The sequence below is a fragment of the Rhizobium sp. T1470 genome (assembly GCF_042140505.1).
In the GTDB taxonomy this organism is placed as follows: Bacteria; Pseudomonadota; Alphaproteobacteria; order Rhizobiales; family Rhizobiaceae; genus Rhizobium; species Rhizobium favelukesii.
Map to the genome: position 1 here is coordinate 3658867 of NZ_CP148091.1, position 55633 is coordinate 3714499.

General features: G+C 61.6%; 56 protein-coding genes and 6 pseudogenes (2 of these 62 running past the window's edge). 41 read left to right on the forward strand and 21 right to left on the reverse strand.

Features of this window, described 5'->3' with window-relative positions; genetic code table 11:
• The 7 genes from gap to WGT02_RS18460 all read left to right on the forward strand — a co-directional run.
• A protein-coding gene (gene gap / locus WGT02_RS18430) for a type I glyceraldehyde-3-phosphate dehydrogenase (RefSeq protein ID WP_024315382.1) crosses the window boundary here: on the forward strand, positions 1-944 show its 3' portion. It extends 67 nt beyond the left edge of the window; only the last 944 of its 1011 coding nucleotides appear in the window; its start codon lies beyond the left edge, outside the window; it ends in the stop codon at positions 942-944.
• Between the two features lie 122 nt (positions 945-1066).
• Complete coding sequence (locus WGT02_RS18435; RefSeq protein WP_007802558.1) at positions 1067-1207, forward strand: hypothetical protein; 141 nt, start codon at positions 1067-1069, stop codon at positions 1205-1207.
• Between the two features lie 92 nt (positions 1208-1299).
• Positions 1300-1608 (forward strand): hypothetical protein, encoded by a 309-nt coding sequence (locus WGT02_RS18440; RefSeq protein WP_024317260.1) that lies wholly within the window; start codon positions 1300-1302, stop codon positions 1606-1608.
• A gap of 366 nt (positions 1609-1974) precedes the next feature.
• Positions 1975-3825, forward strand: a complete 1851-nt coding sequence (locus WGT02_RS18445; protein ID WP_024317261.1) for a potassium/proton antiporter — start codon at positions 1975-1977, stop codon at positions 3823-3825.
• A gap of 69 nt (positions 3826-3894) precedes the next feature.
• Positions 3895-5097 (forward strand): phosphoglycerate kinase, encoded by a 1203-nt coding sequence (locus WGT02_RS18450; RefSeq protein WP_024317262.1) that lies wholly within the window; start codon positions 3895-3897, stop codon positions 5095-5097.
• Between the two features lie 221 nt (positions 5098-5318).
• Positions 5319-6344 (forward strand): class I fructose-bisphosphate aldolase, encoded by a 1026-nt coding sequence (locus WGT02_RS18455; RefSeq protein ID WP_208249724.1) that lies wholly within the window; start codon positions 5319-5321, stop codon positions 6342-6344.
• Between the two features lie 140 nt (positions 6345-6484).
• Positions 6485-7402, forward strand: coding sequence for a PhzF family phenazine biosynthesis protein (locus WGT02_RS18460; RefSeq protein WP_024317264.1), 918 nt, complete (start codon positions 6485-6487; stop codon positions 7400-7402).
• Here WGT02_RS18460 and WGT02_RS18465 read toward each other — a convergent pair.
• On the reverse strand, positions 7399-7563 hold the full coding sequence (locus WGT02_RS18465; protein ID WP_093041322.1) for a hypothetical protein: 165 nt from the start codon (positions 7561-7563) through the stop codon (positions 7399-7401). The genes WGT02_RS18460 and WGT02_RS18465 overlap by 4 nt on opposite strands.
• 171 nt (positions 7564-7734) lie before the next feature.
• On the opposite strand from WGT02_RS18465, the gene WGT02_RS18470 reads away from it, so the two are divergent.
• The 3 genes from WGT02_RS18470 (at position 7735) to WGT02_RS18480 (ending at position 10121) form a co-directional block, all read left to right on the forward strand.
• Positions 7735-9015 carry an MFS transporter gene (locus WGT02_RS18470; protein ID WP_024317265.1) on the forward strand — a complete coding sequence of 427 codons (1281 nt, stop codon included), beginning with the start codon at positions 7735-7737 and terminating at the stop codon, positions 9013-9015.
• A gap of 22 nt (positions 9016-9037) precedes the next feature.
• Positions 9038-9229: a DUF1192 domain-containing protein gene (locus tag WGT02_RS18475; RefSeq protein ID WP_024317266.1), complete on the forward strand. Its 192-nt coding sequence runs from the start codon at positions 9038-9040 to the stop codon at positions 9227-9229.
• A 376-nt stretch (positions 9230-9605) separates the two neighbouring features.
• Entirely contained in the window at positions 9606-10121 is a 516-nt protein-coding gene (locus WGT02_RS18480; RefSeq protein WP_024317267.1) for a DUF1465 family protein, read from the forward strand.
• A 151-nt stretch (positions 10122-10272) separates the two neighbouring features.
• Here the strand turns inward: WGT02_RS18480 and rpmE are convergent, their stop codons facing one another.
• Entirely contained in the window at positions 10273-10494 is a 222-nt protein-coding gene (gene rpmE, locus WGT02_RS18485) for a 50S ribosomal protein L31 (RefSeq protein ID WP_007527409.1), read from the reverse strand.
• A 192-nt stretch (positions 10495-10686) separates the two neighbouring features.
• On the opposite strand from rpmE, the gene WGT02_RS18490 reads away from it, so the two are divergent.
• Positions 10687-12489 carry an ABC transporter transmembrane domain-containing protein gene (locus tag WGT02_RS18490; RefSeq protein WP_208250560.1) on the forward strand — a complete coding sequence of 601 codons (1803 nt, stop codon included), beginning with the start codon at positions 10687-10689 and terminating at the stop codon, positions 12487-12489.
• A 216-nt stretch (positions 12490-12705) separates the two neighbouring features.
• Here WGT02_RS18490 and WGT02_RS18495 read toward each other — a convergent pair whose 3' ends face one another.
• The gene (locus tag WGT02_RS18495; protein ID WP_208249721.1) at positions 12706-12939 is read right to left on the reverse strand and encodes a hypothetical protein; all 234 of its coding nucleotides are present in this window, start codon (positions 12937-12939) and stop codon (positions 12706-12708) included.
• Positions 12940-13083: 144 nt separating this feature from the next.
• On the opposite strand from WGT02_RS18495, the gene WGT02_RS18500 reads away from it, so the two are divergent.
• Complete coding sequence (locus WGT02_RS18500) at positions 13084-13272, forward strand: YegP family protein (protein ID WP_007527415.1); 189 nt, start codon at positions 13084-13086, stop codon at positions 13270-13272.
• A 30-nt stretch (positions 13273-13302) separates the two neighbouring features.
• On the opposite strand, the gene WGT02_RS18505 is transcribed toward WGT02_RS18500, so the two are convergent.
• From WGT02_RS18505 to WGT02_RS18520, 4 genes are all read right to left on the reverse strand, one after another.
• Positions 13303-14943, reverse strand: a complete 1641-nt coding sequence (locus WGT02_RS18505) for an FAD-binding dehydrogenase (protein WP_208249720.1) — start codon at positions 14941-14943, stop codon at positions 13303-13305.
• Positions 14944-15118: 175 nt separating this feature from the next.
• Complete coding sequence (locus WGT02_RS18510; RefSeq protein WP_024317271.1) at positions 15119-16150, reverse strand: peptidoglycan -binding protein; 1032 nt, start codon at positions 16148-16150, stop codon at positions 15119-15121.
• A gap of 3 nt (positions 16151-16153) precedes the next feature.
• Complete coding sequence (locus WGT02_RS18515; protein ID WP_024317272.1) at positions 16154-17254, reverse strand: hypothetical protein; 1101 nt, start codon at positions 17252-17254, stop codon at positions 16154-16156.
• 100 nt (positions 17255-17354) lie between these two features.
• The gene (locus tag WGT02_RS18520) at positions 17355-18155 is read right to left on the reverse strand and encodes an inositol monophosphatase family protein (protein WP_024317273.1); all 801 of its coding nucleotides are present in this window, start codon (positions 18153-18155) and stop codon (positions 17355-17357) included.
• Positions 18156-18369: 214 nt separating this feature from the next.
• Between WGT02_RS18520 and WGT02_RS18525 the strand changes: the two genes are divergently transcribed.
• Both WGT02_RS18525 and WGT02_RS18530 read left to right on the forward strand, forming a co-directional pair.
• The gene (locus WGT02_RS18525; RefSeq protein WP_208249719.1) at positions 18370-18948 is read left to right on the forward strand and encodes a TetR/AcrR family transcriptional regulator; all 579 of its coding nucleotides are present in this window, start codon (positions 18370-18372) and stop codon (positions 18946-18948) included.
• A gap of 74 nt (positions 18949-19022) precedes the next feature.
• The gene (locus WGT02_RS18530) at positions 19023-19763 is read left to right on the forward strand and encodes a 3-oxoacyl-ACP reductase family protein (protein ID WP_024317275.1); all 741 of its coding nucleotides are present in this window, start codon (positions 19023-19025) and stop codon (positions 19761-19763) included.
• Positions 19764-19795: 32 nt separating this feature from the next.
• Here the strand turns inward: WGT02_RS18530 and WGT02_RS18535 are convergent.
• From WGT02_RS18535 to WGT02_RS18545, 3 genes and pseudogenes are all read right to left on the reverse strand, one after another.
• A pseudogene (locus WGT02_RS18535) lies at positions 19796-20006 on the reverse strand (chemotaxis protein CheB); the annotation flags it as partial.
• A 26-nt stretch (positions 20007-20032) separates the two neighbouring features.
• Positions 20033-20140: pseudogene (locus tag WGT02_RS18540) on the reverse strand (response regulator); the annotation flags it as partial.
• On the reverse strand, positions 20137-20400 hold the full coding sequence (locus WGT02_RS18545; RefSeq protein WP_225039737.1) for a hypothetical protein: 264 nt from the start codon (positions 20398-20400) through the stop codon (positions 20137-20139). The pseudogene WGT02_RS18540 and the gene WGT02_RS18545, both read right to left, overlap by 4 nt.
• Positions 20401-20692: 292 nt before the next feature.
• Between WGT02_RS18545 and WGT02_RS18550 the strand changes: the two genes are divergently transcribed.
• Complete coding sequence (locus WGT02_RS18550; RefSeq protein ID WP_024317277.1) at positions 20693-22426, forward strand: hypothetical protein; 1734 nt, start codon at positions 20693-20695, stop codon at positions 22424-22426.
• A gap of 1 nt (position 22427) precedes the next feature.
• On the opposite strand, the gene WGT02_RS18555 is transcribed toward WGT02_RS18550, so the two are convergent.
• A complete protein-coding gene (locus WGT02_RS18555) occupies positions 22428-23510 on the reverse strand; it encodes a tetratricopeptide repeat protein (protein WP_024317278.1) in 1083 nt (360 codons plus the stop codon).
• Between the two features lie 10 nt (positions 23511-23520).
• On the reverse strand, positions 23521-24174 hold the full coding sequence (locus WGT02_RS18560; RefSeq protein ID WP_208249718.1) for a thiamine phosphate synthase: 654 nt from the start codon (positions 24172-24174) through the stop codon (positions 23521-23523).
• A 108-nt stretch (positions 24175-24282) separates the two neighbouring features.
• Here WGT02_RS18560 and WGT02_RS18565 point away from each other — a divergent pair, with 108 nt between their 5' ends.
• Positions 24283-25047, forward strand: coding sequence for a sulfite exporter TauE/SafE family protein (locus WGT02_RS18565; RefSeq protein ID WP_208249717.1), 765 nt, complete (start codon positions 24283-24285; stop codon positions 25045-25047).
• A gap of 68 nt (positions 25048-25115) precedes the next feature.
• Complete coding sequence (locus tag WGT02_RS18570; protein WP_007802507.1) at positions 25116-25376, forward strand: helix-turn-helix transcriptional regulator; 261 nt, start codon at positions 25116-25118, stop codon at positions 25374-25376.
• Positions 25377-25530: 154 nt separating this feature from the next.
• Here the strand turns inward: WGT02_RS18570 and WGT02_RS18575 are convergent, their stop codons facing one another.
• Positions 25531-25704 (reverse strand): YdcH family protein, encoded by a 174-nt coding sequence (locus tag WGT02_RS18575; RefSeq protein WP_007802505.1) that lies wholly within the window; start codon positions 25702-25704, stop codon positions 25531-25533.
• Between the two features lie 229 nt (positions 25705-25933).
• On the opposite strand from WGT02_RS18575, the gene WGT02_RS18580 reads away from it, so the two are divergent.
• The 7 genes from WGT02_RS18580 to ggt all read left to right on the forward strand — a co-directional run bounded on the left by WGT02_RS18580 (position 25934) and on the right by ggt (position 31709).
• Positions 25934-26137 (forward strand): YdcH family protein, encoded by a 204-nt coding sequence (locus WGT02_RS18580; protein WP_007527435.1) that lies wholly within the window; start codon positions 25934-25936, stop codon positions 26135-26137.
• Between the two features lie 16 nt (positions 26138-26153).
• Positions 26154-26648, forward strand: coding sequence for a 5-(carboxyamino)imidazole ribonucleotide mutase (gene purE, locus WGT02_RS18585; protein ID WP_024317281.1), 495 nt, complete (start codon positions 26154-26156; stop codon positions 26646-26648).
• Complete coding sequence (locus WGT02_RS18590) at positions 26645-27721, forward strand: 5-(carboxyamino)imidazole ribonucleotide synthase (protein WP_208249716.1); 1077 nt, start codon at positions 26645-26647, stop codon at positions 27719-27721. The genes purE and WGT02_RS18590 overlap by 4 nt, the downstream gene beginning before the upstream one ends.
• A gap of 164 nt (positions 27722-27885) precedes the next feature.
• Complete coding sequence (gene ykgO / locus WGT02_RS18595; protein WP_003566454.1) at positions 27886-28011, forward strand: type B 50S ribosomal protein L36; 126 nt, start codon at positions 27886-27888, stop codon at positions 28009-28011.
• Positions 28012-28117: 106 nt separating this feature from the next.
• A complete protein-coding gene (locus WGT02_RS18600; protein WP_024317283.1) occupies positions 28118-28732 on the forward strand; it encodes a hypothetical protein in 615 nt (204 codons plus the stop codon).
• A gap of 64 nt (positions 28733-28796) precedes the next feature.
• Positions 28797-29870 (forward strand): alpha/beta fold hydrolase, encoded by a 1074-nt coding sequence (locus tag WGT02_RS18605; RefSeq protein ID WP_208249714.1) that lies wholly within the window; start codon positions 28797-28799, stop codon positions 29868-29870.
• Between the two features lie 99 nt (positions 29871-29969).
• Complete coding sequence (gene ggt, locus WGT02_RS18610) at positions 29970-31709, forward strand: gamma-glutamyltransferase (RefSeq protein ID WP_024317285.1); 1740 nt, start codon at positions 29970-29972, stop codon at positions 31707-31709.
• Here the strand turns inward: ggt and WGT02_RS18615 are convergent, their stop codons facing one another.
• Positions 31710-32417 carry a hypothetical protein gene (locus WGT02_RS18615; protein WP_024317286.1) on the reverse strand — a complete coding sequence of 236 codons (708 nt, stop codon included), beginning with the start codon at positions 32415-32417 and terminating at the stop codon, positions 31710-31712. It abuts the gene before it with no gap.
• A gap of 159 nt (positions 32418-32576) precedes the next feature.
• Between WGT02_RS18615 and WGT02_RS18620 the strand changes: the two genes are divergently transcribed.
• Complete coding sequence (locus tag WGT02_RS18620; RefSeq protein ID WP_208249711.1) at positions 32577-33638, forward strand: AraC family transcriptional regulator; 1062 nt, start codon at positions 32577-32579, stop codon at positions 33636-33638.
• A gap of 69 nt (positions 33639-33707) precedes the next feature.
• A pseudogene (locus WGT02_RS18625) lies at positions 33708-34665 on the forward strand (threonine/serine dehydratase).
• A 30-nt stretch (positions 34666-34695) separates the two neighbouring features.
• Here WGT02_RS18625 and WGT02_RS18630 read toward each other — a convergent pair.
• On the reverse strand, positions 34696-35493 hold the full coding sequence (locus WGT02_RS18630) for an SDR family oxidoreductase (RefSeq protein ID WP_208249709.1): 798 nt from the start codon (positions 35491-35493) through the stop codon (positions 34696-34698).
• 119 nt (positions 35494-35612) lie between these two features.
• Between WGT02_RS18630 and WGT02_RS18635 the strand changes: the two genes are divergently transcribed.
• The gene (locus WGT02_RS18635; RefSeq protein ID WP_024317290.1) at positions 35613-36557 is read left to right on the forward strand and encodes a GlxA family transcriptional regulator; all 945 of its coding nucleotides are present in this window, start codon (positions 35613-35615) and stop codon (positions 36555-36557) included.
• Here WGT02_RS18635 and WGT02_RS18640 read toward each other — a convergent pair.
• Positions 36548-37477, reverse strand: a complete 930-nt coding sequence (locus WGT02_RS18640; RefSeq protein ID WP_024317291.1) for a LysR substrate-binding domain-containing protein — start codon at positions 37475-37477, stop codon at positions 36548-36550. The genes WGT02_RS18635 and WGT02_RS18640 overlap by 10 nt on opposite strands.
• Positions 37478-37585: 108 nt before the next feature.
• Between WGT02_RS18640 and WGT02_RS18645 the strand changes: the two genes are divergently transcribed.
• Genes WGT02_RS18645 through WGT02_RS18655 form a run of 3 tightly spaced genes read left to right on the forward strand, consistent with a single transcriptional unit; the run spans position 37586 to position 38951 of the window.
• Positions 37586-38005 (forward strand): tautomerase family protein, encoded by a 420-nt coding sequence (locus tag WGT02_RS18645; RefSeq protein ID WP_208249707.1) that lies wholly within the window; start codon positions 37586-37588, stop codon positions 38003-38005.
• Positions 38005-38403, forward strand: a complete 399-nt coding sequence (locus WGT02_RS18650) for a cupin domain-containing protein (protein ID WP_029710297.1) — start codon at positions 38005-38007, stop codon at positions 38401-38403. Before WGT02_RS18645 ends, WGT02_RS18650 begins: the two co-directional genes overlap by 1 nt.
• Positions 38400-38951 (forward strand): DUF4865 family protein, encoded by a 552-nt coding sequence (locus tag WGT02_RS18655; RefSeq protein ID WP_024317294.1) that lies wholly within the window; start codon positions 38400-38402, stop codon positions 38949-38951. The genes WGT02_RS18650 and WGT02_RS18655 overlap by 4 nt, the downstream gene beginning before the upstream one ends.
• 7 nt (positions 38952-38958) lie before the next feature.
• Here the strand turns inward: WGT02_RS18655 and WGT02_RS18660 are convergent.
• The 3 genes and pseudogenes from WGT02_RS18660 to WGT02_RS18670 form a co-directional block, all read right to left on the reverse strand.
• A pseudogene (locus tag WGT02_RS18660) lies at positions 38959-39593 on the reverse strand (LysE family translocator).
• Positions 39594-39730: 137 nt separating this feature from the next.
• Entirely contained in the window at positions 39731-41170 is a 1440-nt protein-coding gene (pyk, locus tag WGT02_RS18665) for a pyruvate kinase (RefSeq protein WP_024317296.1), read from the reverse strand.
• Positions 41170-41655 (reverse strand): DUF1036 domain-containing protein, encoded by a 486-nt coding sequence (locus WGT02_RS18670; RefSeq protein ID WP_024317297.1) that lies wholly within the window; start codon positions 41653-41655, stop codon positions 41170-41172. The genes pyk and WGT02_RS18670 overlap by 1 nt, the downstream gene beginning before the upstream one ends.
• A 198-nt stretch (positions 41656-41853) precedes the next feature.
• Here WGT02_RS18670 and WGT02_RS18675 point away from each other — a divergent pair, with 198 nt between their 5' ends.
• The 3 genes from WGT02_RS18675 (at position 41854) to WGT02_RS18685 (ending at position 43316) form a co-directional block, all read left to right on the forward strand.
• On the forward strand, positions 41854-42645 hold the full coding sequence (locus WGT02_RS18675) for an N-formylglutamate amidohydrolase (protein ID WP_208249705.1): 792 nt from the start codon (positions 41854-41856) through the stop codon (positions 42643-42645).
• An 11-nt stretch (positions 42646-42656) separates the two neighbouring features.
• Positions 42657-42962, forward strand: coding sequence for a DUF1244 domain-containing protein (locus WGT02_RS18680; RefSeq protein ID WP_024317299.1), 306 nt, complete (start codon positions 42657-42659; stop codon positions 42960-42962).
• A gap of 90 nt (positions 42963-43052) precedes the next feature.
• Positions 43053-43316 carry a DUF2312 domain-containing protein gene (locus WGT02_RS18685; RefSeq protein ID WP_007527482.1) on the forward strand — a complete coding sequence of 88 codons (264 nt, stop codon included), beginning with the start codon at positions 43053-43055 and terminating at the stop codon, positions 43314-43316.
• A gap of 78 nt (positions 43317-43394) precedes the next feature.
• On the opposite strand, the pseudogene WGT02_RS18690 reads toward WGT02_RS18685, so the two are convergent.
• A pseudogene (locus tag WGT02_RS18690) lies at positions 43395-44152 on the reverse strand (alpha/beta hydrolase).
• 392 nt (positions 44153-44544) lie between these two features.
• Here WGT02_RS18690 and WGT02_RS18695 point away from each other — a divergent pair.
• The 8 genes and pseudogenes from WGT02_RS18695 to WGT02_RS18730 all read left to right on the forward strand — a co-directional run bounded on the left by WGT02_RS18695 (position 44545) and on the right by WGT02_RS18730 (position 55207).
• Positions 44545-45162: an ANTAR domain-containing response regulator gene (locus WGT02_RS18695; RefSeq protein ID WP_024317300.1), complete on the forward strand. Its 618-nt coding sequence runs from the start codon at positions 44545-44547 to the stop codon at positions 45160-45162.
• Positions 45159-46373 carry a CmpA/NrtA family ABC transporter substrate-binding protein gene (locus tag WGT02_RS18700; protein WP_024317301.1) on the forward strand — a complete coding sequence of 405 codons (1215 nt, stop codon included), beginning with the start codon at positions 45159-45161 and terminating at the stop codon, positions 46371-46373. The genes WGT02_RS18695 and WGT02_RS18700 overlap by 4 nt, the downstream gene beginning before the upstream one ends.
• Positions 46374-46690: 317 nt before the next feature.
• The gene (locus tag WGT02_RS18705; protein ID WP_024318259.1) at positions 46691-47953 is read left to right on the forward strand and encodes a nitrate/nitrite transporter; all 1263 of its coding nucleotides are present in this window, start codon (positions 46691-46693) and stop codon (positions 47951-47953) included.
• Positions 47954-47970: 17 nt separating this feature from the next.
• Entirely contained in the window at positions 47971-50421 is a 2451-nt protein-coding gene (gene nirB, locus WGT02_RS18710; protein WP_208249703.1) for a nitrite reductase large subunit NirB, read from the forward strand.
• 4 nt (positions 50422-50425) lie between these two features.
• On the forward strand, positions 50426-50761 hold the full coding sequence (nirD, locus tag WGT02_RS18715) for a nitrite reductase small subunit NirD (protein ID WP_024318261.1): 336 nt from the start codon (positions 50426-50428) through the stop codon (positions 50759-50761).
• The gene (locus WGT02_RS18720) at positions 50761-53418 is read left to right on the forward strand and encodes a nitrate reductase (RefSeq protein WP_024318262.1); all 2658 of its coding nucleotides are present in this window, start codon (positions 50761-50763) and stop codon (positions 53416-53418) included. The genes nirD and WGT02_RS18720 overlap by 1 nt, the downstream gene beginning before the upstream one ends.
• Positions 53390-54890, forward strand: a pseudogene (gene cysG / locus WGT02_RS18725) (siroheme synthase CysG). The gene WGT02_RS18720 and the pseudogene cysG overlap by 29 nt, the downstream one beginning before the upstream one ends.
• On the forward strand, positions 54890-55207 hold the full coding sequence (locus WGT02_RS18730; protein ID WP_024318264.1) for a hypothetical protein: 318 nt from the start codon (positions 54890-54892) through the stop codon (positions 55205-55207). The pseudogene cysG and the gene WGT02_RS18730 overlap by 1 nt, the downstream one beginning before the upstream one ends.
• An 8-nt stretch (positions 55208-55215) precedes the next feature.
• Here WGT02_RS18730 and WGT02_RS18735 read toward each other — a convergent pair whose 3' ends face one another.
• Positions 55216-55633, reverse strand: the end of a protein-coding gene (locus tag WGT02_RS18735) for an HPP family protein (protein WP_024318265.1). The gene runs 704 nt beyond the window's last position; the window shows 418 of its 1122 coding nt (coding positions 705-1122); the start codon falls outside the window, past its right edge; its stop codon occupies positions 55216-55218.

The following is a 55633-nucleotide window of genomic DNA, read 5'->3' on the forward strand; positions in this document are numbered from 1 at the left end:
AATCTGGCCGCACCGACATCGAAGTCGTTGCCATCAACGACCTCGGCCCGGTCGAGACCAACGCCCATTTGCTGCGCTACGATTCTATCCACGGCAAGTTCCCGGCCGAGGTAAAGGTTGAGGGCGACACGATCACTGTCGGCGGCGGAAAGCCGATCAAGGTGACCGCGATCAAGGACCCGGCAACGCTGCCGCACAAGGAACTCGGCGTCGACATCGCGATGGAGTGCACCGGCATCTTCACCGCCCGCGACAAGGCTGCCGCCCACCTGACGGCCGGCGCAAAGCGCGTCATCGTTTCGGCTCCTGCCGACGGTGCCGACCTGACGGTCGTCTTCGGCGTCAATGATGACCAGTTGACCAAGGAACACCTGGTCATCTCCAACGCGTCCTGCACGACGAACTGCCTGGTTCCGGTCGTCAAGGTCCTCGACGACGCTGTCGGCATCGATCACGGCTTCATGACCACCATCCACTCCTACACCGGCGACCAGCCGACGCTCGACACGATGCACAAGGACCTTTACCGCGCCCGCGCTGCAGCCCTGTCGATGATCCCGACCTCGACCGGCGCCGCCAAGGCCGTCGGCCTCGTCCTGCCGCATCTTAAGGGCAAGCTCGATGGCACCTCGATCCGCGTTCCGACCCCGAACGTCTCGGTCGTCGACTTCAAGTTCGTCGCCAAGAAGGCCACGACCGTCGGCGAAATCAACGAAGCGATCAAGGCTGCCGCAAACGGCAAACTCAAGGGCATCCTCGGCTACACCGACGAGCCGCTCGTTTCCCGTGACTTCAACCACGACAGCCACTCATCGATCTTCGCAACTGATCAGACGAAGGTCATGGAAGGCAACTTCGTGCGTGTCCTGTCCTGGTACGACAACGAGTGGGGCTTCTCCAGCCGCATGTCCGACACCGCCGTTGCCTTCGCAAAGCTCATCTAAGAGCATCGCGACATAAATCGTCGAAAGCGGCTCGGGTAACCGGGCCGCTTTTCTTTTGGCGCCAAACGGACTAGCGTCATAGCCACAAGACAATGCCGGATGGATGGCTGGCGGATTCACCCATGAAAATTCTCATGACGATCATCGTTTTCCTCATGGTCGCGAGCGTGTTGAGCTTGAGCGTCGTTGGTGGGCGCAGTTCCAAGCAGATCGCCGAAGGGCAGCCGCTGATGGCGTCCACACGCGTCATGGGGCCTCGATAATCCGCGCGCCTAGAGCGATAGGACTGGCGCGGCCCGATCGATCACCGTAGTGTCGATCGAAGACACGCGGCGCAGAGGCGAGAGAGAATTTGATGGACTACTTTACGATCGAGATCGGCGGTCAAGCGATCGCAAGCTTTCGCTCCGAGAATGCCGACGATGCCAAGAATTTCTTCGAGGCTGAGGATTTCCGCGAGGACCTGACGGTCCTGCAGTCCCAAGGCAAGCCGGTTTGGGATGGGGTCGCTGCGCTCAACCTGCGCAAGGCAACCGCCGACGAAGCAAGCGAAGTCGAGCACGCCTACGAGTTCGACGACGATCCGGAGCGGACCATCGACGACGAGTTCGTCGTCTTCCTGATTCCGATTTCCGACATCGCCGATGAGGACGACGACGCCTGAGCGGTTGCGATCAGATAAGCGAGCGCGCTAAAAGCGGCCCTGTGCTGAAACCCGGCGCGGCTCTCCTTGAGGCCACGCACTGATTGCGAGGAAAAGCGCGAGAGCGCTGCTTCTGCCCTGCTATCGCCCGATTTGCTCATACACTCGATTCATGCTCCTTCGTGAGCGCTCATCCGGCTTTGCCGTTCGGCACGCCAAAACAGCAGCATGAAGCCGCAAAGCAGCACGGGTTTGACCGCAAGGCCTACCCATCCCGTTTGTTTTGCCGTTTACTTATGGCCGCTTGGGGTGACCACGAAAGGGCGACTTGAAATGGGCTGCGGGACCGGGGGCGGTCTGCATTGACTTGCGGGTAAGGGGATAGGCATGGAAGCGTTCTACATCGTCGTACTGGTCTCGACGACGCTCGTGCTCCTCGCCGCATTTTCCAGCCTGCTCGCCTTCCGCTTCGGCGCTCCCCTCCTCCTGCTCTTCCTGGCGATCGGCCTGCTTGCGGGCACGGACGGCCTCGGCATCGAGTTCACCAACAATTATCTCGCCTACATCCTCGGCTCCATCGCGCTGGCAGTCATCCTGTTCGACTCCGGCTTCGGAACGCCGGTGCAGGCCTTCAAGCTTGCGGCCATACCCTCGCTGACGCTTGCCTCCGTTGGCGTCCTGATAACGGCCGCACTCATTGGCGTCGCCGCCATGTGGATGCTGAACTTCACCTTTCTGGAAGGCCTGCTGCTCGGCTCCATCGTCGCCTCCACTGACGCGGCGGCGGTCTTCTTCCTGCTGCGCATCGGCGGCATCAATATTCGCGACAAGGTGCGCTCGACGCTCGAGGTGGAATCTGGAACCAACGATCCGATGGCGATCTTCCTGACCATCGCCCTCGTCGAGATTCTTGCCAGCGGCGAACGGTACCACGGCATCAACATCGGCATGCTTGCCATGTTCGTGCAGCAGATGGGCCTTGGCGTCATCCTCGGCCTGCTCGGGGGCATGATGATCGTTCTGATCGTGAGCAAGCTGGAGACGGATCGCGGCCTGACGCCGATCTTCGTGCTCGCTTTGGCGCTACTTGTCTTTTCGGCGACCGGCGCGGTCGGGGGAAGCGGTTTCCTTGCCGTCTACGTTGCCGGCATCTACGCTGGCAATCGCAGGCTCCATGGTTATGCCGCCATCAAGCGCTTCCAGGACGGCATGACCTGGCTTGCCCAGATCATCATGTTCCTCGTCCTCGGCCTGCTGGCGACTCCGTCGCAGTTTCCCGCGATCGCCATCCCCGCCGTGCTGCTCGCCCTGTTCCTGATCTTCATCGCACGCCCGCTCGCCATCTGGCTGTCGCTGCTGCCCTTCGACTATACGCAGCAGGAGATCGGCTTTGTTGCATGGGTCGGTCTGCGCGGCGCCGTGTCGATCCTGCTTGCCATCATGCCCATTCTCGGCGGCCTGGAGAATGGTCAGGTCTATTTCAATACTGCCTTCATCATCGTGCTCGTCTCGCTTCTGGTGCAGGGCTGGACGATCAAGCCGGTCGCCAAGAAGCTTGGGCTCATCATCCCGCCGCGGATGGGCGCCGTTGACAAGGTGGAAGTCGATCTGCCTGGCGCAGCAAACCACGAGCTTCTGTCCTACCGCGTCGTCAAGGACAGCCCGGTGCTGCGCGGCGAGCGCATCCCGCGCTGGGCAACGCCGTCGCTCGTCATCCGCGATGGCAAGTCGATGCGCTACCAATATGCCGGAAGGTTGCGTGAGAACGATCTTGTCTATCTCTTCGTTGTTCCTTCCTATTCGCGGCTTCTCGACAAGCTCTTTGCCAGCCGTGCGCCGGTCGAGGAGGACGATGCCGATTTCTTCGGCGCCTTCGCGCTGTCTCCGGCCCGGCCGGCCGCCGATCTCGACGCTGCCTATGGCCCCGGCCTGCTGAACGAATCCGAGAAGGGCCTGACGATCGCCGAACTGATGAAACACCGCCTGGGCGGCAAAGCCGACTATGCCGACCGGGTGCGCCTCGGTTCCATCATCCTCATCGTGCGCGACCTCGACGACCACGATCACATCACCTCGGTCGGCATGTCGCTCGAGGCCCTCGAGCCTGCCACGGCCCTGCCGATCTTCCTCAATCTGCACGATATCATCGACCGCATCCACGAGCGTTTCAAAGGCCGCAGAAACCGCGAAGCAGCCGCCAGTGCGGCATCCGGCAAGGGCGATGAAAACCCGCAATGACCGCCTTGCGTCTGCGGTCATCCTTGCTATGGTCCCCGCATCTTTGGGCAATAACGAACGGACTTTTCCATGCCTTCCTTCAAGACCCTCGACGACCTCAACGACATTGCCGGCAAGCGCGTCCTCGTTCGCGTTGACCTCAACGTTCCGGTCAAAGACGGCAAAGTGACCGACATCACGCGGATCGAGCGCGTTGCTCCGACGATCATCGAGCTGTCGAAGAAAGGTGCCAAGGTCATCTTGCTGGCACACTTCGGCCGCCCTAAGGACGGTCCGTCGCCGGACCTCTCGCTGTCGCTGATCGCTCCGTCTGTCGAGGAGGTGCTTGACCGCCCGGTCGCGACGGCGAGCGACGTCATCGGCGATGCCGCAGCCGCTGCGATTGCATCGATGAAGGACGGCGACATCCTGCTTCTCGAAAACACCCGCTTCCACAAGGGCGAAGAAAAGAACGACCCGGACTTCGTCAAGGCGCTTGCGGCAAATGGCGATATCTACGTCAACGATGCGTTCTCCGCTGCCCACCGCGCGCATGCCTCGACGGAAGGCCTCGCGCATCATCTTCCTGCGCATGCCGGCCGCACGATGCAGGCCGAGCTCGAGGCGCTGGAAAGCGGCCTTGGCAATCCGGCCCGACCGGTCGTGGCCATTGTCGGCGGCGCCAAGGTGTCAACCAAGATCGATCTCTTGATGAACCTCGTGAAGAAGGTCGATGCGCTGGTGATCGGCGGCGGCATGGCGAACACCTTCATCGCCGCGCGCGGCACCAATGTGGGCAAGTCGCTCTGCGAGCATGATCTTGCAGAGACCGCAAAGCAGATCATGATCGAAGCGGCCACGGCCGGCTGCGCCATCATTCTTCCCGAGGACGGCGTCGTTGCCCGCGAATTCAAGGCGAACGCAACCAACGAGATCGTCGCGATCGACGCGATCCCGGCCGATGCCATGGTCCTCGACGTGGGCCCGAAATCGATCGAGGCGGTCAAAGCATGGATCGAGCGCGCCCAGACCCTGGTCTGGAACGGACCGCTCGGCGCATTCGAGATCGAACCGTTCGACAAGGCGACGGTCGCCGCAGCGAGATACGCGGCCGAGCGCACCAGGGCCGGCAAGCTCGTCTCGGTTGCCGGCGGTGGCGACACGGTCTCGGCCCTGAACCACGCCGGCGTTGCCGACGATTTCAGCTATGTGTCGACTGCAGGCGGCGCCTTCCTCGAATGGATGGAGGGCAAAGCGCTTCCCGGCGTTTCCGTCCTGTCCAAAGCGAAATAATCAGCACAAACGGATTTAACAAATTTTACATGTAGATAGACCGCGGCGCGAAAGCTCCGCGGTCTTTTGCTCACTGCGAGTACAAAAGTTCAAACTTTCAAACGATTGAAAAAAATTCAAACGTTTCAATCAATTTTGCTGCCGTTTTCCCACCCATAAACTTCTGTTATCCGCGACCTATATTCATCGATTGACGATTTTTTTGCTGTGGAGAAGGCGATATGAGCGAACGTTTGGAAGACATTGCCGTGCGTATGGTAGCTGGTGGCCGCGGGCTGCTTGCAGCGGATGAATCGACAGGCACGATCGGAAAGCGGTTCGACACGATCGGACTTCAATCGACGGAGACGAGCCGCCGCGACTACCGCGAAATGCTGTTCCGCACGGAAGACGCGATGCGTCAGTATATTTCCGGCGTGATCCTCTACGAGGAAACCCTCCACCAGAAGGCGGCAGACGGCACGCCCTTCGTCGACATCATCCGCGCGGCCGACAGCATTCCGGGCATCAAGGTCGATATCGGCGCGAAGCCGATGGCAGCCTATCCCGGCGAAACCATCACCGAAGGCCTCGACGGGCTGGCAGAGCGGCTGGCGAAGTACTATGAAGCCGGCGCCCGCTTCGCCAAGTGGCGCGGTGTCATCGCAATCTCTCCCACCCTCCCGACATGGGGCTCCATGAAGGCCAATGCGCATGCGCTCGCCCGCTATGCTGCGCTGTGCCAGCAAGCCAACATCGTTCCGATCGTCGAGCCTGAGTGCCTGATGGATGGCAAGCCGGGTGACCACAACATCGATCGCTGCGCCGAGGTCACGGAATGGACGCTGCGCACGGTCTTCGAAGAACTGGCTGATGCCCGTGTCAGCCTCGAGGGCATGATCTTGAAGCCGAACATGGTCATCGATGGCAAGAACGCCCGCAAGGCATCGGTGGCCGAGGTCGCCGAGCGCACGGTCGAGGTGCTGAAGCGCACCGTCCCGTCCGCCGTTCCGGGCATCGCCTTTCTCTCCGGCGGCCAGTCCAGCGAAGAAGCGACGGCGCATCTTTCCGCGATCAACTCCGGCTACGACCTACCATGGGCCGTCACCTTCTCCTACGGCCGCGCCCTGCAGGATACGGCGCTGAAGGCCTGGGGCGGCAAGCCGGAAAACGTCGCCGCCGGCCAGCGCGCCTTTGCCCATCGCGCCGAGATGAACAGCCTCGCCGCCAAGGGCAGCTGGAAGAAGGACCTCGAGCAGGCCGCGTAAGCCTCTTCTCGACTGACGAAACGGAAGAAACCGGTCGCCAAGGCGGCCGGTTTTTCCATTGTAACGGCGACAAGTTTTCCGCTTCTTCAGCCGGCCGATCGCCGGTAGAGATCATGGCTTCAGCCAGTTCGGGAACCGCCATGAAAACCGTTGCTTTCACGACCGTCGATGTCTTCACCTCCGCTCGCTTCGAGGGCAACCCGCTGGCTGTGATCACGGAAGCGCGTGGGCTAACCGATACTGACATGCAGAACATCGCCGCCGAGTTCGGCTATTCGGAAGTTACCTTCGTCCTGCCGCCGGAAGATCCGGCAAATACCGCCCGCGTCCGCATCTTCACACCGACGATGGAAGTGCCCTTCGCCGGACATCCGAACGTCGGAACGGCCTATGTGCTCGGGCAGCAGGCGCATGTCTTCGGGCGGCCAGTCGGCGACCGCCTGCGCTTCGAGGAGAAGGCCGGCCTCGTCGAAGTCGATTTGAAGCGCAACGGCAATGAGGTGCTGTCGGCGGCCATTCGGGCGCCGAAGCCGCTCGCCATCGGCGCCACGGTCTCTGAGCAGACTGTTGCCCGTTGCATCGCGATCGGGCCGCAGGATATCCGCGTGGCGAAGCATTCGCCGGTTGTTGCATCGGTGGGGCTGAGTTTCGTCGTTGCCGAACTTGCAGATCTTGCCGCCCTTGGCCGCGCCCGCCCGAACCTTGCATACTTTCAAGACGCTGCCGCCCCGACCGCCGAAGGCAACCACGACTTCTCGCTGTTCGTCTACGTCCGCTCCGGGGAAAACCCATGGACGATCCGCGCACGGATGTTTGCGCCGCTCGACAACGTGCCGGAAGATCCGGCGACCGGCAGCGCCTCGGCGGCACTCGGCGCCTACCTCCTTTCGCTAGAGCCGGATGCGAACATGAGCGTTTCGCTGACCATAGAGCAAGGCGTCGAGATGGGACGCCGCAGCATCATCGCAATTGACGTGGTCAAGAAGGACGGCATCGTCACCGACGTGACGATTTCGGGCGGCTGCGCGCCTGTCATGCGCGGTGAAATCGCGTACTAGACGAAGACATCGCGCCCGATCAGCGCCACCGCCCAGATCGCGAAGGCGATCAGCGCGATCTTCCAGAAATCCATGCGTCGCTGCAGCCCGGGAACACCCAGCGGCTTGATCAGCTGAATCGCCATCGCCAGGATGAGCAGCAGAGCGATCAGCTTCGTCATGTCTTTATTTTTCCATCTCTTATGAATGTCACAGGACGGACATTTTTTCGCGTCACGACTGCATTTATTCATGCCGTAAAGGCATTTGGGGGCACAATCAATCATCTCGAGGCTGGGCGACACTGCGTGTTGCCGTATGACCTTTGACATTCAACGCATAGAGTCTGCTAAATGAAAAGAAATCTGCTGTCCGTCGCCTCGCTTCTCTTCGGGACGCTCTTTCTCTTCATGGGCAACGGGTTGCAGGGCATCCTGCTTCCGATGCGCGGCAATCTGGAAGGCTACGCAACAACCACCCTCGGCCTGCTCGGCACCTCCTGGGCCGCTGGCTTCGTCATCGGCTGCCTCGTCGCACCGAAACTTGTGCGCCGTGTCGGCCACGTGCGGGCCTTCTCCGGCTTCATTGCCATCATCGCAATCATCGCGCTTGTCAGCGGTATCATCATCCACCCGGTCTGGTGGGTGCTGTTGCGAGCCGTCACCGGCTTTGCGACCGCCGGCACTTCGATGATCATCGAGAGCTGGCTGAACGAGCGCGCTACCAATGAGAGCCGCGGCGCGATCTTCTCGCTCTATATCGCCATTACACTCTTCGGCGTCGTGGCGGGCCAGATGATGATCCCGCTGGAGGATGTGCGCACGCCCGTCCTGTTCATGATCTGCGGCATCTTCTACTGCATCGCGATGCTTCCGACGACGCTCTCGACCGCAGCCTCGCCGCAGCCGCTGAAGGCCGTCAAGCTCGATCTGCCAGCCCTTTACCGCAACTCCCCCGTATCCTGCCTTGGCATTCTTCTCGTCGGCATCGCCAACGGCGCCTATGGTACGCTGGGTGCGGTCTTCGGCGCGGGCTCCGGCCTTTCCGATACCAGCATTGCCATCATGATGAGCGCCACCATTTTCGCCGGCGCCCTGATGCAGCTGCCGGCAGGTCGCCTTTCTGATCGCATCGATCGCCGCCACGTGCTCGCGGCGATGTCCGCAATTGCTGCTATCGCCGGCCTGCTGCTGGCGATCCTGCAGCCCTCCTCGCCCTACTTCATCATCGGCCTTGTCGTGCTCTACGGCGCCGTTGCAAACACGCTCTATCCAATCGCGGTCGCACACGCCAACGACTATGCCTCCGCCGAGGACTTCGTGAAGGTATCCGGCGGACTGCTGCTCCTCTACGGCATCGGCACCATCATCGGCCCGACCATCGGCGGCCCAGTCATGTCGATGATCAGCCCGCACGCCCTGTTCCTGGTAACGGCGGTCGCCCATGTGCTGATCACCGCCTACGCCATCATTCGCAGCCGCATGCGCGCCGCCGTTCCGGTCGGCGACCGCGACGCCTTTACCACCATTCCGACGGCCACGTCGCAAACGCTGACGCCCGAAAGCATGTCGCTTGCGGACCGCGGAACCGGCAAGACTCCCGAAACCGGCGATCCTGCCCTAAAATATAGCTGAGGCAAAAAAGGGAGGACTCCATATGAGCTTCATCGACGACGACCGGCCGCAGAAGAAGGTTACGCACGAGATCGGTGCCGACCTCTCCACCTTATCGGTCGACGAGTTGCGAGCGCGCGTCGCGCTGCTCAAAGCCGAGATCGTGAGAATCGAAGCAGAGGCCGCCAGCAAGACATCGACAAGATCAGCGGCGGAAAGCCTCTTCCGCTCGTAATTCGAGAGCGGGGTATTACAGCAAACTAGCGCTCGAAAGGTGTTAATCCGGGACAGGTTTAAGCGGCCATTAAGCTTTATAAGGTATTACTGTACTCATCCAGATCTTCTCTGGATCTCAGACAGTTTTCCATGCGGTGAATTGGTCTGATTTTTCTCCCTGTTTTACCTTGAGAGCCGCTTTTGCGGCTCTTCTTTTTTATTGCGCTGGGGACCATTTCCATGAAACTGTGGAAGTTAACCCTTTCTTAAGAAACGCCTTGCGCAATTCCGCTAAAGCTACCATCTTAAAAGCATAAAGAACGGCCGGAGAGACCTTTTCCCTCCGGCGGGCGTTACCTGACCATAAGTAGATGCGTGCAACAGGGACTGTTTAAATGTCAGAGCTTGGATTGAACACAATCAGTTTTGCAGGTCGCGCTGCCGCATCCTCGCAGTTCAAGGCGCTGTATTCGGAAGGCATGTCGCTGGTCGAAGAAACCGCCGCCTATCTCGATGGCCAGGGTCGCACAGCCTCCAAGGTTCTGCCGCGCATGGCGTCCGTTCTCTATGCGGCAGAGTCGATGCGACTGACCACCCGCCTCATGCAGATGGCCTCCTGGCTGCTGCTGCAGCGCGCCGTTAACAACGGCGAGATGTCGCGCGATCAGGTTCTGGCCGAGAAGAACAAGGTTCGCCTCGACGGCTTTAACGTCGATCGCAACGCACCGGGCTGGGGCGATCTGCCGGAATCCTTCCGCCACCTGATCGAACGCTCGTTGCGCCTGCAGAACCGCGTCGCCCTGCTCGATCGCGAAATCTATCGCCCGGCCGAGGCACCGATCGTTCCCGATAACCAGAACAGCGTCCAGGCTCAGCTCAGCCTGCTGCAGACGGCCTTCGGCAACAACTGAGCCGCCTCAAACTGAATTCACGAAACCGGCTGCGTCCTGCGCAGCCGGTTTTTCGTTGTGTGCGCAACAGAAAGCAACGCCAGGGCATGCGCTCAAAAACAAAGAGCCCCGCCGAAGCGGGGCTCTTTCAAATTCCACCAAGTGGCAACAATTAGAGGCCGAGGCCGCCGAAACGCTTGTTGAACTTGGAAACGCGGCCGCCACGGTCCATGAGCTGCTGGTTGCCACCAGTCCATGCCGGATGCGACTTGGAGTCGATTTCGAGGTTCATGACTGCGCCTTCAGAGCCCCAGGTCGAACGGGTCTCGTATTCGGTGCCGTCGGTCATGACTACCTTGATCGTGTGATAGTCGGGATGGATATCTGCCTTCATAACAATCTTCCTGCCATGCAACGTCCAAATTGACGCATCATCATTGCGACAAGAGGACCGATTGAATAAATGAAGCCGCAGACGCAAACGCCACGGCTTCCCATTAGGATGGGCTGCCTATACATGAAGGCCGGCAGGATAACAAGAGCCATCGGCCGCGGATAAGCGGTGTCGAAGGCGATCGGAGACGAAGTGGCATACGCAGGGCAAGCAGGGGGAAAAAAGTCGGGATCGCTGAAGCCGCTAGGCCGGCTGACGCCCTATGTCGTGCGCTATCGCGGCATGGTCGCCGGTGCCCTCGCTTCCCTTGCGCTTGCCGCCATCACCTCGCTCGCCCTGCCGCTCGCCATACGCCGCATGATCGACCATGGCTTCACGCAGGCCGACGGCAGCTTCATCAACAGCTATTTTCTGATGCTGATGATCATGGCGATCGTGCTGGCCGTCGCGAGCGCCCTTCGCTACTACTTCGTCATTACGCTCGGAGAGCGTGTGGTCTCCGATCTTCGCCGTGATGTCTTCAGCCATGTGACGCGGCTGTCGCCGTCCTTTTTCGATGTCAACCAATCGGGCGAGATCGTCTCACGCCTGACGGCGGACACGACACAGATAAAGTCAGCGGTCGGCGCGACCGCTTCCGTCGCCTTGCGCAACCTTATTCTCTGCCTCGGCGCGATGGGCATGATGATCGTGACGTCGCCAAAGCTGTCCAGCCTTGTGATCGGGGCGATTCCGTTGATCGTCTTTCCGCTGGTTGGCTTCGGTCGCTCGGTGCGGAAGCGCTCGCGCTCCGCCCAAGATACTCTGGCGGACGCCTCCGCCTTCGCCAACGAAACGATCGCCGCCAGCCGCACCGTCCAGGCCTTCGGCGGAGAGGACGCCGCTGCCACCCGGTATGGCACCGCTGTGGAAACGGCATACGATGCCGCCCGCGCGGCTATACGCTCGCGCGCCCTGCTGACAGGCATCGCCATTACCCTTATTTTCGGTAGCGTCGTCGCCGTTCTCTGGGTCGGAGCTCACAACGTCCTGGCGGGCACGCTTTCGCCCGGCACGCTCGGCCAGTTCCTTCTCTACTCCGTCATCGCCGCCGGCTCGCTCGGCGCTCTTTCCGAAGTCTGGGGCGAACTTTCGCAAGCTGCGGGTGCGGCCGACCGGCTGACCGAACTGCTCGATGAAGTCTCGCCGATTACAGCGCCCACGGTGCCCGCTGCTCTGCCTGCTCCGGCGCATGGTCGTGTCCAGTTTACGGGCGTGCATTTTGCCTATCCGTCGCGCCCGGAGAGATCCGCCCTCCATGGCCTGAGCTTCGAGGTAGCCCCCGGGGAGACCGTCGCGATCGTTGGTCCCTCCGGTGCGGGCAAGAGCACCGTCTTCTCGCTGCTGCTCCGCTTCTATGATCCGCAACAGGGTGCGGTAAAAATCGACGACGTCGATGCCCGCAGCACCGATCCCGACGCGTTGCGCAAACGCCTCGCGATCGTGCCGCAGGATGTGACGATCTTTGCGGCCTCCATTCACGACAACATCGCCTTCGGCCGCCCAGAGGCGAGCCGTGAAGAGGTGCGTGCCGCCGCGATCGCTGCACAGGCCGACGAATTCATTGCCCGCTTGGACAAGGGATACGGCACCGAGGTCGGCGAGCGCGGCATCACGCTCTCGGGTGGTCAACGCCAGCGTATCGCCATCGCCCGTGCCATTTTGAAGGACGCGCCGGTCTTGCTGCTCGACGAGGCAACCTCGGCACTGGACGCCGAAAGCGAAACCCTTGTGCAGAAAGCCCTCGACGGCCTCATGACCGGCCGCACGACCCTTGTCATTGCCCATCGCCTCGCGACCGTGCTGAAGGCTGACCGGATCCTCGTCATGGATCAGGGTCGCGTCGTCGAAGAGGGAACGCATCAGACCCTTATTCGACACGGCGGCATATACGCCAAGCTGGCCAAGCTGCAGTTCGAAACAGGTGCCGGAGACTTTCTCGCCGCAGCAAAGTGATCGTCCGACTGCACGTTCCTTCCCATCGCCAGCCTCCGGCGGTGGTATCGACATTACACTCGGTTTATAGACGGATTTAACGTCGCCGCGCGGTGAGAAAGGCTCTGGTGAAGCCGATAGATTTCGCCGATACGTTGATCCTACTCGTCGCCGTGGCCGTCGTCATATCGATGCTGCTGTGCTGTCGCTCGCTCCGGGAGGTCCGGGATTGGTCGCTCACCGACTTTGGTCAGAAGAAGTCGAATGGACGACGACCGACCCGGCCGGAAACCCCATCGATGCCGCGGGCATCCCCTCGCAGCAGCGCAACTCCCCGATGATAAAGGCGAGTTCGAGCCGTTTATCGCTCGTGTTGGAACCGTCGCGATATTGATGCTCTATCTCGGCTTTCCTGGTGCTCTTCGCGCCGTACCTGATCAACACGTTCTCGTCGGTCTTCTCGATTTTCAAACCGCAGTGCGGCGCATTTCCTGCACGAAATCGGCTCGTCGCGCCGGTTGCAAAGCACGCAAATATCCCGATGGAATAGTTGCGTTTTTTGTTCTAGGCTGCGCCTGCAGATAGGACATCATCCTGATTCCGGGAGAAAAATCGATGTATAAGTTCGAAGTTTACAAGGACAAGGCTGGCGAGTTCCGTTTCCGTTTCAAGGCGCCGAATGGCGAATCCATGTTCGGCTCCGAAGGCTATAAGGCTAAGGCATCGGCGCTGAGCGCCATCGAATCCATCAAGAAGAATTCTCCCGGCGCAGAAGTCGTCGACACGACGAAGGCTGAGGCCTGATCAAATCAGGCGGCGCCAAACGCGCCGCCTCTACACCGCCCGCCCGGCAACCCTGCCGGAAAAGATGCAGCCGCCGAGGAATGTTCCCTCGAGCGCGTTATAGCCATGCATGCCCCCGCCGCCAAAGCCGGCCACCTCGCCCGCGGCATAGAGCCCAGGCACCGGATCACCACTATGGCCGATCACTCGTGCGGAAAGATCCGTCTCCAGACCACCTAAAGATTTGCGCGTCAGGATGTGCAGCCGCACCGCAATCAATGGTCCGGCCTGCGGGTCAAGCAGCGAGTGGGGCTTTGCCGTGCGCATCAACCGGTCCCCGAGATAGCGCCGAGCGCCGCGAATGGCGATGACCTGCGCGTCCTTCGAAAAGGCGTTGCCAATCTCCCTGTCGCGGGCCTCGATCTGCGTCCTGAGACGGCTTGCATCCACGCGCCTTTCACCTGTCAACCCGTTCATGCCGTCGACAAGCGCTTCCAGCGTATCGCGAACGATGAAATCCTCTCCCCTGTCCATGAAGGCCTGAACGGGTCCCGGCGGCTCCTTGCCCAATCGCTTGAGCAGCAGGCGGATATCCTTGCCGGTGATGTCTGGATTCTGTTCGGAGCCGGAAAGGGCAAACTCCTTCTTGATGATTGCTTTGGTCAGGATGAACCAGCTGTGGTCATGACCCGTCGCGCAGATTGCCTTCAGCGTCGCCAGCGTATCGAAACCGGGCATCGCAGGTGCGGCAAAGCGGTTTCCATCGGCATCGCACCAGAAGGAGGATGGGCCGGGCAGGATGCGTATGCCGTGATTGCGCCAGATCGGATCCCAGTTCTTCAGCCCCTCCGTATAGTGCCACATCCGGTCCGAATTGATTTCTCGCCCACCCGCGCGCTCGGTGATCTCGATCATCCGTCCGTCGACATGGGCGGGCACGCCCGCGACCATGCTCGCCGGAGGTCGTCCGAGCCGATCGACCGGCCATTTGCGGCGCACCGCGTCATGATTGGCCCCGATGCCCCCTGAAGTCACGATCGTCGCACCGGCCCGTATCTCGAAGAGCGCCGCAAAAATGCGGTTTGTCTCCTGGCCTCGAACGGAAGCGTCCGGCTGAAGGATCGTGCCACGGGCGCCGCAGACGACACCGTCTTGCACGACAAGGTCATCCACCTGATGCCTGAACAGAAGCGTGACAAGACCCTTCGCCTCCGCCTCGCGCACACGGCGAATAAATGGTGCAAGCACGGCCGGTCCGGTTCCCCACGTGACATGGAAGCGCGGCACGGAGTTGCCGTGGCCATGCGCCAAGCCGCCTCCCCGCTCAGCCCAGCCAACAACCGGGAACCAGCGCATGCCCTGCTGATAGAGCCAGCGGCGTTTCTCGCCTGCGGCAAATTCGAGGTAGCCCTCCGCCCAGCGACGCGGCCAGTAGTCTTCCGGCCGGTCGAACGATGCCGAACCCATCCAGTCCTGCCGTGCAAGGCCAAGATTGTCACGGATACCGAGTAGCCGCTGTTCCGGGCTATCGACGAAGAACAGCCCGCCAAGAGACCAAAACGCCTGCCCGCCAAGGCTCTGCTCGCCCTCCTGCTCGACGATGCAGACCTTCCGTCCGCGATCGGCCGCCTCCGCTGCCGCGACGAGCCCGGCAAGACCTGCGCCGATGACCAGCACATCGCATTCGATCAAAGCATTCTCCCCCACGTCTCATCGAACCTATGCGGAGCCTCGCTCGGCGACAACGCCACTTTTCCCGAGACGATATCTTTTGCAGCCCGATCCGAGAGACGCTTGTTGCACAGGAACGACCTTAGCCGGCAGCAATTGCAGCCGATCTTTTCGACTGGCGAAACGCCGCGTAGACCTACTTCTCGGTGAGCTTCAGTTCGATACGACGGTTGGTGGCGCGTGCTTCTTGGGTGTCGCCTGGCGCGATGGGCTGGAACTCCCCGAAGCCGGCAGCGACGAGACGGTCGGCCGGCACGCCGCGGGAGATCAGAAACTTGACGACGGAGATCGCGCGCGCAGAAGACAGCTGCCAGTTATCTCCGTACCTGCCGGTGCCCGCGAGCGGCACGTTGTCCGTATGTCCGTCGACGCGCAGGACCCAGTTGATCTCCGGCGGGATTTCCTTCGCAACGTCGAGAAGCGCCGTCGCAAGCTTTGCCATCTCGCCCTGCCCGTCCGGATTGAGATCCGCACTGCCAGAGGGAAACAGGACCTCAGACTGGAAGACGAAGCGGTCACCGACGATCCTGATATTCTCGCGATCGGACAGAATCTCGCGCAAGCGCCCGAAAAAGTCGGACCGGTAGCGGTTGAGTTCCTGCACGCGTTGCGCCAGCGCGACGTTGAGGCGACGGCCAAGATCCGCGATCTTCGTCTGCGAGGTCTGATCCTTCTGCTCGGAGGCCTGCAGGGCGGCTTCTACGGCGGCGATCTGGCTGCGCAACGCGGCAATCTGCTGGTTCAGCAACTCGACCTGGCTCATCGCCCGGTCGCTCATCTGCTTCTGTTCGTCGAGTTCCTTGGTGAGGCTGCCGATACGCGACTGTGCAGCGCTCTGGCCTCCCGAGCCAGCATCAAGCAGCGCCTTCAGCCGCGATCGCTCGCTTTCGGCCGACGACAAGGAGGCCTGAAGATTGGCGACGCTGTCCTCGAGGTCCTGCTTGCTTCCCTTCTCGAGAGCAAGCAGCTGCGTCAACTCGTTGATCTGACTGTTCAGACGGTTCAGCACCTCGTCACGGCCGGAGATTTCGCGGCTCAGGATATATTGGCCGACAACGAAGACGGTCAGCACGAACATGATGGAGATCAGCAGCGTCGACAGCGCGTCGACGAAACCTGGCCAGTACTCCACCGCGCGCTCGCGGCGGCGGTTGCGGGCAAGAGCCATAGCTTACTTGCCCTCGCTTTTTTCGGTTTGCGGCGTGCGTTGAACGCGCTCGCTCAAACCATGCCTTTCTTGCGAGCCAATCCGCTCGGCCAGACGATCAAGCGTGCGGCGCATCGCTTTCGTCTCTTCCTGCTGCGCGTCGATCCAGTCGCGCAGCATCTGCTGCTCATTGCGCATATTCTTGACCAGGCCCTGAATACCTTCGGCAAGATTTGCCATCGCCGCAACCGACCTCTGGGTGCCGCCGCTGCCCTCCTCGGAGATCCGGCGCATATAGTCGGAGAGCGCGCGAACCTCTTCGGGCGAGACCGCCGAGGTGCCGCTGATGGCGGGCATGGCGGTATCGGGGCCAACGTCGGTTACCGACGAAAGCCAGTTTTCCAGCTCCATGTAGAACCGGTTCTGAGCGCGACCCGCCTGGAGATCGAGGAAGCCGAGAATGAGCGAACCGGACAAGCCGAGCAGCGACGACGAGAATGCCTGACCCATGCCCGAAAGCGGCGTCGCAAGGCCCTCCTTCAACGCACCAAGAACATCGGTCGAGCCATTCGAGCCCGCATCGAGCGACTGGATGACCGAGCTGATCGAGCCGATTGTGCCGATAAGACCCCAGAACGTGCCAAGCAGACCGAGAAAGACCAGAAGACCGATCAGGTAGCGTGACACATCGCGCGATTCATCAAGGCGGTTGGCAATGGAATCGAGAATGGAGCGGAAGGCCGCGGTCGACAGTCCCGCCGAAGCACTACGGCTGCCAATCAGCGTTCGCATTGGAGCGAGCAGCTTGGGATTGCGTCCGACTTTGTCGGCGCTGCCTGCGGCGCGGAACGAATTGAACCATCGCACTTCCGGCCGCAGCGACAGCACATGGCTGAAGACGAGGATGATACCGACCGCCAGGACACCGAGGATCAAACCGTTGAGGCCCGGATTGTACATGAAGGCAGTCTGCGTCTGTCGGAAAAGAATGGCGGCAATGAACCCGACGATGACCAGAAACAGCACCATCGTCCAAAGAAACGGCATCGGACTGGAAAGTTTATAGCTGTAGTTGCTCGTGGTTTTTTCGGTCGAGCCGAATTCAGCCACATTCACATTTTCCATAGGTTCCGCAGCCTCCGGATTCATTTCAGCCGGAGACTAGAGCAACATTGTGCCGAATTGAAGTATGCGGAAACGAAAACCGTGTCTTTACAACAGCGATTTACCGGCTAGGAACGGGACGCTTGGCCACCTCAAGCAATGCCTTCTGGATATATTCGTTGCCCGCGACGACCGAACCGGTCTCGAGAATGGACGAACCGCCATCCCAATCGGACACATAGCCGCCGGCTTCGCGGATAAGGAGGATGCCCGCCGCGATATCCCAGGCCGACAGCGCGGTTTCCCAGTAACCGTCGAAGCGACCGGCCGCCACGTAGGCAAGATCTAGGGAGGCCGCGCCCATGCGGCGAATGCCGGCGACTTCGCCCATCACGTGACGAAGCTCAACGAGGAACTTACCGTGATTGCCGCGGCCGAGGTGCGGAACACCGCAGGCAACGACGGAATCCGAAAGCACGCGGCGGGCGCCGACGCGCAGACGGCGATCGTTCAGGAAGGCGCCACCGCCACGCTCGGCGGTGTAGAGCTCGTCCGTTGCCGGATTGAAGACGACGCCAGCGACGATCTCATTGTTGCGCTCAAGTGCGATCGATACCGCAAACATCGGAATGCCGTGCAGGAAGTTGGTCGTGCCGTCGAGCGGATCGACGATCCAGCGGTGCGCACCGTCCGTACCCTTGATCTCCTCGCTCTCTTCTCCGAGGAAGCCATAAGTCGGGCGGGCCTTCAGGAGTTCGTCCTTGACGATCTTCTCCGCCTTGCGGTCGGCATTTGACACGAAATCGCCCGGACCCTTGACCGAGACCTGCAGGTTCTGGACTTCTCCGAAATCACGCCCCAGCGATTTTCCTGCCTTGATGGCAGCCTGAACCATGACATTGAGGAGAGCTGAACGAGCCATGTGAGCACTTTTCCTTGAGCGATAATACGGTGCGCGCTGTCAGGGCGGGAAAGGTCCCTGATCGCCGGAGAAGGCAGCGCTCGATAAGATTGGCGGCCTCAAGACCACAAAATCGGGAAAATTTCAAGAGAAGACAGGCGCTGCACGGCGCCGCTCGAACAAATGACGCAGAATATTCTAGACAGGTCAGTCCGGAATTGCTATTCATGTGTCCATGGCAAGGCACAAGGAATTCGATAGAGACAAGGCTCTCGATGCCGCGATCGGCGTCTTCTGCGAGCATGGCTACGAGGGTAGTTCCACCGACGCCCTGCTTACGGCGATGAAGATCAGCCGGCAGAGCATGTATGACACCTTCGGCGACAAACGCAGCCTCTACCTGCAGGCTCTGGAGCGCTACAATACCGACAGTATTCTTAGCATCATCGCGGACCTGAAGGACAGCGAGCATCCGCTTGACGCCCTGGAAGCCGCCCTCTTGGCCTTCGCATCCAGACCTTTTTCGGAAGCGTCCAGAGGCTGCCTCGGCGTCAGCGCCATTTGCGAATTCGGCCGCACCGATGCCGACGTGTCGAACCTGACCGACAGCGCCTCGGCAATGCTGGGCAAGGCAATTGTCGTGCTGCTGGAAGATGGCCAGAGGAAAGGTCAGTTATCGGCAGAGGTCGATCCCGAGGTCGCCACTCAGTTCCTTGGCGCTACGCTATCCGGCATGAAGGTCAGCGCCCGCAACGGCGCAAGCCCCGAAACCCAGCGCGCCGTCGCCCGCCTCGCAATCCGCAGCCTTCGATAGCAGCATGATCGGACAGCAGTGACTTCTCGCGATCATTTCTAGACCAATCAGTCCAATAAAGGAGAAAAGTGAAAATGACGAAACCACTTGAAGGAAAGGTCGCAATCGTGACGGGCGGCTCACGCGGCATCGGTGCGGCTATTGTGCGCAGGCTGGCGATGGATGGTGCCTCCGTCGCTTTCACCTTTGCGAACTCGAAGGAGAAAGCCGAGGCGATCGCCGCCGACATCGAGGCAAAGGGCGGCAAGGCACTTGCGATCCATGCCGACAGCGCAGATGCCGCCGCTGTGCAAAGAGCCGTCGACACGGCCGCCAGTCATTTTGGCGCCCTCGATATTCTCGTCAACAACGCGGGAATTCTATTGTTGGATAGCCTGGAAGCCTTTCGGCTGGAGGACTTCGACCGCATGTTCGCCGTCAATGTGCGGGCGGTCTTTGCCGGCACGCAGGCTGCAGCGAAGCATATGCATGACGGCGGCCGGGTCATCACCATCGGCAGCGTGGTTGCGGAGCGCAGCGGCTTTCCGACATCCGCCGTCTACAGCATGAGCAAAGGCGCTGTCGCCGCCATGACGCGTGGCCTCGCCCGCGATCTCGGTCCGCGCGGCATTACCGTCAACACGATCCAGCCTGGTCCCACCGTGACCGACATGAACTCCGACCCGCATTCCCACGAAATGCTGAAGGGGTTGATGGCCCTCGGCCGTCTCGGGGAAGACCGCGAAATCGCAAGCTTCGCAGCCTATCTGGCCAGCCCGGAAGCCTCCTTCATCACCGGCGCCAGCCTCACCATCGACGGCGGTTATCTCGCCTGAGAGCAGGTCCGGCAGCATAAGCTGCCGGACTTTCAAAACGTCTGCTGGGTGATCAGGACATCACCGGCGATCTGATCGAGCGGCAGGAACCGATCCACCCCACCCTTGGCGATGGCTTCCTTGGGCATCCCGAAGACGACCGATGGCGCCTCGTCCTGTGCCACCCGTGTCGGCGCCGGCCTGATGCATCTCCAGCATGCCCATTGCGCCGCCATCGCCCATCCCGGTCATGATGATGCCCATTCATCGGCCGTCAATTTGCGTGCCGGCGCCCCATTGACCGCTTCGGTGACCCTATAGCCGGCATTGGTCAGCGTGCCCTTCGTGGTCAGCCGGATGCTTGCGGAATCATCGACAGTCAGAATGTTTGTGCTCATGGCGTCACCTCTTTATGCAACCAGAATTTAGCGTCGTCAGAGTTGAACGCGTCGAGGAACCCTGCGCGCTCAAGCACCTTCAGAACATTTCCCTTGGCGGGCGAGGAATGCGTGATCGATTTGCTCTGCGCCTTTGCCTGGCGACGAGCGGATTCGATGAGCTGAATGAAACTCAGATCCGCTTCGGCATGTTCGGGAATATCGATGACAATCGAATTAGGTGATGGCGAAATACTTCTAGAGCCCAAAAGGACTCTCATGAGAGGCTTAGCAACGGGCAAAGTTCGGTTGCCAGAACATGCAACTAAGCCGTGTCCAGGCTCCCCGAATTATTACCTGAGATAAATTACACTGAGGGTTGTTCACGTTGCATAATAAGCTGTTTTTCATTGGGAATACGAGAATTCGAGCTCCAGCGTCGGTCGCAGAGCGATATTTTTTGACACGCTGTTAAGCACAACATTGACGAGTCTCCGGTGTTTACCCGCTGTTTCCGTCCCACCCCTAAAGATAGGGTCAAAATTTGCCAGTGTTATAAGTAAAGGAAATAACGTGACGAACGGGGCGGCATCGGCACTTCAGGCATTTGAAGCTTCGGGATCGGGCATCAGCGAGACGCTCGAAGCGGCCCGCAGCCAGGTCGAGGAGCGTTTCCTCGAAGGCGGTACGGTGCTGCTTTCGGTGATGGATGTTCTCAACCGTTTGTTGAGCTCGCTCGACAATGTCACAAAGGTACTGGACGCCAACGAGCCCAGCGACACCGGCGCGGATCTGCGTTCGACGGTCAAGAGCCTAACCGACCTGCCGATCTCCGAAAAGGCGCGCCAGGATGCGCTCTCCTCGCTTGCCGACACGGGCAATTCGTTGCGCAAACACGTCGCCGACATGCAGGAGACGATGCGCTATCTACGCACCTTTGCAGTGACTGCCAAGATCACCGGCGCCGGTCTTCCCGAGTTCGCCGGCTTCGCGCAGGAGATCCTCGAGCGCATCTACTCCGGAACGGCTGAGGTCAACGGTTTTGCCGCCCACCTCGACAGCCTCGAGAAGGAAGTCAAGGTGGCGCTGAGCTTCGGCACGGCAGCCGCACGCAGCTATTCCGAAACAGTGCCCGACGTTGCAAGGGCATTGCAGGACAATGCCCGGAAGATTGCCGAACACCGGAAGAACTTCGCGGCCATCGCCCGGGATGTCTCGGCAATCGCCCGCGGCATACAGAGCAAAGTCGCCTCCACGCTGTCTGCCCTGCAGGTCGGAGACATCACCCGCCAACGCATCGAGCATGTCCAGAGCACCTTTGCGCTGCTCGACGAATTCCTCGGCGCAGAAGACGGACGCAAGCTCGATGCGGATGCGCGCCGGCGTCTGGAGAACGTCGTCCATCATCTGACGGCCGCGCAGATGAACGACATGTGCAAGGATTTCCATCGGGGTTCGCAGAATGTCGTAAAGACGATCGCGAGCCTCGGTCAGGATACGCAGGAAATCCTGCGCCTGCGCGACCAGATGAGCGGCGGCGGCCAGGGGAATTTCATGCGCGCACTGGAATCGAGCGTTTCCGCCGCGCACGAGATCGTCAAGCAGGTCGATCAGGCGACCCGGCAGGCCGATCAGGTAAGCCAATCGACGCTTGGCACCGCCGCCAAACTCCTGGAAGCCGTCGGCAATATCCGTGTGGTCAAAACCGACATCCATTACATGGCGTTGAATACCAATCTGCGCTGCAGCCGCTTGGGCGAAGAAGGAAAATCGATCAACGTTGTCACCGCGGAACTGCGCATCTTTGCCGCCAAACTCGACGAGTCCGCCGATGCGATCGTCAACGGCCTGCCGACGCTGGAAGCGGCTGCCGGCCGGATCGCGCCCGCCAGCGCCGACCCAGCAGGTGGTCTCGGGGAGAACCTGGCGTCAGCCGTCGGCAACATCCGTGCGGCAGCCGACACCGTGGAAGACGACCTCAAGGTGCTCTCCGAGCATGGTGGCGAAGTGGCGAACAAGATCAGCCTGTTGATCGCAAAGCTGGATTTCCAGCGCGACCTTGGCGAGATGCTGGCGCGCTGCGCCGACGTTCTGGAAGATGTGGCCGGCGCTGAAATCGCAGACATATCTGACATTGCCGGCGCGGTCGCACCACTCGATCGAAAGATTTTCAGGCTCTACACGATCGTGCAGGAGCGCAATGTCCATCGCGATATCGTTCCAGCCATGGAACAACGAACCGCAGCTGTCGCCGAGACTGCGAAGGTCGGGGACGACGAAGACCTCGTCGCCGACGCGCTGTTCTAGATCACTGGATCCGGCGGAACTTGTTGGCGGCATCGATGGCCGCCTTCTGCTGGTCTTCCTCGATACCAAGATAGAAGTCCTCGAGCGCTGCGTCGGGCAGGCCGGCCCGACGCGACAGCACATACCATTTTGCGGCCTCGACGGGATCCGGCTTGGTTCCGAGAGCGTTGATGTAGAGGTGCGCGAGCTTGTTTTGCGCAACCACGTTGCCGCGATTGGCGGCAAGCCGCAACCACTGGAAACCCTTGACGAAATCGCGCGGCCCGTTCTGACCGTTGACGAACCAGATCCCAAGATCGACCTGGGCCGTGTCGTAGCCAGCATGCGCAGCGCGTGCCATCCATTCGCGCGACAGCTGTTTCTTTTCTTCCGGCAGATCAGGCAATGAGGCGTAAATCTCCGCCACCGCATACTGCGCGTCGGCGATGCCCTGTTCGGCAGCCTTCTCGTAGTATGGCAAGGCGAGCTTCAGTCCCTTGTCGCCGGGATTGTCAGCCGTCAGGATCTGGCCCCAATTGAACTGGGCCGAGGCATTTCCGGCATCGGCCGCCTTGTGCATGTACTCGTCGGCCTTCGCCTTGTCGCGCTTGACGAACCGGCCCTCGATCAGCATCAGCGAGTATTTGAACATCGCCGCGGCGTCGCCGCCTTCCGCGCCCTTGCTGTACCAGAAGGCCGCATTTTTCATGTCGCGCTTGACGCCTAGCCCATCTGCCAGGAGCTCACCCATAAGCGCCTGCGCAGCCGGGTCGCCGAGCTGCGCGCGGGGTAGAGCCTTTTCCATCGCAGTTAGATAGTAGCCACGCTGATAAGCGCCGTAGGCATCGTCAACCGGCCCTTTGTAGTCCTTTTCCGGCGGCAGATCTGGCAGCTTCGCACCCATGCGGTCGAAAACCCCGACGCCCGTCGACGGTCCCGCGCCGTCTGTCTGCGGCCGCCCAGTTTTCAGCGGTTCGGGAGCGGTCGCGAGCGGCCGTGTCACGACGTTGTCGACCGTCTGGGCCGAAACGCCATGCGTCAGCCCCGCCAGAATGACGGCGGCAAAGGCAGCGGAAACGCGCAAATAGCGGGACAGGATCGGCATGAGCGCGATATCAATCCTCAAACCGTGGCGCTTTTTCGTCCAAGAGCGCATTGACCTCGGCGACGACGGAGGGCGCACGGCCTGCGTCCGCGAAAACCGCAAGCCGCAGCGCGACGAACTCCGCACCCGTCTCGGCCACCGCCAGCGCAGAAGCCGGATCCGTACCGCCCATCACGATGCAGGGAATCTCGATCATGGAGGCCCACCACTCGGCGAGCGCCAGGTTCTTGGAGTGTGCCTCCGGCTTGATGTCGCCTTCGAGCTTGCCGAAGAAGATATAGTCCGGTCGCTCGTCGCCGATCTCCAGCGCATGGTGCCGGTCGGCGGCATTGCCACCGCCGACGATCAGCTTGTCAGCATATTTGTCGATCGCTTCGGAGATTTCGCTGGCCGGTCCGGTCAGATGCAGGCCATCCGCTTTGGTCCGCCCGACGACGCGGCTGTCGCCTGCAAGCAGTGCGGCCGCCCCTGAGTCCTGAATAATTGGAACCAGCTTCTCGGCGTGCTTTTGGAACTCGCCATCATTGAGCCCGTATTGCGGCACAATCACCGAGGCGACATCACCGCCCTTTAAGGCATCGCCGACGATCTTTGCCTGCTCATCGGCATCGGCGATATCGGGGACGATCAGAACTAGGCGGCAGCGGTTTTCCGGTTCGGTCATGAACTCTTTCCATTTACAGCGGAACAGGCCGTTTCGCGGCCCATCTGCACTCGTCTTGTGTGAGTAATTCCGTTAGACGGGGCTGGCAAGGGGAGGATTTTCAAAAGCATGCCGATGGAACTGTCATTTTACTGCGCCGCTGTTCCCGCTGTCATCTTGGTCGGACTTGCGAAAGGCGGTATGGGCGATGCGCTGTCGCTGATCGGGCTGCCCTTTCTCGCTCTCGTCGTCTCGCCCATTCAGGCGGCCGCGATTCTGCTCCCCATCCTCATTTGCATGGACGTGATCTCGCTGGTGATCTGGCGCCAGCACGGAGACTGGACAACCCTGAAAATCATGCTGCCAGGAGCGCTATTCGGCATCGCGCTCGGTTGGGCGACCTCGACGCTGGTTCCCGGCAACGTGCTTCGCGTCGTCATCGGCGTCGTCACCGTCCTCTTTTGCCTTCGCTATTTCTGGAACACCGTCGGCCCCGGCGCCGGGAAGCACACGCCGCCCCGCGGCCAGCGGCCGCTGCTTGCGAAGATCTGGGGAAGCCTGTCCGGCTATGGCAGCTTCGTAGCACACGCCGGCGGAGCGCCCTTCCAGATCTATGCCCTGCCACTGCAGATGCCGCCGCGCGAATATACCGGCACCAGTGTTCGCTTCTTCGCAATTCTCAATGCCGTCAAGCTCGTCCCCTACTTCGCGCTCGGTCAGCTCGACACCCAGAACCTCGCCGCCTCGGCCACGCTGCTTCCGTTTGCACCGCTTGCGACCATTGCCGGCGCCTGGTGCGTCCGCCGCATGAAGCCCGCGATCTTTTATCCTTTCATGTATGCCATGGCCCTGATTGCCGCCGCGCTCATCGCGAAGGAAGGCTTGGGTTTCTGACAATTTTGGGTTTCGCTGCGGCGCACAATTTCCTTGCCCGATTGCGCCGTTTGACGTAGCTTTTCGCCATGTCGAACACGGATCCCTTCACGGCGATAGCTGATCCCCACCGGCGCTTCCTGCTGGAAGAACTTCGACGCGCGCCGAAGACCGTAAATGAGCTTGCCGAGGGGCTTCCCATCAGCCGCCCCGCCGTCTCCCAGCACCTCAAGGCGCTGCTAGATTGCAATCTGGTTTCGGTCACCGCAGAGGGCACGCGACGCATCTACGCCGTCAACAATCGCGGCTTCGACCGACTCAATCTCTGGCTCGATCAGTTCTGGGCTTAGCCCGACCACTCAAATGAGAGACGCCGGCTCGCGACTTTCCGTCGGAACCGGCGCCATAATCGCCTGTCGAGCACGACCTTACCTAAGCTTTTGGTGGAATTGGACTTTTGCCCTCCTAGCCTAGGGCCGCGCTCGGAAATTTACTGCATCCTACTCAATGGAAGGATGATTTAAGGCGCTCAATCTCGTCCTTGATCCGCAATTTTCTGCGTTTGCACTCAGCGACTTCATTATCGTTTCGGGAGGGGGATATCATAAGCGAATGCAACTCCTCCTCGAGAGCAACATGCTTTTTCTGGAGTGACTCAAGATGAGCTTGAACAGTCATTTGACCCTTCCTTCCTCTTACCTCTCCCCGGCCAACACCGCCGGAGATCCAAGGCGTCAACCTTTCGACTGTGACACATTTTTGAAGCCTTGTCGAAGGTGAAAACAAGGAGAACAAGTGGCAAAATCATGACGAACAGCCGCTAGCCGTTACCTCTAATTGGTGATAGGAGCTTGCGGAAATCATCGGCAGAACGGACGATGTCCGAAGGCGGTTATGGGGAATGCATATGGCCGATCAGGAACAGGCGGAAATCAGGCTCATGGTCGCAAGACTGCGCCAGGAGCACGAGGATTACGATGCCGCCATCAATGCCATGATTGCCACCGGATGTGACGCATTGCGCATCCAGCGCATGAAGAAGAAGAAACTGGTCATCAAGGACAAGCTGACAAAGCTGGAAGACCAGATCATCCCTGACATCATCGCCTGAAGGGAATGCCGTGACGATGACAGACAGACCATCCGTGGCCATCATCATGGGAAGCCAGTCCGATTGGGAGACCATGAAGAGTGCCGCCGATACGCTGGAGGCGCTCGAAATTCCCTATGACGCGCGCATCATATCGGCCCACCGCACGCCGGACCGCCTGGTGAATTTCGCCAAGACCGCCCGCGATGAAGGCTTCAAGGTGATCATTGCCGGCGCCGGCGGCGCGGCTCATCTGCCGGGTATGGCCGCAGCCATGACGCCGCTTCCCGTTTTCGGCGTCCCGGTGCAATCCAAGGCGCTGTCCGGTCAGGACAGTCTTCTTTCCATCGTCCAGATGCCGGGCGGCATCCCGGTCGGCACGCTTGCCATCGGCAAAGCTGGCGCGATCAACGCCGCCCTTCTGGCAGCGGCAGTCCTGGCATTGTCGGACGAGGACATTGCCGAGCGGCTCGACGACTGGCGCGAGCGCCAGAGCGCGGCTGTTGCTGAATATCCGATGGACGACCTATGACTGTAAGAACCATTGGCATCATCGGTGGCGGTCAACTTGGCCGCATGCTTGCCATGGCCGCAGCCCGGCTCAATTTTCGCACCGTCGTTCTGGAACCACACGCCGACTGTCCGGCGGCGCAGGTCGCCAACGAGCAGATCGCAGCGGCTTATGACGATCCTGCAGCGCTCGCAGAATTGGCGAAGGCTTGCGACGTCGTCACATACGAGTTCGAGAACGTCCCGGTCGCCGCCGCCGAGGCCCTCGCAAGCCAGGTCCCCGTCTATCCGCCGCCCAAGGCGTTGGAGGCTGCGCAGGATCGGCTTGTCGAAAAGCGCTTCATCAACGGATGCGGTATTCCAACGGCCGGCTTCCACGCCGTCGACAGTCAAGCCGATCTCGATGCGGCGCTGACAAACTTCGGCGGTCGCGGCGTCCTCAAGACCCGCCGCCTTGGCTATGACGGCAAGGGGCAGAGAGTGTTCCGCTCCACCGACGATACGCCTCACGGCGCCTTTGCGGCGCTCGGCGGCGTACCGCTCATTCTCGAGAGCTTCGTTTCCTTCGAGCGCGAGATCTCGATCATCGCAGCGCGCGCAACCGACGGAACGGTCGCCTGCTACGATCCTGCCGAAAACGTTCACCGCGATGGCATCCTGCACACGTCAACGGTGCCCGCGTCCATCTCGGCGGAAACTGCAGCCGCTGCCTGCGGTGCGGCCGAGAAGATCCTGACTGCGCTCGGCTATGTCGGTGTCATCGGCATCGAATTCTTCGTACTCGCCGACGGCAGCCTGATCGCCAACGAAATGGCGCCGCGTGTCCACAACTCCGGTCACTGGACGGAAGCCGCCTGCCTCGTCTCCCAATTCGAGCAACATATCCGCGCGGTTGCCGGCCTGCCGCTCGGCAATGCCGACCGTCACTTAGACTGCGTGATGCAGAACCTGATCGGCGACAATATTCTGGCGCTCCCGGACTGGCTACGACGACCGGACACGCTGGTTCACCTCTATGGCAAGACGGAATCCCGTCCCGGCCGCAAGATGGGGCACGTTACCACGTTGACCACAAAATTGCCGGTTTTCCCCTGACAAAAGCCGTTTCGGCCATGGGAAAATCACCCTCATGTGGTTGACACAGGAAAGTCGCCGGGTTATCTGCACGCCCAACCTGAAGAGCGCGCCCTGAGCGCGCTTTTGAATGTAATAGATACGGGCGAATGTGAATTCCCCCTCAAACATCGCGGATCAAAACAATGAAGATCAAGAATTCGCTCAAGTCGCTCAAGGCTCGTCATCGTGACAACCGCCTGGTTCGCCGCAAGGGCCGCATCTACATCATCAACAAGCTGAACCCACGCTTCAAGGCTCGCCAGGGCTGATATAGCGCGCCTGGACGGTTTCGTGGCATTTTGCGCCCGTGCCTGTCGGGGGATTGCTTCGGCAATCAAATCAAATTGCTTTGATCTTCAGCGATGGCGGGCTACTATGCCCGCCATGCGCTTTTTTGCTATGACCTGTGCGGCGCTGCCGCTGTCTCTTTCCCTGCTCGCTCCCATGTCCCCTGCCGCAGCTGCGGAGAAGGAAGTCATCGTCGAGCAGCCGGACGCGAACCTCTCACCAAAGCAGCATCTGGATCAGCTCTACGCACAGCTGAAGCGCGAGCGCGACCCTGACAAGGCGAGTGGTATCGCCGACGAAATCCGCACCCAGTGGAACGACTCGGGCAGCGCGACCGTCAACCTCTTGATGCAATGGGCCGATAAGGCGATCCAGGAGAAACGCACCGCTGCCGCCCTCGATTTCCTCGACCAGGCGATCGCCCTCAAGCCGGATTACGCCGAAAGCTGGAATCGCCGGGCGACGCTCAACTACGCCAATGACAGCTATCGCAAGTCGATGTCCGACATCGAGCATGTGCTCGACCTCGAACCACGCCACTTCGGCGCACTCTCCGGCATGGCCGCCATTCTCACCGAATCGGGCAACGACCAGCTGGCCCTGAAAGCCTGGGAACGTTTCCTGGAGGTCTATCCGGCCAATCGAAGCGCCCAGGAGCAGATGAATACACTCTCCGAAAAGCTGGCCGGCAGCCGCACCTGATCTTGACGGTGAACCACGAGGGCCAATCTTACGTATTGGTCACGTGATTTTGACAGATGTAGCCATGCTTGCCGTAGCCTCCGCCCTCCTTGCACCCATCGCCGCCGCCATCGGCTACTCCTCCTACAAAGGACGTCAATTCGAGGCGACATCCCCGAACATCGGCGAGCTGACGGATATCGGCGGTTACCGGCTGAACGCCTTTCACGTCTCACGTCCAGAGACGGCCGACCTGCCGCCCATTGTTTTCATCCATGGTGCAAGCGGCAACCTGCTCGATCAAGTCGGCGCCTTCCTGCAGCCGCTGGAAGGCCGTGCCGAAATGCTCTTCGTCGACCGCCCTGGCCACGGCTATTCGGAGCGCGGCGGTCCGGAGAATGCCTTGCCCTCAGGACAGGCAGACGCGATCGCAAAACTGATGGAAAGCCGGGGCATCAAACGGGCCATCGTCGTCGGCCATTCCTTCGGCGGCGCCATTGCGGCTGCCTTCGGCGTGCGCCATCCTGACAAGACTGAAGGCCTGCTCTTTCTGGCCCCGGCGACACATCCCTGGCCAGGCGGCGTCGAATGGTACTATCACCTTGCGGCGATGCCCATACTCGGTTGGCTCTTCACCCACGCCGTAGTCGTGCCGCTTGGCTTGCGGCGGTTGGAGCAAGCAACACAAAACGTCTTCCGGCCCAATCCACGTCCGGAAGATTATATCGCGAAGACAGGTCCTACCCTGGTGCTGCGGCCGCGTGCGTTCTTCCACAACGCTGTCGATTGCACGCGCCTGCTTGACTACCTCAAGGCGCAATCTCCGCAATACTCCAGGATCACCGCGCCGACGGTTATCATTACTGGTGACAGCGATGGCATCGTTTGGGAGCACCTTCATTCGCAGGGACTGGCCCTCGATATCGCCGGCTCCGAACTGGTGAAGATCCGTGGCCTCGGCCACAAGCCTGACTATGTGGTCACCGATGTCGCCATTGCCGCACTCGAAAAAATCGGTGGGGCCAGCCGCGACCTCCAGGCCGCCGCACGCAAGGCCGAACAACGTTTGGCGCGACAGACACCGGCTGCGCCGACAGACATTGTGGCTCCCCTGGGCGACCCGACCGGACTGGCGCCACCTGTCACGGCGGAAAACTGATCCTTTAGCGACCGAACAGCGCCCGTAGCGGACAGCAGTGCATTGTCTAGCGCTCACTGCGTCCCATATCCATTGCACCGTCATGCTTTGAGGGAAGTCATGGATCACCCCCACATCAGAATATTTGCGGCTGTCGCCGCGCTGTCGCTTTCACTTGCTCCGCCGGCGCTCTCCGCTTCGCCCACGCCCGTTGAAGCCGAGCATGGCATGGTCGTAACAGCCCAGCATCTGGCGACCAACGTCGGCGTCGATGTGCTGAAGAACGGCGGCAACGCCGTCGATGCCGCAGTCGCCGTCGGCTATGCGCTCGCCGTCGTCTACCCGACAGCCGGCAACATCGGCGGCGGTGGCTTCATGACGATCCGCCTCAAAGACGGCAAGACGACATTTCTCGATTTCCGCGAGCGTGCGCCGTTGGCGGCCACGAAGACCATGTATCTCGACGCCAAGGGCGATATCGTTCCCCGCGCCAGCCTCGACGGCTATCTCGCCGTCGGCGTGCCCGGATCCGTCATGGGCTTTGAGATAGCCCGCGAGAAATACGGCACGAAGTCAAGGCAGGATCTGCTGGCGCCGGCCATTCGCTACGCCAAGGAAGGCTTCACGCTGGAACAAGGCGACGTGGCCAGCATCGCCGGCAGCGCCAAAAGGCTCGCGAAGGACGAGGCCGCCGCAAAGATCTTCCTGAAGGCGGAGGGAAAGCCTTACGCCGCCGGCGAGAAGCTCGTTCAACCCGACCTCGCCGCGGTACTTTCCAGCATCGCGGATAAGGGATCGGATGCCTTCTACAAGGGCGTGCCAGCCGACGCGATCGTCAAGGCGAGCCAGGCGACGGGCGGCATTCTTGCCAAGGAGGATTTCGAACAATACGCGGTCCGTGAACTGAAGCCGATCGAATGCAATTACCGCGGCTACGACATCATCTCCTCGCCTCCTCCCTCGTCCGGCGGCGTCATTATCTGCGAAATCCTCAACGTGCTGGAAGACTACCCGCTCTCCTTCCTCGGCTACGGCTCCGCCGAGACGGTTCACCTGATGGTCGAGGCTATGCGCTACGCCTATGTCGACCGCAATGCGGCCCTCGGCGATCCTGATTTCGTGGAGAACCCGGTATCGACACTGCTCGACAAGGGCTACGCCAAGGCGATCCGCGCCAAGATCGATCCCTACAAAGCCGGCACCTCTGCCAACCTGAAACCCCTAGGCGTCAAGGAAAGCGTCGAGACCACGCATTACTCGATCGTCGACGACGAAGGAAATGCCGTCGCGGTCACCTACACGCTGAATGGATCCTTTGGCGCCGGCGTCGTTGCGCCCGGCACAGGCATCCTGCTCAACAACGAGATGGACGACTTCACCTCCAAGCCCGGCGTTCCGAACCTTTACGGGCTCGTGCAGGGCGAAGCCAATGCGATCGCGCCGAAGAAGACGCCGCTCTCCTCCATGAGCCCGACCATCGTCACCAAGGACGGCAAGCCCTTCATGGTGGTCGGCAGCCCCGGCGGCTCGCGCATCATCACCATCACCCTCGAAGCGATCCTCAACGTCATCGATTTCGGCATGGACATCAGCCAGGCGGTCAATGCCCCGCGCATTCACCACCAATGGCAGCCGGACAAGATCTATCTCGAGCCCTACACGCTCTCGCCCGATACGATCCGGGCATTGATCGCGATGGGCCATACGCTTGATGATGGCAGCGGCCCGCCGCAATGGGGACAGGCCGCCGGTATTCTTGTCGGCGGCAAAAGCCTTGCCGATATCGAGAAGGGCGGCGGCGCACGCTATTATGGCGTGATGGACAGCCGCGCCACCGAGGGTTCTGCCGGCGGTTACTAGTTAGCGGATACGCGCATGGACAAAATCGCCCTTGATACTGACATGCGGCCTGGCGCCTTGCACACTCGGCTCCAGGCTATCGACATAGGACGCCTTGGCGATCACGGAATAGTCCACCGGCACGCCGCTCCCGAACTCTAGATCCGCCTGCAGCGACTGCGCATTGATGCTGACCGTCTCGTCCTGCCGGATCGTGTCGTAGCGTAGCCGTGCGCGCACCGCCGCACCGAGGATATCGATCCCGGTCGCGTGGCCGTCGAAGGTGATGTCGGCCGCCTTGCTGGAGATTGCAACGCTGGCGAAATCGCCATCCAATCGTGCCCTTACCGCCTGCTGGTCGATGCGCACGATGGCGCCCGGCAAAAGATTGGCCGAAACCTCGGGCGCGCAATCCGAAAGATCCGTCCATGAGGTCTGCATCACCTCGATTTTCAGGACCGTTCGATCGATGCGCATTGCGGTTCGATCGCGGCAGCCGTTGAAGAACCAGCTGGAATACCAGGATGAGAACCAGCCGCTGCGCCGCGCGCTCGTGTTGGCCCTGTAGGGTTCCGTGTTGGTTGTGGTCAGCCTGATGTCGCTGGCGTCGCCGCTGATGACGACGGAACGGACGGAGGAAATATCGAGTGCCTCGCCCGGCGTTCGAACATCGGCAAAGGCGCAAGCAAGCGTCAGGATGAATGCAGGTATGAAGAGGATCAGTGTCATCGATTTCTCCTTGAACGGGCCGGCCATCGGCTGGCGACTGCGTGCAAGGTGAAGAGCAAGACACGATCTGGAGACCTTAATCGCGATCCGGGTCGCCCGCGATTGCGATCAAGGCCATAGTCGTGCAGTTATTGAACGCGCCATACCGGACCCGCCGTCATGATCTTCGTTCCGCTTCCTTTTGTCGTCGCGTTGCTGCTCGCCATCCTGCTCGTGCGGATGCTGCGGCAGAACGAATGGGCCGAACAGGAGAAGCGTCCGTTCCTGCTCGTCATTGCTACCTACACGCTGCAATCGATCCTGATCGGCATCCGCTGGGGCTATGACGTGATCGAGATCCTGCCGGCCCAGTCGGTCGTCGCCTCGCTGATTGCGGCGCTCGCTTGGATTAGCTTTCGCAATCTCGCCACGGATGGCCCGGCATCGCTCCTCCGCTTCTGGCCGCATATTTTGCCAAGCGTATCGATCGTCGCTCTCTTGGTGTTCTGGCGCGACCCGATCGGCCCTATCCTGACCGTCATCTTCCTCGCTTATGGAGCGGCCCTGCTTTGGCTGGGCCGTCAAGGTCCCGACGCGCTAGTCTCCTCGCGCCTCGATGGCGCTCTTCTATCCTACCGATCTCTCTTGATCACTGGCGTGGCGCTGATCGCCTCGGCAGCGGCCGATATTGCGATCAGCCTTGACCTCGAGCAGAGCGGCGGTCTCCATGCCGGCGCGATTGTCGCGCTCGGCAACGTGATCACGCTCCTGATCCTTGGCACCGCGGCCTCTATCGCCAGCGGCAGTCAGTCGATCGTCACGACAGCCTCGGAACCGCCCGCCCCACCCGTACCGAACCAGGAAGACGATGCGATCGCCGGCGCGCTGGAAAATCTCATGCAATCTCGGCAGATCTACCGCGATCCGGACCTCAATCTCGGCCGCATTGCCCGCAAGATGAATCTGCCGGCCCGCCGCGTTTCGATAGCGGTCAACCGCGTCCACGGCGTCAGCGTCTCGCAATATGTGAACGACTACCGAATCCGTGCGGCCTGCGAGACGCTTGTAAACACGGACGACCCCGTCACACGGCTGATGTTCGATTGCGGCTTCATCAGCAAGTCGAATTTCAATCGCGAATTTCTACGCGTCGCCGGCACCAACCCAAGCGAATTCCGGCGGCGAAGTCGCCACAAGCCAGAGGCTGCCGGAACGCGCCCGACGCTTTTCGTGTCACGGTGACAAAGTCACCGTTCACAAGCATCGCGTGCGGCCCTATGCAAGAGCGTTCCGTTATTTGAAAGAGTCTCCATGGTCAGCATTGAAATGATCGTTGCCGCCCGCGCCCGCCTGCGCGGACATGCGCGCCGCACGCCGCTTCTTTCCTCTCCCTTCATCGACGAGCTTGCCGGACGACGGGTGTTCGTGAAAGCCGAATGCCTGCAGCATACCGGCTCCTTCAAATTCCGGGGCGGCTGGTCGGCCGTTTCCGCACTCGATCCTGCCGTGCGCGCACGCGGCGTCATCGCTTTTTCGTCAGGCAATCACGCGCAAGGCGTGGCGCTCGCAGCGAAGCTTCATGGCGTTCCTTCGGTTATCATCATGCCGTCGGACGCCCCGAAGCTGAAGATTGCCAACACCCGCGCGCTCGGCGCCGACGTTGTGCTCTACGATCGCGCGACGCAGGATCGAGACGCCATCGGCGCTGCTCTTTCGGGCGAGCGCAAGCTGACGCTGATCAAGCCCTTCGACGAACCTCAGGTGATCGCCGGACAAGGCACGACAGGTCTTGAGATCGCCGAGCAGACGGAAGAAGAAGGCATCAGGTCGGCTGAGGTTTTGATCCCCTGCGGCGGCGGCGGCCTGACATCGGGGATTGCCCTGGCGCTCGAGGCAAGTGCGCCCCTGCGAACCTGAAGGTTTCGACGACACGACACGGTCGCTGGCCTCGGGCAAGATCGAACGCAACGCGGCGATGACCGGCTCCATCTGCGATGCGATCCTCACGCCGCAACCCGGCAATATCACCTTCCCGATCCTGCAGCGCCTCGCGGGTGCCGGCATCGTTGTCACCGACGAAGAGGCGCTCCGCGCTATGGCGCTCGCCTTTGTGCGGCTGAAGATCGTCGTCGAACCCGGCGGCGCGGTGGCACTTGCCGCAGCGCTGTTCCATGGCGATCAACTGGAAGAAGACAACGTCGTCGTCGTCACCTCGGGAGGCAACGTCGACGCCGATATCTTCGCCGGCGCACTGGCTCGGCATGGGTAGAGGCAGGACAAGCCTGCCTCATCACTTTCCTCACACAGCCTTGTAGCGCGCGGCCGGTGCCGACCGTGACATGTTCGGCATCAGCGCCTGGCGTGCATCCTCGTAGGCCTTTAGCAGTGCGGCTTCTTCGAGGGCCGGGATGGTCGCGAATTCGCCCTGGTCGAAGCCGGCGAGAGCTGCGTCCACCATGTCTTCCGCCGACATGACGATCTCGGTCGGCAGGTGGTCGACCGGCGTGCCGGCAATACCCCAGAATTCGGTCGCCGTCGCTCCCGGCAGGACAGCCTGGATGCGGATGTTCTTGTCCGCCAACTCGTGCCTGAGCGACTGGCTGAAGGCCAGAACAAAGGCCTTGCTGGCCCCATAGACGCCGTTCAGGATTTCAGGCGCGATCGCGACGATCGACGCGATGTTGATGATCGCGCCGCCGCCACGCGCCACGAAACCGGGCACGGCGGCATAGGTCAGCCGCATCAGCGCCGTGACGTTGAGGTCCACCATCGCCTGCATCTTGTCGACATCGGAGGCAAGCAGCGGTGCGGTGCAGCCGAAACCGGCATTGTTGACAAGAAGCGTGATGCTGCGGTCGCTCTTCAACACCGCCTCGACGCGCGCCAGATCGGCCCTGTCGCCAAGATCGGCGGGAACCGTCTCGACCGTCCTGCCCGTCTCTCTGGTCAATTTCGCCGCGAGTTCGGAAAGGCGTTCGGCATTGCGGGCAGCAAGAATGAGATCGTAGCCGCGCTTTGCGAGCCGCTGGGCATAGATGGCACCGATGCCGGATGACGCGCCGGTGACGAACGCGGTGCCTTTGTGCTGTTCGGTCATTGTCTTTCTCCATGTTGAGCAACGGCACCTGCTGTCCGCTTGAAGGGAGTCTTACGCTCAGTTGCCAATGTCTTGAATGTCATATAAACCACCATTTAGGACAAATAGAGTTTTGAGCCATGCAGCGCATTGCCGTTTTGCTCTTTCCCGGCTTCCAGATGATGAGCCTGGCTGCGATCTCGGCATTCGAGTTCACCAACCTCGAACTCGACGAGCAGGTCTACGACATCACCTACCTCTCGGAGAGCGGAGGACCGGTGCCGGGTTCCTTCGGCGTCACGGTCGAAACCAGCCGCTTCGACGATCCGGCCTTCGATACGCTGCTGGTGTCGGGCGCTGTCGGCATCAAACTGCCGACAGCGCAGGAGAGCGACTTCATCCGCAACGCCCTTGCCGCCTCCCGGCGCGTCGCCTCGATCTGCACCGGCGCCTTCCTGCTGGCCGAGGCAGGCGTTCTGGATGGTCGCCGCGCCACGACGCATTGGCTTCTCGCCCGTGAACTGCAATCGCGCTACCCGAAGATCAAGATCGAGGAAGATCGGATCTTTATCATCGACGGCTCCGTGTGGAGCTCGGCTGGCATGACGGCCGGTGTGGATTTGGCGCTTGCCATGGTCGAGAAGGATCATGGCGCGGATGTCGCTCGCGCCGTTGCCCGCAAACTCGTCGTCTATCATCGCCGCGCCGGCGGCCAGTCGCAATTCTCAGCGCTATTGGAACTGGAGCCGAAATCGGACCGCATCCAGAAGGCGCTCGCGCATGCACGCAGCAACCTTAAGAACACGCTCTCCGTCGAGGAGCTGGCAGAAGCAGCACACCTGAGCCCCCGCCAGTTCAGCCGGACATTCCGAGCCGAGACGGGGCAATCGCCGGCAAAGGCGGTGGAGAACCTGCGCCTCGAGGCCGCGCGCCTGATGATGGAACAAGGCCGGCATCCGATCGATGTCGTTGCCGCGGAAACGGGCTTCGCCGACCGCGAGAGGATGCGCCGCGCCTTCCTGCGCGCCTTTGGCCAGCCACCGCAGGTGATCCGCCGCAACGCGCAGCGCGAGTATCAGGCATAAGCCCTCGCGGCAGAGCGGACGGCCTGCGGCACGACATCGGCGACCGCCTCGCCGACCGATTGCAGCATGATTGACGCAAGCCGGGCCGCGGCCGGCCCGGGCTCCGCCTCGGCACGATGCAGGACAAGACCGAGCGACGGGAGCTCTGGCAACCCGGCCTCCTTCGCGAGGAGTGGCTTGACCTTTCGTGGCAATCCGATCGGGGTGCGGATGGTAATGCCGAGGCCCGCGGCCGTCGCCGCCCACAATCCACCAAGGCTGGGACTGACGAAGGCAAGCCGCCAGGCAATGCCCGCCGCATCGAGCGCCTTTGTCGCCGCGGTGCGCAGCAGGCACGGGGCCTCCAGCGAGGCGAGCGGCACCGGCTCGCCGCTGCCGGGGTTCCAGCCGACCGCCTCTTCCGCCGGTCCGATCCAGCGCATCGGGACGTCGGCGATCTTGTCGCAATGTGGCGTCAATGTACCCTCGCTCCATGTCAGCGCCAGATCGAGCTTGCCGGTCGTGACGCGCTCGATCAGTTCGATATTGCGCACCACCCGCGCCTCGATGCGGACCTTCGGATGCGCACGCGCAAAGCGTCCAAGCACGTCGGGCAGCAGGGTCTCGCCAAAGTCCTCCTGTAGTCCGAGCCGCACCCAGCCCTCGAGCTCCATGCTCTGTACCGCGGCAGCCGCTTCGTCGTTCAGTTCCAGCAGCCGGCGCGCGTAGGCCAGCATCGTCTCGCCGGCATCGGTGAGCGCAAGGCCGCGCCCCGCCTTGCGGAAGATCGGGGTGCCCGCCTGTTCCTCCAGCTTCTTCAGCTGGGCGCTGACGGCCGAGGTCGAGCGGCCGAGCCGGTCGGCCGCTCTCGCGAAGTTGCCAAGCTCCATCCCGGTCGCAAAGGTCCTCAGCACATCGAGGTCGAAGATCGTCCGTCGCATCGCAATAGTCCCGTTTTAGTGGATAATTAATCCATAAAATTCTGATTTTATGCATTATCGTGACGTGCGATGCTCCTCCTGTCAAGAATTCACTGAGAGGAGGCTGTCATGCCTTTCGTTCGTATTTCTCTCCTGCGTGGCAAGTCGCCGGAGTATCTTCGCGCCGTTTCGGACAACATTCATCGCGCCTTGGTCGAGACATTCAACGTGCCGCATGCCGATCGCTTCCAGGTCATCCATCAGCATGAACCGGCGGAGCTGATCTTCGACCGCAACTATCTGGCCGGACCCCGCTCCGACGACTTCGCGCTTTTTGCGATCACGGCGGGAAAGCCGCGCTTGACGCAGGTGCGGCAGGCATTCTTCAAGCGCGCCGCCGAGCTTTTAGGACAATCGCCTGGCATCCGGCCGGAAGACATCATGATCGTCGTCACCACCACATCGCCGGATGAGTGGTCGTTCGGCGACGGAAGGGCGCAGATGAGCGAGCCCGGCTGGGAAGCCCAAGCATTCGGGAGTGCTGCGTGATGGGCAATCCCCAACGCATGACGATCCGCCGCCCGGGGAATGCCGTTCGCTCGCCGGATGGCAGTGCCACCGCACCGTTCTGGGTGGAGATGTTGTTGGAAGCGGCTGCCGATGGCGAGAACACGGCAATGCGGGCGACCCTTGATCCGGGCACGATCACGCATTGGCACACGCATCCGCGCGGCCAGCTGCTCTATGCGTTGTCGGGAAAAGGCTTGGCGCGGCGCGCAGGCGGTGTGGTGGAAGAGCTGCGGCCGGGCGATGCCGTCTGGTTTGCCGCCGGCGAAAAGCACTGGCACGGCGCCGGACGCGACAGCCCCTTCAGCTATCTCAGCATCCAGGCTAACGAAGCCGGCCGCTTCGTCGACTGGCATGAACCGGTGGAGGCTCTGACATGATGGCGATGCAGTACAGCTTCAGGCTGCCGGCCGACTACGACATGTCGATCATCGACCGGCGTATCCGCGACAAGGGACCGATGTTGGACGGATTTCCGGGCCTCGGCTTCAAGGCCTATCTCAGCGCCCGCAAGGGCGAGTTCGGATCCAGCGAAAATCTTTACGCGCCCTTCTACCTGTGGCAACAGCCGCAGGGCGCAAGCGATTTTCTCACCGGACCCGGCTTCGAAAGACTGACCCAGTCCTTTGGTTGGCCCCATGTGAAGACATGGATCGTGTGGCACGCCGACACCGCATCCGCGGTCACAGACGCCAAATTCGCCTCCGAGGGGACCATGATGATAGAGCCCTACGCCCCGCTGGCGCAGATCAGAGAGGACGAGAGCAAACGCGCGCAACGCGAGGCGCGACAGGCCGAGGTCTTGGCCTGCGTCTGCGCTTTTGACCCAACGAACTGGACGCTGGTGCGCTTCAGCCTGCACCGAACGGCTCCGCTCATCTCAGGCTCAAGCCAGATCTATCGCGTCGGACACGTCTGCCTGCCCTAGGTCTAGATCACACCGTCGCCCGACGATAGAGCGCCAGCGAACCAGCCAGTGCCAGTAGCGCGCCGCCGCAGGCGCGCTCGAGCCAGAGCGCGCCGCTCGTCTTGAGGAAGCGCACAGCCTGCGCGCCGAACACCGCATAGGCAAGCATGATAGTGAAATCGAGCGTGGCGAACACCAGCGCCAGCACGGTATACTGAACCGCCTGCGGGCTCGTTGGATCGATGAACTGTGGCAGGAAGGCCGAGAAGAAGAGATAGCCCTTCGGATTGGTCACCGCGACCATGAAACTCTTCAGACCGATCGAAAACGGCGTTTCGGTCGCGGCCGCAGTCCCTTGCTTCAAGGCGGCATCGATCGTGCCTTTCGACCGCAACATCATGATGCCGAGAAAAGCCAGGTAGGCGGCGCCGACATATTTGAGAGCCGAGAACCAGAATTCCGAAGCCGCCAGCAGCGCGCCGAGACCGATCGAAACCGCCCCGATCAGCACGAAATCCGACAGCACGGCGCCACCATGCCGGCAGCAGCACGCCTGACGCCGTAGCGCGAACCGTTCGTCATCGCCAGAAGCACCGTTGGTCCCGGCGTGGCGATGCCAACGAAGGAAACGGCTGCGAACGCAAGAAGCGTGACTGTCTGCATGATACCCTCCCGGTCTTCGGGGCGCAGACTTGCATTTGCAGGTGTCCTACACAAGGGAGCATAACGCGTGGGCTGAAAACAGAAAGCCCGCCGCCTGTGTCAGGCGACGGGCTTTCGTTCAATCCCTGCGGCGAGTCTCAGATGCCGGTCTGGCCGTCGGAGCCGATATAGGCGATGCGCAGCATGTTGGTCGCGCCCGGCGTTCCAAGCGGCACGCCGGCCGAGATGATGATGCGGTCGCCCGGCTTGCCGAAGCCTTCGTCGGCAACGATACGGCAGGCACGGTTGACCATGTCGTCGAGGTCCGTCGCGTCATGCGTGACGACGCAGTGCAGGCCCCAAACGATAGCAAGGCGGCGGGCGGTCTGGATAACCGGCGACAGCGCCAGAATCGGTACCTGCGGACGCTCGCGCGAGGCGCGAAGACCGGTTGTGCCGGACGAGGTGTAACAGACGATGGCCGACAGGCGCAGCGTTTCGGCGATCTGGCGGGCGGCGAGCGAAATCGCGTCGGCCCCGGTTGCCTCCGGCTGCGCACGCTGCGCGTAGATGATGCCGGGATAGTGCGGCTCGCGCTCGATGGCGGTGGCGATGGAGGCCATCGTCGCGACCGCTTCGACCGGATAGTCGCCAGACGCGGATTCGGCCGACAGCATGACGGCATCGGCGCCTTCGAAAACGGCGGTGGCGACGTCAGACACTTCGGCGCGTGTCGGGACCGGCGCGGAGATCATCGATTCCAGCATCTGCGTGGCGACGACGACAGGCTTGCCCGAGCGGCGGCAGGCGCGGATCAGCTGCTTCTGGATGCCCGGAACGGATTCGAGCGGCATTTCGACGCCGAGATCGCCACGGGCAACCATGAGGGCGTCGGAGAGCTCGATGATTTCCTCGATGCGCTCGATCGCCTGCGGCTTTTCGATCTTCGACATGATGCCGACGCGGCCGCGCGCGATCTTGCGCACTTCGGCCAGATCTTCCGGGCGCTGCACGAAGGAGAGCGCGACCCAGTCGACGTCATCGGTTTCGAGAACCGCTGCGAGGTCCGTGCGGTCCTTGTCCGTCAGCACGCCGACGGTGAGCAGTGTATCGGGAAGGCTGACGCCCTTGCGGTCGGAGATCTTGGTGCCTGATATAACCGTCGTGACGATGCTCTTGCCGTCGCACTTTTCGGCGCGCAGTGCGAGCTTGCCGTCATCGATCAGCAACCGGTGCCCGGGCTGCACCGATTCCAGGATTTCCGGATGCGGCAGGAACACGCGGGTGGCGTCGCCGGCAACGTCCTTGTTGTCGAGCGTGAAGGTATCGCCCGGCTTCAGGTCGACCTTGCCTTCGGCAAACTTGCCGACGCGCAGCTTCGGGCCCTGCAGGTCGGCGAGGATGCCGATCGGACGGCCGGAGCGCGCTTCGACGGCGCGGATCCGCTTAATCAGCGTGCGCATGACGTCATGGCTGGCGTGGCTCATGTTGATGCGGAAGACGTCCGCACCGGCCTGGTGCAGCTTTTCGATCATCGATTCCTCGGACGAGGCGGGTCCGAGGGTAGCGAGGATTTTAATTTTGCGGTTGCGCTTCATCAATTCGGGCTTTCTTGCGTGCCGGGGGTATCGGAAAGTTGAACCATCCAGCTGCCCTGGCGGCCCGTGTCATATTCCTTGAACCCCATCTTCTGATAGCCACGGGCGTAGCAGTCATTGACCCCCGTGATCTTGAACTCGTTTTCCGCCACGCACATCTGTACGTCACCCGTCCATCGGCCTCCCCGGGCAGCGTCTTCGGCGTAGAGATAATAATATCGGGACTGCAACTCCCCTTCGATCAGCGTCGCGCAGGTCGTCGCCGGCACTTGCCACCAGCCTTCCGTCATCCAGCCATCCTTGGCTCGATATCCGATCGCCACGCCCACCAGATTCTGTGTTCCGTTGCATACGCGGAAATCCGCGCGGGCCACATCGGCAATGAAGAACGGCGAGAACGCCGTAAGAACAAAAAGGGCAAAACGGGCAAGCGGCCCGGAACGCGTAAGGAAACTTGGCGCGGTCTGGATCAACACGACTTCCAATTGGCTCCCGGTTATTCGTTGTTGTGCCTTCTTGCGCTGCCTCCCCGCGAATGTCAACGCAATGCTAATCGATTATATTCCGGATGGCCGGCCGTACTTGGACCGGGCCGCGGCCTTTGCTTGCCAACCGCGCTTGAACCCGTGCGTGCCCCGTGCGATCAGAGACAGCCCCGTAAACTGCGATCGGCCATTTCCTTCATGAGCACTTTCAAATCACTTGAACTATTAGCCGGCGATCGTGACAAAGGCATGGTGCTCCTCGGCGATCACGCGATGAACCGACTGCCGGAGCGCTATGGCAGGCTTGGCTTGCCGGACAGTGCATTCGAGCGTCACATCGCCTATGACATCGGCATCGAGGGACTCGTACGGAACCTGTCGACGAAACTCGGTGTGCCCGCCGTGCTGGGCGGCTTTTCGCGTTTGCTGATTGACCCGAATCGTGGTGAGGACGACCCCACACTGATCATGAAGATATCAGACGGCGCGATCGTTCCGGGCAATCATCCGATCACCGCTGAGGAATGGAATTACCGGGTCGAAACGTTCCACCGGCCTTATCACCATGCCGTCAGTGAAACGATCGACAGGGTGGCAAACAAGACCGGGAGTGCGCCGCTCGTTCTCTCGCTTCATTCCTATACGCCGGTCTGGAAGCACTTCCCTCGCCCTTGGCACGCCGCCGTTCTGTGGGATACCGACCATCGCGCAGTCGCTCCCCTGCTTGATATGTTGCGCAGCGATCCCGATCTCGTGGTCGGTGACAACGAGCCCTACGACGGCGCACTGAAGGGCGATACGATGTATCGGCATTGCATGCTGACCGGCATCCCGCACGCGCTGCTGGAGGTGCGTCAGGACCTGATCGGCGACGAGCCCGGCATTGCCGCGTGGGCAAAGCGTCTCGCGCCGATCTTTCAGACGATGAACGCCAATCCGGCGCTGCACGAGTATAATGTCCACGTATCGCGCACCGGCCCGTACGAATGAAGGAGACCGAGATGGCCGCCCTGACGAAACGACAGCAGACCGAATTCGAGGCTGCGGCTTTTCGCCGCCTCGTGGAGCATCTGCGCGAGCGCAGCGACGTGCAGAATATCGACCTGATGAACCTGGCCGGCTTCTGCCGCAATTGCCTGTCCAACTGGTATCGCGAGGCGGCCGAGGCCGAAGGCGTCGCGCTATCAAAGGACGAATCGCGCGAAATCGTCTACGGGATGCCATATGAGGATTGGAGAAATCTCCATCAGAACGAAGCCTCGTCCAAGCAAAAAGCCGCATTTGAACTGAACAAGCCGCACAAATAGTCCCCTTGCGACCTGAATCGGCTTGACCCCGAGCACGCTTCGCGGCAGTCAACGCCATCCGAATTTCACACCCCCTATCAGGAGAACACGATGTCTGATGCTCATGGCGTCGCCCGCGACCAGCTTCGCGCTTTTGTGGAGCGCATTGAACGCCTGGAAGAAGAAAAGAAGACCATCGCCGACGACATCAAGGACGTCTATGGCGAAGCCAAGGGCATGGGCTTCGATACAAAGATCCTCAAGAAGGTCGTTGCGCTGCGCAAGAAGGACGAGCAGGAACGCATGGAAGAGGACGCAATCCTCGACACCTATCTGCATGCGCTCGGCATGATCGAAGCGCCGCCGGAAGGTTGAGTTTTCCACTTATTCCGTTCAAAGCCGCCGATCCCCTCGGCGGCTTTCTTTTTGTGCCGAGTTTGCGCTCGGCAGATCTTATCTGCCAGCTTCCTTGGCCGCCTTCTCGATCACGTCGGCGACCTTCTTGGGCTGTGATGCGAAGACGGCATGACTGGACTTGATCTCGGTAACCAGGCTGCCGGCGCGTTTTGCCATCGTCCGCTCCAACTCGGGGTTGATGGCGCGATCCTCTGTCGAAACGATCGACCAGCTCTTTTTCGTCCGCCAGGCGGGATCGCCGACTTTCGTGGTCAGAGCCTCCTTGGCAGCAAAGACCTGCGACTGGGCGAGGAAGGCCGCTTCGCCCTTAGGGACGTCGGCGGCAAAATCGGCATGATATGCGCTTGGGTCGAGATAAAGGTATTTGCCGTCCTTGGTTTCCTTGATGCTTGTTCCGGCCGGTGGCTTTGAGCCGGCAAGGGTGGCCAGATCGTCGCCCTTGTCAGGCTGGAAGGCTGCCACATAAACAAGCCCGTTGACGTGCGGGTTGTGACCCGCTTCGGTAATGACCATGCCGCCATAGCTGTGGCCGACCAATAGCGTCGGCCCATCCTGCAGGTCCAACACGCGGTTCGTTGCGGCGATATCGTCGGCCAGGGAAGTCAGAGGTTCCTGCACGAGCGTGACATGAAAGCCGCGCCGCTCCAAAATTTCGGTAGCCTTGCGCCAGCTGGACCCATCGGCGAAGGCGCCGTGAACGATGACGATGTTCTTGATCTGCGGGCTTGGGCCGCAACGGCGATGACACTGGTGGCGAGTGCAAGCGCGAAAGTGGAAACGATACGACGATTCATGCGGTCACTCCTTTTGGTTTATGACGCATTCAGGCCCGGAAAAGATCTGGAGGCATCGGCTGAAGGCGTGGCAATCTGGTCAGTGCGACGTATCGCCGATATGTCAGGCTTCGCGGCTAAATGTACCGCAGTGTCGTGCCCTTCTAACATGTGCGGATTTGCGCAAAGAGCGGCCTCCTTGCTCAGGCGCGTATGCTCATAGAATAAGCAGCAGTATAAACTGCTTGATTTTGAGGCGTCGTTCGCGCATTCAATGGCCTCCCGACGGGCTTCGATAGCAGCCTCAAAGATCACAGGGCAGTACAACAACAGCATGGCACCTTTCGCGATACCAATGACGGCGCTATCTCATTCGATGCGCATGCCTGACATTAGCGACCGGCGGTAGACCCGTGGCCAACCGTTCTTCCACGCCCAGCGACCTCAATGTGCTCGTCATCGACGAGAACAGCATCCGGGCGTCGATCATCGAGGTTGGGCTGCGCGAGGCGGGCTACGACAATGTCACGATCATCGACGACATGAACGGCCTTGCGAGGCGCATCATGGAGATCAACCCCGATGTCATCGTCATCGACATCGAGAACCCGAACCGCGACATGCTGGAAAGCATCTTCCAGATCTCGCGCGCGGTAAAACGCCCCATTGCAATGTTTGTCGACAAGTCCGACGAGGCTTCGATCGAAGCCGCCGTCGAGGCCGGCGTTTCCGCCTATATCGTCGACGGCCTAAAGCAGGAGCGTGTGCGCCCGATCCTCAAGATGGCGATCAGCCGTTTCAATGCCTTCTCGCGCCTGAACCGCGAGTTGGAGGAGACGCGCGGAGAACTGGAGAACCGCAAGCTGATCGACCGCGCGAAGGGATTGCTGATGCGATCCCGCGGGCTGTCGGAAGACGAGGCCTATGCGCTCATGCGGCGAACGGCCATGAACCAGAACAGGAAGATCGTCGAGATCGCCCAAAGCCTGATTACCGCCGCAAGCCTTCTGGACCCGGGAACCGACGCATGACGAGCACACATCAGATCACCGCCGGCTTCCTGCCGCTTCTTGACAGCGCTCTTCTGGTCGCCGCCAAGGAAAAGGGCTTTGCGGCGGAACAGGAGATCGACCTCACGCTCGTACGCGAACGCTCTTGGGCGACGATTCGCGACCGACTTGCGGTTAGCCATTTCGACGTGGCGCATATTCTCGCTCCCATGCCGATCGCCTGCAATCTCGGGCTAACCGCACCGGCTCCGCGCATGATCGTGCCGCTGGCGCTTGGGCTTGGGGGTAACGCCGTGACCGTCTCCGCCGGTCTATGGAACGAAATGGCCGAATGCGGCGCCTTGCCCGATCTCGATGCTCGCTCCAGCGGCCTTGCTCTGCGGCAGGTCATCGATCGCCGCAAAGGCGAACGGCTTCGCTTTGGCGTCGTCCATCCCTATTCGGGCCATAATTACGAGCTGCGCTATTGGCTGGCCGCGAGCGGCATCGATCCCGACCGGGATGTGGAGATCGGCATTCTGCCTCCCCCTGATATGGCTGACGCGCTGACGGCCGGCATTATCGACGGCTACTGCGCCGGAGAGCCATGGAACACGCTCGGCGTGCTCCACAACCGCGCCCATCTGGCGACGGTGAAGGCCGCCATCTGGAAATCGAGCCCGGAAAAGGTCCTTGGCGTCAACAGCCGCTGGGCCGACGGCCACCCGGAGGCCTTGGCAGCTCTCCTGCAGGCTCTCTACACCGCCTCCCTCTGGTGCGCAGACACCGGCAATCACGAGGAGCTTGCCCACCTGCTGGCGAAGCCCGCCTATGTGGATCGACCCGCAGAAAGCCTGCTACCCGCATTGGCCGGTCTCCTGCACATCGGCGGAGGCGAGACGCTGAGCATCAAGGACTTTTTCGTCCCCAATGCCAAGGCGGCGACATTTCCATGGAAGAGCCACGCCCTGTGGTTTTATACACAGATGGTTCGCTGGGGACACATCCGGCACACGACAGAACGCCAGCAGATCGCCAACGACACCTACCGGCCCGACATCTACCGAAGCGCGCTGAAGAGCCTCGGCATTGCCATGCCGGCGGCAAGCTCCAAGGTGGAAGGCGCGCTCCGCCTCGAAACGCCCGTCGGCTCCAGCGGCGCCCTGACGCTCGGGCCGGACGGATTCTTCGACGGCGGCCTATTCGATCCGGATGACGTGGATGGCTACATCGCCATTCAGAGCCAATCCTAGCGCCTGCTTATTTTATGCGCATTGCACAATTTTTAGAGCGATTGCTGCAAAGTGCGTTAGCGCAGACAATGCCGCCCGATCTAGGCAATCAATCTTAGCCATTTAAAAACAAGCACTTGAAAAACTGGCACGCGCCTTGCTTTGCGATAAGCAGGCCAAGAGGCCAAGAATTCGGTGTCCAACGACGGGCGCCCACAGCAAAGCCGCTGATCAGGATAGCCCGCGCACCTCGCGTGCATGCGCGCCCTGACCAGCGGCTTTTTGTTTTTAACCCCTAGCGATGGATCGGCACGACCTTGTCGGGCCCCGGAGAAGCCATGTCTGTTATCAAGAATACGCAGTCCATGTCCGCCGGCGAACCAGCCAAAGCATTGTGGATGTCCACGATTGCCTTCACCCTCTGTTTTGCCGTTTGGACGATCTTCGCGATCATCGGCATTCGCATCAAGGAGGAACTCGGCCTGAATGAGGCCGAGTTCGGATTGCTCATCGGCACGCCTGTCCTAACCGGCTCGCTCGTGCGCATCGTCCTTGGCATCTGGACCGGCCGTTATGGCGGCCGCCTCGTCTACACGCTGACCATGCTGGCCGCCGCCGTGGCGACCTTCCTCCTCTCCTATGCCCACACCTATACGCAGATGCTGATCGCCGGCCTCGGCGTCGGGCTTGCCGGCGGTTCCTTCGCGGTCGGTGTCGCCTATGTCTCGCCTTTCTTTCCAGCGCAGAAGCAGGGAACGGCGCTCGGCATTTTCGGCGCCGGCAACGTCGGTGCGGCTGTGACCAAATTCGCAGCGCCTTTCGTCCTGATCGCCTGGGGCTGGCAGGCTGTTGCCCAGATCTGGGCCGTCGGCCTGGCGCTGATGGCGATCGTCTTCTGGTTCACCACGACAGATGATCCGGCCTTCCGTCTCCGCCGTGAGCGAGGCGTTGCCTCCAAGAGCCTGCTTCAGGAATTCGCACCGCTGAAGAACGCACAGGTCTGGCGCTTCTCGCTCTATTACTTCTTCGCTTTCGGTGGCTTCGTTGCCCTGTCGCTGTGGCTGCCCCGCTATCTGGTCGGCGTCTACGGCTTCAATCTGGGTGTCGCCGGGATGGTCGCGGCCGCCTATTCCATTCCGGGCAGCATTTTCCGCGCCTTCGGCGGCGTTCTCGCCGACAAGAAGGGCGCACGCAGCGTCATGTACGCAATGTTTGCCGTGTCAGCCGTCGCAACGCTCATCCTGTCGCTCCCGGCGGCCGGGACCGGCGCTGCTCTCGGGATCACGCCGGTTGTCTTCATCGTCGTCATCTTCGCCCTCGGCTTCGTCATGAGCCTCGGCAAGGCTGCCGTCTACAAGCATATCCCCGCCTACTACCCCGAAAACGTCGGGGCCGTCGGCGGCATCGTCGGCATGATGGGCGGCCTTGGCGGCTTCATCCTGCCCATCGCCTTCGGCCTGCTCAAGGACATGACCGGCCTCTGGTCGAGCTGTTTCATGCTGCTCTTTGCGGTCGTCGTGGTCTCGCTCATCTGGATGCACCTGTCGGTCAAGCAACTCGACCGCCGTGGGCTCTCCACACAAGCCGTCGCCGCCACCTGATCTGAGGACCTGAAACTATGACTGAGAAGCTTGTCATCATCGGCAACGGCATGGCGCCCGGGCGCATGCTCGAGCACCTCTTCGAAAAGGCGCCCGACCAATACCAGGTCACGATCTTCAACGCCGAGCCGCGCGTCAATTACGACCGCATCATGCTCTCGCCGGTTCTATCGGGCGAGAAGGACTACGAGGAAATCATCATCCACGGCGACGGATGGTACATCAAGCACGGCATCACCCTCTACAAGGGCCACAAGATCATCGCGATCGATCGTGCCGCCAAGACGGTTACCTCCGATTATGGGGTCGTTGAAGGCTATGACAAGCTGGTGATCGCCACCGGCTCCGTGCCCTTCATCATTCCCGTGCCCGGAAAGGATCTGCCCGGTGTCATCACCTACCGCGACCTCGACGACGTCCAGGCGATGCTGCTTGCCGCCCAGTCGCGCGAGAAGGCGATCGTCATCGGCGGCGGCCTGCTCGGCCTGGAAGCGGCTGCCGGCCTTGCGTCGCGCGGTATGGATGTCACCGTTCTGCATGTCATGCCGACGCTGATGGAGCGCCAGCTCGATCCGGCCGCCGGGTACCTCTTGCAGAAGGCCGTGGAAGAGCGCGGCATCAAGGTCATCACCAAGGCCAACACCAAGGCGATCATCGGCAACGGCAAGGTCGAGGGCATCGAGCTCGATGACGGCCGTATCATCCCCGCGACGCTCGTTGTCATGGCGGTCGGCATCCGCCCGAGCGTCGGGCTCGCGAAAGAGGCTGGCATCGCCGTTAACCGGGGCATCGTCGTCGACGACGGCATGCAGACCTCCGACGGCAGCATCATGGCGCTCGGCGAGTGCGCGGAAGTGGGCGGCATGGTCTATGGCCTCGTCGCGCCGCTCTACGAAATGGCCCGCGTCGCCGCATCGCATCTGTCGGGCGACCGCTCGGCCACCTTCGTGCATTCGGACACACCGACCAAGCTCAAGGTCACGGGCATCGAACTCTTCTCGCTCGGCGACTTCGCCGATGGTGACGACCGCGAGGAAATCGTGCTGCGGGATGCCTCAGCCGGCGTCTACAAGCGTCTTGTGCTGAAGGACAACAAGATCATCGGCACCGTGCTTTACGGCGAGACTGCCGATGGTGCCTGGTTCAATGATCTGAAAAAGAAACAGACCGACATAACCGAGATGCGCGAAACGCTGATCTTCGGTCAAGCCTACCAGGGAGGGTCGCCGCTGGACCCTATGGCGGCCGTTGCAGCCTTGCCGGATGACGCGGAAATCTGTGGCTGCAACGGCGTCTGCAAGGGCAAAATCACCTCGACGATCACAGCTAAGGGTCTGACGTCGCTGGACGACGTGCGCGCCCACACCAAGGCTTCCGCTTCCTGCGGCACCTGTACCGGCCTCGTTGAAAAGCTGATGACGCTGACCCTCGGCGACAGCTACAACCCGGCCGCCGTCCAGCCCATGTGCACCTGCACGGAACTCGGCCACGACGACGTCCGCCGCCTCATCAAGGCCAAGGGCCTGAAGAGTATTCCTGCCGTCATGCAGGAACTCGAATGGAAGACCTCCTGCGGCTGTGCCAAGTGTCGCCCGGCACTGAACTACTATCTCGTCTGCGACTGGCCGGACGAATATGCCGACGACTACCAGTCGCGCTTCATCAACGAGCGCGTCCACGCCAACATCCAGAAGGACGGCACCTATTCCGTCGTGCCACGCATGTGGGGCGGCGTCACAAATTCCAACGAGCTGCGGGCCATCGCGGATGTCGTCGACAAGTTCGAAATCCCGATGGTGAAGGTGACGGGCGGCCAGCGCATCGACCTGCTCGGCATCGAGAAGGAAGACCTGCCGGCTGTCTGGGCCGATCTCGGCAAGGCCGGCTTCGTGTCCGGCCAGGCTTATGCCAAGGGGCTGCGCACGGTGAAGACCTGCGTCGGTTCGGACTGGTGCCGCTTCGGCACGCAGGACTCCACCGGCCTCGGCATCCGCATCGAGAAGTTCATGTGGGGCTCGTGGACGCCGGCCAAACTGAAGATGGCCGTCTCCGGCTGCCCGCGCAATTGCGCGGAAGCGACCTGCAAGGACATCGGCGTCATCTGCGTGGACTCGGGTTTCGAGATCCATTTCGCCGGTGCTGCTGGTCTCGACATCAAGGGCACCGAGGTTCTCGGCCTCGTCAGGACCGAGGACGAGGCGCTGGAGCATATCGTGGCGCTGACGCAGATGTACCGCGAGCAGGCCCGCTATCTCGAGCGCATCTACAAATGGGAAAAGCGCGTCGGCCTGGACGAAATCCGCCGCCAGATCATGAGCGACGCCGACAAGCGGAAGGCCTACTACGACCGCTTCGTCTTCTCCCAGAAGTTCGCGCAGGTCGACCCCTGGTCGGAGCGGGTCTCCGGCAAGGACAAGCATGAGTTCAAGCCGATGGCGACGATCGGCTACCCGCAGGCCGCTGAATAAGGAGATGGACATGAATTGGATTGCAATCGGCGACATCTCCGAAATTCCGCTCAGGGGCGCCCGCTGCGTGAAGACCCCCCAGGGCAAGATCGCGGTCTTCCGAACGGCCGAAAACGAAGTCTTCGCCATCGAGGACCACTGCCCGCACAAGGGCGGGCCGCTCTCCCAGGGCATCGTCCATGCCAAGGCGGTCACCTGCCCGCTGCACAACTGGGTGATCTCGCTCGAAACCGGCAAGGCGCTCGGGGCCGACGAGGGCGAAGTACGGACCATTCCGGTGCGCAACGAAGACGGCGCCCTCTTCATCGCTCTCGAAAGCCTGATGATGGCGGCCGAATAATGGACACAGAGGTTAAGACAACCTGTCCCTATTGCGGCGTCGGTTGCGGCGTCATCGCCAAGGTCGCAGACGACGGCAAGGTTTCCGTCAAGGGCGACCCGGATCACCCCTCCAATTTCGGACGGCTGTGTTCGAAGGGCTCGGCGCTCGGCGAAACCGTCGATCTCGATGGGCGCGTTCTCCATCCGGAGATTTCGGGGGAGCGAGCAGAATGGGGGCAGGCGCTTGACCTCGTCGCGCAACGATTTTCGGATGCCATCGCCGAACACGGACCCAATTCCGTTGCCTTCTATGTCTCCGGTCAGTTGCTGACCGAAGATTATTACGTCGCCAACAAGCTGATGAAGGGCTTCATCGGCTCGGCGAACATCGACACCAATTCGCGTCTGTGCATGTCGTCCTCCGTCGCCGGCCACCGTCGCGCCTTCGGCTCGGACACTGTGCCAGGCACCTATGAGGATATCGAGCTTGCCGATCTGGTGATCCTCACCGGCTCGAACCTCGCCTGGTGCCACCCGGTCATCTATCAGCGGCTGGCGGCTGCCAAGGCCACTCGCCCCGGCATGAAGGTCGTCGTCATCGATCCGCGGCAGACGATGACAGCCGATATCGCCGACCTGCATTTGGCCATCCGGCCCGACAGCGATGTCGCACTTTACGTCGGCCTGTTCGAGCACCTGATCGCGGTCAACGCCATCGACCAGAATTACGTGGCTGAACATACGACCGGCTTTGCCGAGGCGTTTTCGTCCGCCTCCGGCACCTCCTTCAACGAAGTGTTGGAGCTGACCGGCCTGCCAGCCATGCAGCTTCGCGAGTTCTATCGCCTCTTTGCCGCCACCGAGAAGGTGGTCACCTGCTACAGCCAGGGCGTCAACCAGTCCTCGTCAGGTACGGACAAGGTCAACGCCATCATCAACTGTCACCTCGCCACCGGCCGTATTGGCCGGCCCGGCATGGGGCCCTTCTCCCTCACCGGCCAGCCGAATGCGATGGGCGGGCGTGAGGTCGGCGGGCTTGCCAACATGCTTGCCGCCCACATGGCAATCGAAAGTGCTGAGGATCGCAACCGCGTCCAACGCTTCTGGCGGTCGCCGGCGATTGCCGGAAAGCCGGGTCTGAAGGCGGTCGACATGTTCAGGGCCGTCGCCGACGGGCGCATCAAGGCGCTCTGGATCATGGCGACCAACCCGGTCGTTTCCATGCCGGATGCCGACGCCGTCGAAGCCGCCATCAAGGCCTGTCCGTTTGTCGTCGTCTCCGACGTCCTGAAGGACACCGATACCACGCGTCACGCCCACGTCCTTCTGCCCTCGTTGGGTTGGGGCGAAAAGAGCGGTACGGTCACCAACTCCGAGCGCCGCATCTCGCGCCAGCGCTCCTTCCTCGATGCACCGGGAGAAGCGCGCGCCGATTGGTGGCAGCTCGCCGAGGTGGCCCGGCGGATGGGCTTTTCCCAAGCCTTCGACTTCCCCTCCAATGCGGAGATCTTCGACGAGCATGCCGCCCTCTCCGCCTTCGAGAACAACGGCAATCGCGACTTCGACATCGGTTCATACGTCGGTATGAACCGTCAGTCCTATGACGAACTCCCGCCTTTCCAGTGGCCGCAGCCTGCAGGCCACGGTGCGACTGAGACCCGCTTCTTCGCCAAGGGCGGCTTCTACCACGCTGACGGCAAGGCACGCTTCATCGCCGTCAAACCGGCCGCCTCTGATCGCACCAACGCCGACTATCCCTTCACGCTGAACACCGGCCGCATCCGCGACCAGTGGCACACGATGACGCGCACCGGCAAAAGCGCACGCCTCTCCTCCCACATCGCCGAGCCCTTCGCCGAGCTGCACCCGCGCGACGCTATCGAAATCGGCGTCGGCAAAGCCGGCCTCGTCGAGATCGAAAGCCCGCACGGCAGAGCCGTGGTTCGCGCCCTGATCACAGAGCGCCAGGCCCGCGGCAGTATTTTCGTGCCTATGCACTGGAACGATCAGTTTGCCGCCAAGGCCCGCATCGACGCCCTCGTCGCGCCTTTGACCGACGCGCACTCGGGCCAACCCGCCTCGAAAAACGTCGCAGTCGCTGCCCGACGCTTCAAGGCGGCGCGCTACGGCTTTGCGGTCTCCCAAGCCAAGCCGGACAATCTCGATGCCGCGTATTGGGCGTTGGCAAAGGCCGAAGGCGGGTGGCGGGTGGAGCTCGCCTTCGACCAACCGGTGGAGGACTGGTGCGCGTGGTGCCGCACCACTTTCGCTATCCCCGACGGCGTCGAACCACTTGGTTACGCCGACCAGCAATCCGGCGATCTGAGGCTCGCCTTCTTCGACGGCAGGCGGCTGATTGCGGCCCTGTTCCTGGCGCGCGAACCGGTGGCGGTTGCCCGCAACTGGGCGATCTCGCAGCTCACCGCCGAACACACCAATCTGCGCAAGCGCTTCGCTCTCGTTGCGGGTCGCCCTGGCGCAGACAAGCCTGATCCGGGCGCCACCGTCTGTTCCTGCTTCGGCGTCGGCGTCAACCAGATCGTCGCCGCCGTTCGCGGCGGCTGCCACAGCATCGAAGCCGTCGGCAAAGAACTCAATGCCGGAACCAATTGCGGCTCCTGCCGCGCCGAGATCAGGGGGATCATCGATGGATGTCTTGCAGCAGCCGCGGAGTGAAGCACCCGCCCGCATGGAGCCGCTTGCCAAGCTGCCGGTCTTTTGGGCGCTCGAAGGCAAGCGCGTGATCGTCGCCGGCGGTTCCGATGCCGCCGCCTGGAAGGCCGAGCTTCTCGCTGCCTGCGGCGCGAAAGTCGATGTCTATGCAAACGAGCTTTCCGAGACATTCGAACAGCTGATCGTACGGGGTGCCGAACATACCGAAGGCGGCTTCACCCGTCACCCACGCGTATGGGAGGCAACGATCTTCGCCGGCGCGGCCATTGCCATCGCCGACTGTGAGGAAGACGATGAGGCGCAGGCCTTTTTTGACGCTGCTTGCAAGGCAGGCGTACCGGTCAATGTCATAGACAAGCCCGCCTTCTGCCAGTTCCAGTTCGGCTCGATCGTCAACCGCTCACCGGTCGTCGTGTCGATCTCGACCGATGGTGCTGCACCCATCCTCGCCCAGGCAATCCGGCGGCGGATCGAGACATTGCTGGCGAGCGCTGAAGGGTTGGGCGGAACTGGCCCACTCGCTGCGAGACAGGATCAATGAGCGGCTCACGCCGGGGCCGCTGCGCCGCGCCTTTTGGGAGCGTTTTGTCGATCGCGCGTTTTCAAGTTCCGATACGCCGGAGGAGAGCGTCGGCGGCCTGCTTCTCAAGGAAGCCGAACGGCTTCGGGAAGCGCCCGCCGCCCACTCTTCCAGAGGTGGCCGAGTGACGCTGGTCGGCGCCGGCCCCGGCGATGCGGAACTGCTGACCCTGAAAGCCGTGCGTGCCCTGCAGGCCGCCGATGTGATCCTCTTCGACGACCTGGTTTCTTCGGAGGTCCTGGAGCTCGCTCGGCGTGAGGCCAAGCGCATGCTGGTCGGCAAGCGCGGCGGCCGCACGAGCTGCCGCCAGGAAGACATCAACGACATCATGGTGAAGCTCGCCAAATCAGGCAAGCGCGTCGTGCGCCTGAAGTCCGGTGATCCGATGATCTTCGGCCGCGCCGGCGAGGAAATTGCCCATCTCGATCGCGAGAACATTCCGGTCGATGTCATCCCCGGCATCACTGCGGCAAGTGCCATGGCCTCCCGCCTCGGGATTTCGCTGACGCATCGCGACCACGCGCAATCCGTCCGCTTCATCACCGGCCACTCTCGCCATGGCGGCCTGCCCGTCGATGTCGATTGGACCGTCGCCGATCCGGGGACGACCACCGTCTTCTACATGGGCGGGCGAACAGCACCGCTCATCGCCGATCGGTTGGTGGCGGAAGGCCTGTCGCCTGAAACGCCGGCCGTCATCATCAGCGACGTCAGTCGTGCAACAGAACGCCACTGGAGCGGCAGGCTCGCGACCATCTCAAAAGGGATTGCGGAAATCGGCTATGACAATCCTGTGCTGATCGCTGTCGGCAGCGCGCTTGCGGCACGCCAGACCGTCGCTGGCGATGCCAGTCACGTCGAAAGCGATCTCCGCTTGGTCATGGGCGCGCGCTGATGCAGTTGCAGACGATCGCCCCCGTCTTCCTCGTTCTGGCCATTGCCTTGAGCTGGCCGCGCTTCAGCAGCATCTTTCGCGGCGAAACACAGACGGCGGTGGCGACCGCGCTCCTCACGACGATTGCCAGCGCCGTCAGCCTTTCCGCTCTTGGATTGGCCTTTGCCGGGAACGGGCCATGGCTCGGCATGCTGATCGCGGCACCAGGCCTGCTTCTCGGTTGGACGATGCGGGCACCGGCGCCGGTGCTCGCGGTTTCCCTGTCCACACTCAGCCTAGCCGCCTACCTGCAGTTCGGGCCGGCCACTGCCTTCTAGACGCCATCTCAGGCGGCGATGCGCCCTGTCTGTTCCGGCAGCATGTGAGCAATGGCGCTGAGCAGGTCCGTCTGCGAGATGAGCCCAAGCACGTGGCCGCCGGCATCGACAATGACAACTGCGTGGGTGCGCCCGTCCGTCAGGTCAGGCAACAGGCTGATGGCGGGCGCATCCGGAGAGGCGATTGCCGCCGTTGCAATGTGATCGGAAAGCTGCTCGGCCTGCATCAATTCCCGCAGCCCGACCGTGCCCATCAATCGGCCGCTGCCATCCTTTACGGGAAGCGTGCGGACATTGTGCTTTAGGAGCAGAGCGCGCGCCTCTTCCGCGGTGGCGTTCTCGCCGACCGCGATCACATCGCGCGACATGATATCGGCACAGCGGACAGTGCCGTGGGAGCGAACGGCGGCCTCGACCTCGACCTGC

Excerpts from the sequence above, each read along its gene's own strand:
- WGT02_RS18435 (WP_007802558.1), top strand. The coding sequence starts at position 1,067 with ATGAAAATTCTCATGACGATCATCGTTTTCCTCATGGTCGCGAGCGTG.
- WGT02_RS18440 (WP_024317260.1), top strand. The coding sequence starts at position 1,300 with ATGGACTACTTTACGATCGAGATCGGCGGTCAAGCGATCGCAAGCTTT.
- WGT02_RS18445 (WP_024317261.1), top strand. The coding sequence starts at position 1,975 with ATGGAAGCGTTCTACATCGTCGTACTGGTCTCGACGACGCTCGTGCTC.
- WGT02_RS18450 (WP_024317262.1), top strand. The coding sequence starts at position 3,895 with ATGCCTTCCTTCAAGACCCTCGACGACCTCAACGACATTGCCGGCAAG.
- WGT02_RS18455 (WP_208249724.1), top strand. The coding sequence starts at position 5,319 with ATGAGCGAACGTTTGGAAGACATTGCCGTGCGTATGGTAGCTGGTGGC.
- WGT02_RS18460 (WP_024317264.1), top strand. The coding sequence starts at position 6,485 with ATGAAAACCGTTGCTTTCACGACCGTCGATGTCTTCACCTCCGCTCGC.
- WGT02_RS18465 (WP_093041322.1), bottom strand. The coding sequence starts at position 7,563 with ATGACGAAGCTGATCGCTCTGCTGCTCATCCTGGCGATGGCGATTCAG.
- WGT02_RS18470 (WP_024317265.1), top strand. The coding sequence starts at position 7,735 with ATGAAAAGAAATCTGCTGTCCGTCGCCTCGCTTCTCTTCGGGACGCTC.
- WGT02_RS18475 (WP_024317266.1), top strand. The coding sequence starts at position 9,038 with ATGAGCTTCATCGACGACGACCGGCCGCAGAAGAAGGTTACGCACGAG.
- WGT02_RS18480 (WP_024317267.1), top strand. The coding sequence starts at position 9,606 with ATGTCAGAGCTTGGATTGAACACAATCAGTTTTGCAGGTCGCGCTGCC.
- rpmE (WP_007527409.1), bottom strand. The coding sequence starts at position 10,494 with ATGAAGGCAGATATCCATCCCGACTATCACACGATCAAGGTAGTCATG.
- WGT02_RS18500 (WP_007527415.1), top strand. The coding sequence starts at position 13,084 with ATGTATAAGTTCGAAGTTTACAAGGACAAGGCTGGCGAGTTCCGTTTC.
- WGT02_RS18510 (WP_024317271.1), bottom strand. The coding sequence starts at position 16,150 with ATGGCTCTTGCCCGCAACCGCCGCCGCGAGCGCGCGGTGGAGTACTGG.
- WGT02_RS18515 (WP_024317272.1), bottom strand. The coding sequence starts at position 17,254 with ATGGAAAATGTGAATGTGGCTGAATTCGGCTCGACCGAAAAAACCACG.
- WGT02_RS18520 (WP_024317273.1), bottom strand. The coding sequence starts at position 18,155 with ATGGCTCGTTCAGCTCTCCTCAATGTCATGGTTCAGGCTGCCATCAAG.
- WGT02_RS18525 (WP_208249719.1), top strand. The coding sequence starts at position 18,370 with ATGGCAAGGCACAAGGAATTCGATAGAGACAAGGCTCTCGATGCCGCG.
- WGT02_RS18530 (WP_024317275.1), top strand. The coding sequence starts at position 19,023 with ATGACGAAACCACTTGAAGGAAAGGTCGCAATCGTGACGGGCGGCTCA.
- WGT02_RS18545 (WP_225039737.1), bottom strand. The coding sequence starts at position 20,400 with ATGAGAGTCCTTTTGGGCTCTAGAAGTATTTCGCCATCACCTAATTCG.
- WGT02_RS18555 (WP_024317278.1), bottom strand. The coding sequence starts at position 23,510 with ATGCCGATCCTGTCCCGCTATTTGCGCGTTTCCGCTGCCTTTGCCGCC.
- WGT02_RS18560 (WP_208249718.1), bottom strand. The coding sequence starts at position 24,174 with ATGACCGAACCGGAAAACCGCTGCCGCCTAGTTCTGATCGTCCCCGAT.
- WGT02_RS18565 (WP_208249717.1), top strand. The coding sequence starts at position 24,283 with ATGCCGATGGAACTGTCATTTTACTGCGCCGCTGTTCCCGCTGTCATC.
- WGT02_RS18570 (WP_007802507.1), top strand. The coding sequence starts at position 25,116 with ATGTCGAACACGGATCCCTTCACGGCGATAGCTGATCCCCACCGGCGC.
- WGT02_RS18575 (WP_007802505.1), bottom strand. The coding sequence starts at position 25,704 with ATGACTGTTCAAGCTCATCTTGAGTCACTCCAGAAAAAGCATGTTGCT.
- WGT02_RS18580 (WP_007527435.1), top strand. The coding sequence starts at position 25,934 with ATGGCCGATCAGGAACAGGCGGAAATCAGGCTCATGGTCGCAAGACTG.
- purE (WP_024317281.1), top strand. The coding sequence starts at position 26,154 with ATGACAGACAGACCATCCGTGGCCATCATCATGGGAAGCCAGTCCGAT.
- WGT02_RS18590 (WP_208249716.1), top strand. The coding sequence starts at position 26,645 with ATGACTGTAAGAACCATTGGCATCATCGGTGGCGGTCAACTTGGCCGC.
- ykgO (WP_003566454.1), top strand. The coding sequence starts at position 27,886 with ATGAAGATCAAGAATTCGCTCAAGTCGCTCAAGGCTCGTCATCGTGAC.
- WGT02_RS18600 (WP_024317283.1), top strand. The coding sequence starts at position 28,118 with ATGCCCGCCATGCGCTTTTTTGCTATGACCTGTGCGGCGCTGCCGCTG.
- WGT02_RS18605 (WP_208249714.1), top strand. The coding sequence starts at position 28,797 with ATGCTTGCCGTAGCCTCCGCCCTCCTTGCACCCATCGCCGCCGCCATC.
- ggt (WP_024317285.1), top strand. The coding sequence starts at position 29,970 with ATGGATCACCCCCACATCAGAATATTTGCGGCTGTCGCCGCGCTGTCG.
- WGT02_RS18615 (WP_024317286.1), bottom strand. The coding sequence starts at position 32,417 with ATGACACTGATCCTCTTCATACCTGCATTCATCCTGACGCTTGCTTGC.
- WGT02_RS18620 (WP_208249711.1), top strand. The coding sequence starts at position 32,577 with ATGATCTTCGTTCCGCTTCCTTTTGTCGTCGCGTTGCTGCTCGCCATC.
- WGT02_RS18630 (WP_208249709.1), bottom strand. The coding sequence starts at position 35,493 with ATGACCGAACAGCACAAAGGCACCGCGTTCGTCACCGGCGCGTCATCC.
- WGT02_RS18635 (WP_024317290.1), top strand. The coding sequence starts at position 35,613 with ATGCAGCGCATTGCCGTTTTGCTCTTTCCCGGCTTCCAGATGATGAGC.
- WGT02_RS18640 (WP_024317291.1), bottom strand. The coding sequence starts at position 37,477 with ATGCGACGGACGATCTTCGACCTCGATGTGCTGAGGACCTTTGCGACC.
- WGT02_RS18645 (WP_208249707.1), top strand. The coding sequence starts at position 37,586 with ATGCCTTTCGTTCGTATTTCTCTCCTGCGTGGCAAGTCGCCGGAGTAT.
- WGT02_RS18650 (WP_029710297.1), top strand. The coding sequence starts at position 38,005 with ATGGGCAATCCCCAACGCATGACGATCCGCCGCCCGGGGAATGCCGTT.
- WGT02_RS18655 (WP_024317294.1), top strand. The coding sequence starts at position 38,400 with ATGATGGCGATGCAGTACAGCTTCAGGCTGCCGGCCGACTACGACATG.
- pyk (WP_024317296.1), bottom strand. The coding sequence starts at position 41,170 with ATGAAGCGCAACCGCAAAATTAAAATCCTCGCTACCCTCGGACCCGCC.
- WGT02_RS18675 (WP_208249705.1), top strand. The coding sequence starts at position 41,854 with ATGAGCACTTTCAAATCACTTGAACTATTAGCCGGCGATCGTGACAAA.
- WGT02_RS18680 (WP_024317299.1), top strand. The coding sequence starts at position 42,657 with ATGGCCGCCCTGACGAAACGACAGCAGACCGAATTCGAGGCTGCGGCT.
- WGT02_RS18685 (WP_007527482.1), top strand. The coding sequence starts at position 43,053 with ATGTCTGATGCTCATGGCGTCGCCCGCGACCAGCTTCGCGCTTTTGTG.
- WGT02_RS18700 (WP_024317301.1), top strand. The coding sequence starts at position 45,159 with ATGACGAGCACACATCAGATCACCGCCGGCTTCCTGCCGCTTCTTGAC.
- WGT02_RS18705 (WP_024318259.1), top strand. The coding sequence starts at position 46,691 with ATGTCTGTTATCAAGAATACGCAGTCCATGTCCGCCGGCGAACCAGCC.
- nirB (WP_208249703.1), top strand. The coding sequence starts at position 47,971 with ATGACTGAGAAGCTTGTCATCATCGGCAACGGCATGGCGCCCGGGCGC.
- nirD (WP_024318261.1), top strand. The coding sequence starts at position 50,426 with ATGGACATGAATTGGATTGCAATCGGCGACATCTCCGAAATTCCGCTC.
- WGT02_RS18720 (WP_024318262.1), top strand. The coding sequence starts at position 50,761 with ATGGACACAGAGGTTAAGACAACCTGTCCCTATTGCGGCGTCGGTTGC.
- WGT02_RS18730 (WP_024318264.1), top strand. The coding sequence starts at position 54,890 with ATGCAGTTGCAGACGATCGCCCCCGTCTTCCTCGTTCTGGCCATTGCC.